The 56443-nt window shown below is 69.6% G+C and carries 57 protein-coding genes and 1 pseudogene (1 of these 58 cut by a window edge); 38 read left to right on the top strand and 20 right to left on the bottom strand.

Features of this window, described 5'->3' with window-relative positions; all coding sequences use genetic code 11:
- The 10 genes from QMK24_RS26385 to fxlM all read left to right on the top strand — a co-directional run.
- Positions 1 to 993 carry the 3' portion of an amino acid permease gene (locus tag QMK24_RS26385; RefSeq protein WP_502962644.1) on the top strand. 534 nt of this gene lie to the left of the window's left edge, so 993 of the gene's 1527 nt are visible here — the last part of the coding sequence; its start codon lies off the left edge, out of view; its stop codon occupies positions 991 to 993.
- Positions 993 to 2420 carry a glutamine synthetase family protein gene (locus QMK24_RS26380; protein ID WP_283469277.1) on the top strand — a complete coding sequence of 476 codons (1428 nt, stop codon included), beginning with the start codon at positions 993 to 995 and terminating at the stop codon, positions 2418 to 2420. Before QMK24_RS26385 ends, QMK24_RS26380 begins: the two co-directional genes overlap by 1 nt.
- 113 nt (positions 2421 to 2533) lie before the next feature.
- Positions 2534 to 2701: a hypothetical protein gene (locus tag QMK24_RS26375; protein ID WP_283469276.1), complete on the top strand. Its 168-nt coding sequence runs from the start codon at positions 2534 to 2536 to the stop codon at positions 2699 to 2701.
- 51 nt (positions 2702 to 2752) lie between these two features.
- Positions 2753 to 3655, top strand: coding sequence for a phosphotransferase (locus QMK24_RS26370; protein WP_283469288.1), 903 nt, complete (start codon positions 2753 to 2755; stop codon positions 3653 to 3655).
- Positions 3652 to 4440, top strand: a complete 789-nt coding sequence (locus QMK24_RS26365; protein WP_283469275.1) for a class I SAM-dependent methyltransferase — start codon at positions 3652 to 3654, stop codon at positions 4438 to 4440. The genes QMK24_RS26370 and QMK24_RS26365 overlap by 4 nt, the downstream gene beginning before the upstream one ends.
- Positions 4441 to 4489: 49 nt before the next feature.
- Complete coding sequence (locus tag QMK24_RS26360) at positions 4490 to 4651, top strand: hypothetical protein (protein ID WP_283469274.1); 162 nt, start codon at positions 4490 to 4492, stop codon at positions 4649 to 4651.
- Positions 4648 to 5697 carry a phosphotransferase enzyme family protein gene (locus QMK24_RS26355; RefSeq protein ID WP_283469273.1) on the top strand — a complete coding sequence of 350 codons (1050 nt, stop codon included), beginning with the start codon at positions 4648 to 4650 and terminating at the stop codon, positions 5695 to 5697. The genes QMK24_RS26360 and QMK24_RS26355 overlap by 4 nt, the downstream gene beginning before the upstream one ends.
- A 270-nt stretch (positions 5698 to 5967) precedes the next feature.
- Complete coding sequence (locus QMK24_RS26350) at positions 5968 to 6450, top strand: NUDIX hydrolase (protein WP_138357257.1); 483 nt, start codon at positions 5968 to 5970, stop codon at positions 6448 to 6450.
- Positions 6447 to 8426 carry an ABC transporter ATP-binding protein gene (locus QMK24_RS26345; RefSeq protein ID WP_283469272.1) on the top strand — a complete coding sequence of 660 codons (1980 nt, stop codon included), beginning with the start codon at positions 6447 to 6449 and terminating at the stop codon, positions 8424 to 8426. The genes QMK24_RS26350 and QMK24_RS26345 overlap by 4 nt, the downstream gene beginning before the upstream one ends.
- A gap of 160 nt (positions 8427 to 8586) precedes the next feature.
- Entirely contained in the window at positions 8587 to 10905 is a 2319-nt protein-coding gene (gene fxlM / locus QMK24_RS26340; RefSeq protein WP_283469271.1) for a methyltransferase, FxLD system, read from the top strand.
- A gap of 279 nt (positions 10906 to 11184) precedes the next feature.
- Here the strand turns inward: fxlM and QMK24_RS26335 are convergent, their stop codons facing one another.
- Positions 11185 to 12282 carry a DUF8611 domain-containing protein gene (locus tag QMK24_RS26335; protein WP_283469270.1) on the bottom strand — a complete coding sequence of 366 codons (1098 nt, stop codon included), beginning with the start codon at positions 12280 to 12282 and terminating at the stop codon, positions 11185 to 11187.
- A gap of 785 nt (positions 12283 to 13067) precedes the next feature.
- Here QMK24_RS26335 and QMK24_RS41555 point away from each other — a divergent pair.
- Positions 13068 to 13265: a hypothetical protein gene (locus QMK24_RS41555; protein ID WP_349362001.1), complete on the top strand. Its 198-nt coding sequence runs from the start codon at positions 13068 to 13070 to the stop codon at positions 13263 to 13265.
- Between the two features lie 280 nt (positions 13266 to 13545).
- Here the strand turns inward: QMK24_RS41555 and QMK24_RS26325 are convergent, their stop codons facing one another.
- On the bottom strand, positions 13546 to 14091 hold the full coding sequence (locus QMK24_RS26325) for a DinB family protein (RefSeq protein ID WP_283469269.1): 546 nt from the start codon (positions 14089 to 14091) through the stop codon (positions 13546 to 13548).
- Between the two features lie 727 nt (positions 14092 to 14818).
- Here QMK24_RS26325 and QMK24_RS26320 point away from each other — a divergent pair.
- The 5 genes from QMK24_RS26320 to QMK24_RS26300 all read left to right on the top strand — a co-directional run bounded on the left by QMK24_RS26320 (position 14819) and on the right by QMK24_RS26300 (position 21767).
- On the top strand, positions 14819 to 15574 hold the full coding sequence (locus tag QMK24_RS26320) for a TnsA-like heteromeric transposase endonuclease subunit (protein WP_283469268.1): 756 nt from the start codon (positions 14819 to 14821) through the stop codon (positions 15572 to 15574).
- On the top strand, positions 15571 to 17751 hold the full coding sequence (locus QMK24_RS26315; RefSeq protein WP_283469267.1) for an integrase: 2181 nt from the start codon (positions 15571 to 15573) through the stop codon (positions 17749 to 17751). Before QMK24_RS26320 ends, QMK24_RS26315 begins: the two co-directional genes overlap by 4 nt.
- A complete protein-coding gene (locus tag QMK24_RS26310; protein WP_283469266.1) occupies positions 17748 to 18893 on the top strand; it encodes an AAA family ATPase in 1146 nt (381 codons plus the stop codon). Before QMK24_RS26315 ends, QMK24_RS26310 begins: the two co-directional genes overlap by 4 nt.
- Positions 18890 to 21454: a TniQ family protein gene (locus QMK24_RS26305; RefSeq protein WP_283469265.1), complete on the top strand. Its 2565-nt coding sequence runs from the start codon at positions 18890 to 18892 to the stop codon at positions 21452 to 21454. Before QMK24_RS26310 ends, QMK24_RS26305 begins: the two co-directional genes overlap by 4 nt.
- 97 nt (positions 21455 to 21551) lie before the next feature.
- Positions 21552 to 21767, top strand: a complete 216-nt coding sequence (locus tag QMK24_RS26300; RefSeq protein WP_283469291.1) for a hypothetical protein — start codon at positions 21552 to 21554, stop codon at positions 21765 to 21767.
- A gap of 82 nt (positions 21768 to 21849) precedes the next feature.
- Here QMK24_RS26300 and QMK24_RS26295 read toward each other — a convergent pair whose 3' ends face one another.
- Positions 21850 to 22236 carry an ArsR/SmtB family transcription factor gene (locus QMK24_RS26295; RefSeq protein WP_283469264.1) on the bottom strand — a complete coding sequence of 129 codons (387 nt, stop codon included), beginning with the start codon at positions 22234 to 22236 and terminating at the stop codon, positions 21850 to 21852.
- Positions 22237 to 22331: 95 nt separating this feature from the next.
- On the opposite strand from QMK24_RS26295, the gene QMK24_RS26290 reads away from it, so the two are divergent.
- Complete coding sequence (locus QMK24_RS26290) at positions 22332 to 24323, top strand: heavy metal translocating P-type ATPase (RefSeq protein WP_283469263.1); 1992 nt, start codon at positions 22332 to 22334, stop codon at positions 24321 to 24323.
- The gene (locus tag QMK24_RS26285; protein ID WP_283469262.1) at positions 24320 to 24727 is read left to right on the top strand and encodes a (2Fe-2S) ferredoxin domain-containing protein; all 408 of its coding nucleotides are present in this window, start codon (positions 24320 to 24322) and stop codon (positions 24725 to 24727) included. Before QMK24_RS26290 ends, QMK24_RS26285 begins: the two co-directional genes overlap by 4 nt.
- A gap of 173 nt (positions 24728 to 24900) precedes the next feature.
- Here the strand turns inward: QMK24_RS26285 and QMK24_RS26280 are convergent, their stop codons facing one another.
- A complete protein-coding gene (locus QMK24_RS26280; protein ID WP_283469261.1) occupies positions 24901 to 25566 on the bottom strand; it encodes a class I SAM-dependent methyltransferase in 666 nt (221 codons plus the stop codon).
- A 247-nt stretch (positions 25567 to 25813) separates the two neighbouring features.
- Here QMK24_RS26280 and QMK24_RS26275 point away from each other — a divergent pair, with 247 nt between their 5' ends.
- The 3 genes from QMK24_RS26275 to QMK24_RS26265 all read left to right on the top strand — a co-directional run bounded on the left by QMK24_RS26275 (position 25814) and on the right by QMK24_RS26265 (position 28766).
- Positions 25814 to 26242 (top strand): hypothetical protein, encoded by a 429-nt coding sequence (locus QMK24_RS26275; RefSeq protein ID WP_283469260.1) that lies wholly within the window; start codon positions 25814 to 25816, stop codon positions 26240 to 26242.
- Positions 26243 to 26382: 140 nt separating this feature from the next.
- Positions 26383 to 27492 carry a PLP-dependent cysteine synthase family protein gene (locus QMK24_RS26270; protein ID WP_283469259.1) on the top strand — a complete coding sequence of 370 codons (1110 nt, stop codon included), beginning with the start codon at positions 26383 to 26385 and terminating at the stop codon, positions 27490 to 27492.
- Complete coding sequence (locus QMK24_RS26265) at positions 27489 to 28766, top strand: MFS transporter (protein WP_283469258.1); 1278 nt, start codon at positions 27489 to 27491, stop codon at positions 28764 to 28766. Before QMK24_RS26270 ends, QMK24_RS26265 begins: the two co-directional genes overlap by 4 nt.
- Positions 28767 to 28790: 24 nt before the next feature.
- Here QMK24_RS26265 and QMK24_RS26260 read toward each other — a convergent pair whose 3' ends face one another.
- The gene (locus QMK24_RS26260) at positions 28791 to 29150 is read right to left on the bottom strand and encodes an ArsR/SmtB family transcription factor (RefSeq protein ID WP_283469257.1); all 360 of its coding nucleotides are present in this window, start codon (positions 29148 to 29150) and stop codon (positions 28791 to 28793) included.
- Positions 29151 to 29216: 66 nt separating this feature from the next.
- Here QMK24_RS26260 and QMK24_RS26255 point away from each other — a divergent pair, with 66 nt between their 5' ends.
- The 5 genes from QMK24_RS26255 (at position 29217) to QMK24_RS26235 (ending at position 33966) form a co-directional block, all read left to right on the top strand.
- Positions 29217 to 30341 (top strand): cation diffusion facilitator family transporter, encoded by a 1125-nt coding sequence (locus QMK24_RS26255; RefSeq protein WP_283469256.1) that lies wholly within the window; start codon positions 29217 to 29219, stop codon positions 30339 to 30341.
- 209 nt (positions 30342 to 30550) lie between these two features.
- Positions 30551 to 30901 (top strand): hypothetical protein, encoded by a 351-nt coding sequence (locus QMK24_RS26250; RefSeq protein WP_283469255.1) that lies wholly within the window; start codon positions 30551 to 30553, stop codon positions 30899 to 30901.
- A 108-nt stretch (positions 30902 to 31009) separates the two neighbouring features.
- Positions 31010 to 31936 carry a DUF8832 domain-containing protein gene (locus QMK24_RS26245; protein WP_283469254.1) on the top strand — a complete coding sequence of 309 codons (927 nt, stop codon included), beginning with the start codon at positions 31010 to 31012 and terminating at the stop codon, positions 31934 to 31936.
- Positions 31937 to 32060: 124 nt separating this feature from the next.
- On the top strand, positions 32061 to 33236 hold the full coding sequence (locus QMK24_RS26240; RefSeq protein WP_283469287.1) for a permease: 1176 nt from the start codon (positions 32061 to 32063) through the stop codon (positions 33234 to 33236).
- A gap of 352 nt (positions 33237 to 33588) precedes the next feature.
- Complete coding sequence (locus tag QMK24_RS26235; RefSeq protein ID WP_283469253.1) at positions 33589 to 33966, top strand: class I SAM-dependent methyltransferase; 378 nt, start codon at positions 33589 to 33591, stop codon at positions 33964 to 33966.
- A gap of 349 nt (positions 33967 to 34315) precedes the next feature.
- On the opposite strand, the gene QMK24_RS26230 is transcribed toward QMK24_RS26235, so the two are convergent.
- Both QMK24_RS26230 and QMK24_RS26225 read right to left on the bottom strand, forming a co-directional pair.
- Positions 34316 to 34630, bottom strand: a complete 315-nt coding sequence (locus QMK24_RS26230) for a DsbA family protein (RefSeq protein WP_283469252.1) — start codon at positions 34628 to 34630, stop codon at positions 34316 to 34318.
- Between the two features lie 151 nt (positions 34631 to 34781).
- Positions 34782 to 35348 carry a rhodanese-like domain-containing protein gene (locus tag QMK24_RS26225; protein WP_283469251.1) on the bottom strand — a complete coding sequence of 189 codons (567 nt, stop codon included), beginning with the start codon at positions 35346 to 35348 and terminating at the stop codon, positions 34782 to 34784.
- Positions 35349 to 35432: 84 nt separating this feature from the next.
- On the opposite strand from QMK24_RS26225, the gene QMK24_RS26220 reads away from it, so the two are divergent.
- Positions 35433 to 35711, top strand: a complete 279-nt coding sequence (locus QMK24_RS26220; protein ID WP_283469250.1) for a metal-sensitive transcriptional regulator — start codon at positions 35433 to 35435, stop codon at positions 35709 to 35711.
- A 9-nt stretch (positions 35712 to 35720) separates the two neighbouring features.
- Here the strand turns inward: QMK24_RS26220 and QMK24_RS26215 are convergent, their stop codons facing one another.
- The 3 genes from QMK24_RS26215 to QMK24_RS26205 are packed head-to-tail and all read right to left on the bottom strand — an operon-like array spanning position 35721 to position 38217.
- Positions 35721 to 36470, bottom strand: coding sequence for a sulfite exporter TauE/SafE family protein (locus tag QMK24_RS26215; RefSeq protein ID WP_283469249.1), 750 nt, complete (start codon positions 36468 to 36470; stop codon positions 35721 to 35723).
- Positions 36467 to 36826, bottom strand: a complete 360-nt coding sequence (locus QMK24_RS26210) for a rhodanese-like domain-containing protein (protein WP_283469248.1) — start codon at positions 36824 to 36826, stop codon at positions 36467 to 36469. The genes QMK24_RS26215 and QMK24_RS26210 overlap by 4 nt, the downstream gene beginning before the upstream one ends.
- Before the next feature lie 29 nt (positions 36827 to 36855).
- The gene (locus QMK24_RS26205; RefSeq protein ID WP_283469247.1) at positions 36856 to 38217 is read right to left on the bottom strand and encodes an MBL fold metallo-hydrolase; all 1362 of its coding nucleotides are present in this window, start codon (positions 38215 to 38217) and stop codon (positions 36856 to 36858) included.
- A 184-nt stretch (positions 38218 to 38401) separates the two neighbouring features.
- Here QMK24_RS26205 and QMK24_RS26200 point away from each other — a divergent pair, with 184 nt between their 5' ends.
- Complete coding sequence (locus tag QMK24_RS26200; RefSeq protein ID WP_283469246.1) at positions 38402 to 38791, top strand: DUF302 domain-containing protein; 390 nt, start codon at positions 38402 to 38404, stop codon at positions 38789 to 38791.
- A gap of 64 nt (positions 38792 to 38855) precedes the next feature.
- Here QMK24_RS26200 and QMK24_RS26195 read toward each other — a convergent pair whose 3' ends face one another.
- From QMK24_RS26195 to QMK24_RS26185, 3 genes are all read right to left on the bottom strand, one after another.
- On the bottom strand, positions 38856 to 39680 hold the full coding sequence (locus tag QMK24_RS26195) for a cytochrome c oxidase assembly protein (RefSeq protein WP_502989164.1): 825 nt from the start codon (positions 39678 to 39680) through the stop codon (positions 38856 to 38858).
- A 20-nt stretch (positions 39681 to 39700) separates the two neighbouring features.
- Positions 39701 to 40264: a DUF2243 domain-containing protein gene (locus tag QMK24_RS26190; RefSeq protein ID WP_283469244.1), complete on the bottom strand. Its 564-nt coding sequence runs from the start codon at positions 40262 to 40264 to the stop codon at positions 39701 to 39703.
- A 483-nt stretch (positions 40265 to 40747) separates the two neighbouring features.
- The gene (locus QMK24_RS26185; RefSeq protein ID WP_283469243.1) at positions 40748 to 41098 is read right to left on the bottom strand and encodes a winged helix-turn-helix transcriptional regulator; all 351 of its coding nucleotides are present in this window, start codon (positions 41096 to 41098) and stop codon (positions 40748 to 40750) included.
- 120 nt (positions 41099 to 41218) lie between these two features.
- Between QMK24_RS26185 and QMK24_RS26180 the strand changes: the two genes are divergently transcribed.
- Together QMK24_RS26180 and QMK24_RS26175 are read left to right on the top strand one after the other, a co-directional pair.
- Positions 41219 to 41608, top strand: a complete 390-nt coding sequence (locus QMK24_RS26180) for a hypothetical protein (protein WP_283469242.1) — start codon at positions 41219 to 41221, stop codon at positions 41606 to 41608.
- 29 nt (positions 41609 to 41637) lie between these two features.
- Positions 41638 to 42228, top strand: coding sequence for a class I SAM-dependent methyltransferase (locus tag QMK24_RS26175; RefSeq protein ID WP_283469241.1), 591 nt, complete (start codon positions 41638 to 41640; stop codon positions 42226 to 42228).
- A gap of 397 nt (positions 42229 to 42625) precedes the next feature.
- On the opposite strand, the gene QMK24_RS26170 is transcribed toward QMK24_RS26175, so the two are convergent.
- Entirely contained in the window at positions 42626 to 42757 is a 132-nt protein-coding gene (locus QMK24_RS26170; RefSeq protein WP_283469240.1) for a transposase, read from the bottom strand.
- Positions 42758 to 42892: 135 nt separating this feature from the next.
- On the opposite strand from QMK24_RS26170, the gene QMK24_RS26165 reads away from it, so the two are divergent.
- From QMK24_RS26165 to QMK24_RS26155, 3 genes are read left to right on the top strand one after another with little or no spacing between them, the layout of a single operon-like run.
- A complete protein-coding gene (locus tag QMK24_RS26165) occupies positions 42893 to 43255 on the top strand; it encodes a MarR family winged helix-turn-helix transcriptional regulator (RefSeq protein ID WP_349307919.1) in 363 nt (120 codons plus the stop codon).
- Positions 43252 to 44685 (top strand): MFS transporter, encoded by a 1434-nt coding sequence (locus QMK24_RS26160; RefSeq protein ID WP_283469238.1) that lies wholly within the window; start codon positions 43252 to 43254, stop codon positions 44683 to 44685. Before QMK24_RS26165 ends, QMK24_RS26160 begins: the two co-directional genes overlap by 4 nt.
- A gap of 33 nt (positions 44686 to 44718) precedes the next feature.
- On the top strand, positions 44719 to 45012 hold the full coding sequence (locus QMK24_RS26155) for a DUF1330 domain-containing protein (protein ID WP_283469237.1): 294 nt from the start codon (positions 44719 to 44721) through the stop codon (positions 45010 to 45012).
- A 96-nt stretch (positions 45013 to 45108) separates the two neighbouring features.
- Here the strand turns inward: QMK24_RS26155 and QMK24_RS26150 are convergent, their stop codons facing one another.
- From QMK24_RS26150 to QMK24_RS26130, 5 genes are all read right to left on the bottom strand, one after another.
- On the bottom strand, positions 45109 to 45555 hold the full coding sequence (locus QMK24_RS26150; RefSeq protein ID WP_283469236.1) for a MerR family transcriptional regulator: 447 nt from the start codon (positions 45553 to 45555) through the stop codon (positions 45109 to 45111).
- Positions 45552 to 45881: a hypothetical protein gene (locus QMK24_RS26145; protein ID WP_283469235.1), complete on the bottom strand. Its 330-nt coding sequence runs from the start codon at positions 45879 to 45881 to the stop codon at positions 45552 to 45554. Before QMK24_RS26145 ends, QMK24_RS26150 begins: the two co-directional genes overlap by 4 nt.
- A 102-nt stretch (positions 45882 to 45983) precedes the next feature.
- Positions 45984 to 46568, bottom strand: a complete 585-nt coding sequence (locus QMK24_RS26140; protein WP_283469234.1) for a DUF6262 family protein — start codon at positions 46566 to 46568, stop codon at positions 45984 to 45986.
- Entirely contained in the window at positions 46565 to 49162 is a 2598-nt protein-coding gene (locus QMK24_RS26135; protein WP_283469233.1) for a tyrosine-type recombinase/integrase, read from the bottom strand. The genes QMK24_RS26140 and QMK24_RS26135 overlap by 4 nt, the downstream gene beginning before the upstream one ends.
- On the bottom strand, positions 49159 to 50295 hold the full coding sequence (locus QMK24_RS26130; RefSeq protein WP_283469232.1) for a tyrosine-type recombinase/integrase: 1137 nt from the start codon (positions 50293 to 50295) through the stop codon (positions 49159 to 49161). The genes QMK24_RS26135 and QMK24_RS26130 overlap by 4 nt, the downstream gene beginning before the upstream one ends.
- Before the next feature lie 171 nt (positions 50296 to 50466).
- Between QMK24_RS26130 and QMK24_RS26125 the strand changes: the two are divergent.
- The 5 genes and pseudogenes from QMK24_RS26125 to QMK24_RS26100 form a co-directional block, all read left to right on the top strand.
- A pseudogene (locus QMK24_RS26125) lies at positions 50467 to 50898 on the top strand (hypothetical protein); the annotation flags it as partial.
- Between the two features lie 17 nt (positions 50899 to 50915).
- A complete protein-coding gene (locus QMK24_RS26120) occupies positions 50916 to 52103 on the top strand; it encodes a hypothetical protein (RefSeq protein ID WP_283469231.1) in 1188 nt (395 codons plus the stop codon).
- Between the two features lie 473 nt (positions 52104 to 52576).
- Positions 52577 to 53770, top strand: a complete 1194-nt coding sequence (locus QMK24_RS26110) for a hypothetical protein (protein ID WP_283469230.1) — start codon at positions 52577 to 52579, stop codon at positions 53768 to 53770.
- 27 nt (positions 53771 to 53797) lie between these two features.
- Entirely contained in the window at positions 53798 to 55156 is a 1359-nt protein-coding gene (locus tag QMK24_RS26105; RefSeq protein ID WP_138356035.1) for an MFS transporter, read from the top strand.
- Positions 55086 to 55583 carry a hypothetical protein gene (locus QMK24_RS26100; RefSeq protein ID WP_187144801.1) on the top strand — a complete coding sequence of 166 codons (498 nt, stop codon included), beginning with the start codon at positions 55086 to 55088 and terminating at the stop codon, positions 55581 to 55583. Before QMK24_RS26105 ends, QMK24_RS26100 begins: the two co-directional genes overlap by 71 nt.
- Before the next feature lie 237 nt (positions 55584 to 55820).
- Here QMK24_RS26100 and QMK24_RS26095 read toward each other — a convergent pair.
- Positions 55821 to 56443, bottom strand: a 623-nt coding sequence (locus tag QMK24_RS26095) for a hypothetical protein (protein WP_349307920.1), incomplete at its 5' end; no start/stop codon positions are given.

The raw sequence follows: 56443 nt of genomic DNA, 5'->3' as shown, positions 1-56443 counted from the left end.
CTGAACTCCATCAGCGTGTGGTGGCACCTGGCCGGAGTCGGGGCGATCGTCACCGCATTGACGCTGGTGCCCGCCCATCACCAGTCGGCACACTTCGTGTTCACGACGTTCGTCAACGGCACCGGCTGGCACTCCAACCTGTATGTGGTGATGATCGGGCTGCTGCTGGCGCAGTACACGTTCTGCGGCTACGACGCGTCCGCGCACCTGTCGGAGGAGACGACCGATGCCCAGACCAGCGCCCCGCGTGGCATCGTCCGCTCGATCGCCTGGTCGTGGCTGGCGGGGTTCGTGCTGCTGGCCGGTCTGACGTTCGCCATCCAGGACTATGCGGGCACCCAGACATCCGCGACCGGGGTGCCGCCCGCGCAGATCTTCCTCGACGCCCTGGGCACCTCCGGCGCCAAGGGCCTGCTGCTGATCGTGATCGTGGCCCAGCTGTTCTGCGGTAACGCCGAGGTCGCCGCCTGCTCCCGGATGGTCTTTGCGTTCTCCCGCGACGGCGCCCTGCCCGGCTCCCGGCACTGGCGGCGGGTGAGCTCCCGTACCGGCACCCCGACCCGGGCGGTGCTGCTGTCGGTGACGGTCGCTGCGCTGCTCGCGCTGCCGGCCCTGTACAGCACGGTCGCGTACGGGGCCGTGACGGCGATCAATGTCATCGGGATCACCCCCGCCTATGCCATCCCCATCTACCTGCGGCTGCGCGCCGGTCGCCGCTTCGCGCCCGGCCCGTGGAACCTGGGCCGCTGGGGTGTGTTGGTCGGCTGGGTCGCCGTGGCCTGGGTGGTCTTCGTGACGGTGCTGTTCTGCCTGCCGCAGACCCGCCCGGAGCACGGCCTGGTCTCGGTGGTCTCCTTCAACTACGCGCCCATTGCGCTGGTGGTTGTGCTGGCGCTGGCCGCGATCTGGTGGCGCATTGCCGGGCGCGGCTACGAGGTTCCGACCGTGGCTGCGGACCGGGAGATGGCGAAGCTGGAAGCGGAGATCGTCTGATGGCCGGCACGACCGCGCGCAGCGGCCTCGCCTCCCGCCCGGACCTTCTGCCCCAGGTGGCGGGCGGGCGCCGCCCGACCGGCCAGCTCACCGTGCCCCAACTGCGCGACCACGTGGCTTCCGGCCGGATCGACACCGTACTGCTCGCCCTGCCCGATCTGCAGGGACGGCTGAAGGGCAAGCGATACCACGCTCGGCACTTCGTCGACCGCGTTGCCGAGGGCGGTGCGGAGGTCTGCGCCTACGTGCTGGCTACCGACATCAACATGACCCCGGTCGACGGGTTCGAGCTGGCTTCCTGGCAGACCGGCTACCAGGACCTGCGAGTCATCCCCGACCTGTCCACCGTGCGGGTCCTGCCCTGGATGCCGGGCACCGCGCTGGTCCTCGCCGACGCCGTCGACCCCGACGCGCATCTGGTCGAGGTGTCCCCGCGCCGGATGCTGCGCCGCCAGCTGGCTCGGCTCGCCGACCATGGCTTGCACGTCAAGACCGGCCTGGAGAGCGAGTTCGTCCTCTACCAGGGCAACTACGCCCAGGCAGCCGCGTCCGGGCACCACGGTCTCCAACCGATCACGCCGGAGAATCTGGACTACGCCCTGGACCATGACCCGGGCATCGACCGGTTCTTCCGACGACTCCAGGCGGCCCTGTCCGGTGCGGGTCTGCCGGTAGAGGCGATCAAGACTGAGGGCGCTCTGGGGCAGGTCGAGGTCACCTTCCCCTACGGCGACGCGCTGACGGCGTGCGACGGGCACCTGGTGTTCAAGCACGCCGTGCGTCTGATGAGCCAGCGCGCCGGCATGGCACCGACCTTCATGGCCGCCCCCGCCACCGGCACCGGCAGCGGCCTGCACCTGCACGTGTCCTTGTGGAGGGACGCTCATCCGATCCTGGTGGATCCCGATGGCACCCTGTCGCAGGTGGCGCAGCAGGCCATCGCGGGGCTACTCGACGCGCTGCCCGCGCTCGCGCCGCTGTACGCACCGAACGCCAACTCCTACAAGAGGTTCGCACCCAACTCCTTCGCCCCGACCCACTTCATCTGGGGCATCGACAACCGCACCTGCGCTGTGCGCGTCGTCGGCCACGGCGACGGCCTGCACCTGGAGATCCGCCTGCCCGGCGCGGACGCCAATCCCTACCTCGCCCTCGCCGCCGTCCTGGCCGGCATCACCCACGGGCTCGACAACGAGCTGAAGCCCCCGCCGCCATGCACTGGCAACGCCTACGACACCACCGATGCGCCACCAGTCCCCACCACCCTCGATCACGCGGTGACCGCTTTTCGCCACAGCCCGGTCGCCCAGCAGGCTTTCGGCCCCGAGGTGGTCGCGCACTATGCCCGCCTCGGGCAGATCGAAGTCGAAACCCACCGCTTCGCCGTCACCGACACCGACCAGCACCGCTGGTTCACCCGCGCCTGAGCGGGCGCACCGCAGTGACACCACCGGCCCACCGTCGTTGCCACGAGCAGCGTAGGAAGCCGATCCCCATGCCTAAATCTCCGAGCACCACATCGCACGAAGGGGGTTGATGAGTGAGCACTTCCGAGGTCACTGCGGTGGTTTCCAGCGCCGCCTTCGCCGCTCTCGCGCTGTTCGCCACCGTCAACTACTTCGCCCAGGACCCCGGCCCGCCCCCACCGCCCGCCGAGGACCCCGGTGGCGAGCCGGCACACCCGCCGGACGGCGGCCCACCCCGGTGAGCACCACCCGGGCCCTCCACCTCTCATCGACCAAGGACCCTTGTGACCGACATGCCAGATCCGGTGCGACGCTTCGTCGACTCCGCCATCGGACCGTTCACGATCACTGCCGTGCATTCCTGGGCCGGACCGGGTCGGCCAGCAGCGTGGGAAGTCGAAGCCATCGACGGCCGCCGCCTGTTCGTGAAACACCATGCCAGCCCGAAGGGCTACAGCCGGGAAACCTTCGCCTACCGGTACTGGACGGCAGCCCTTGGCAAGAGCCGGGCCCCGACCCAGTTGGCCGCAGACCCCGCTACCCGGGCCATCGTCCTCACCTCCGTCCCTGGTCGCAGCCTCCACGACCAGCCGCTGGGACTGGACAGTGAGTGGGTGGCCTACCGGCAAGCCGGAGAACTCCTCGCCCGGCTCCACAACATCGCCCTGCCCGCTCCGGGCGACCGCGCAACCGAGGCCGGTTGGGACGCGGAGACGGCCACGATGCTCCGCAACGCGGCGCAGATCCTGCCCCCGCACGACGTCGCCATGCTGCGCACCCTCACCCTGCAGCCACCGCCGGCGCTGTCCGAGGTCGTGGCACACGCGGACTATATGCCCCGCAACTGGCTCTGGGACCCGCACACCGAGCGCCTGCACATCATCGACTTCGAGCGGACCGGCATCGAGTGCGCCGCCCGCCGGGACCTGTCGCGGCTGGAGTACCGGCTCTTCGCCCAACGGCCGGACCTGCGTTTCGCGTTCTACCAGGGCTACGGGCGGGCACTGACCGACGCTGAGCGCCGGGCGTGCTCCGCGTACGCCGCCCTGGACGCCGTGAGCGCCCTGCGCTGGGGACAAGAACACCACGATGATGAAGCAGTCCAGCAGGCCCGAACCATGCTCGACGCCCTGCGCGCCGAACCCACCGTCGCAGGCAGCGGCAGCGCCGGCGAGGGGGAGGTGAGCGGCGCGTGAATGTCTTCGAGGGCACCGCTGGGTACTACGGCCGCTACCGGCCGGGCCTGCCACCAGAGGTCATCGCCCTGCTGGCGGACGCTGGCTCCGCCTCCCGCCCGCGACGGCTCCTGGACATCGGCACCGGCACAGGGCTGGTGGTGAAGGCACTGCTCGACCAGTTCGACGACATCATTGCCCTCGACACCGACGCTGACATGCTGGCGATCGCCGAGACGGACCTGCGGTGGCGCCTTCCGCACGGCGCCCGTCTGTCGCTGTGCCGCGGTGCGGCCGAGGAGTTCATGCCGCCGCCGGGCTGGCGGGCGGATCTGGTGACGCTCTGCCGGGTCTTCCACTGGCTCGACCGGCCTGCCGTCCTGGCCCGCCTCAACCAGCATGTGGCTCCGCACGGGGCGGTGGCCGTGCTGGCCGACCGCAGCCTGTGGACGGCCACCAATCCCTGGCAACAGGCAGTCCGCAGTGTGGTGCAGGACTTCCTGGGCACACAACGGCGCGCCGGCAGCGGCGCGTTCCCCGCTTCCCCGGAGCCGTTCGGGCAGACGCTGCGATCCTCGGCGTTCAGCAATGTCACCGAGACCTACGTGCCGGTGCGCCGCACCTGGTCCACCGACGGCGTCCTGGGCTATCTGTACTCCACCTCGTTTGCCGCGCCGCACTTGTTCGGTGACCGGCGCGACCGGTTCGAGGCCGCGGTGAAGCAGATCCTGGCCCCTTTCAGCGACAACGACACCTTCATCGAGGACAACACCTTCGTCATCCATCTCGGCCGCCGACCGGCCTGAGCGGCCCGCGCACGACAGCAACGACACACCATAGGGAGTCGGGGAAACGATGGTTCATCACACGAAGACCGGCGTCCACCCGGTGATGATCCAGGACGGCCGGGTGCGGTCCGGCGTCGAAGGAGAGGTGATCAATGCCGAGCAACATCAGTGCGCCACATTGACATTCTCGCCCCTGGACGCGATGCCCATGGTCGGGTGGCACGCATGACCTTCAACGTCGACGACCAGCAGCAGTTGATGGAAATGCTGGCCGCCCGATATGGGGTTCGCGCCGAGGCCGTGGAACCGGAGGCAGCGGGAACGGAAACCCGTAACGCCCGCGTGCGGCTGGCCGGCGGCGCCCGAGTCTTCGTCAAACGCTACTCCGCCGGCACCGATACCACCGCCGTACGGTCTGCTCTGGCCCTCGCCGCGTACTGCCAGGAAGCAGCGGTGCCGACGCCGGGCATCTGGCGCGATCGCGATGGCGAGCCGGTGACCTGGCACGCCGAGACAGCCTGGTGCGTCATGGACGAGGTTGCCGGGCACCCCGGCGCCACGCCCCTGACCGTGGCACGCGCGGAAAGCATCGGCGCAACCCTCGGACGACTGCACCGCGTCGCCGCCGACTACCACGGCCCCCTGCGGCGCCGCTCCACGCCGTGGCGCCACGACGCCCCGGAACCCGTAGCGAATAATTGCGAACGCCTCCTCGAATACCTGCGAGGACGACCGGGCCCGCAGGGCGACCTGCGACACGACCAGCTGGCTCAGCGGCGCCGGGACCTCATCACACACAGCCGCCTGCTGCAAAAGGGTCTGCCCAATGTTCTGGCCGATCAGGCGCTGCACGGTGACTTCACCCGCCCCAACGTCCTCATCTCGGGCGATCAGGTCACGGCCGTCATCGACTTCCAGGCACTGACCGGACCGGCCGCCTGGAAGTTGGGCCGGATCGCCTTCGACCCGCTGACTGTCGCCCACTCCGCGACCTGGCAAGACACCGCCCTGGTCGTGATCGGCGCCTACCGGGACGAGAACCCCCACATCCCGGGCGCCGACCTGATCGCCACGGCGCGGATCGCCCTGCTGTACTTCCTGTTCAGCACCTTCGGCGCCGTCACCGACGACCTCGACGTGCCGGCACACGTTCACGTCGGACTGCTGGAGTACTGGAACGACAAGAACGCCACCGTCAACCGGCTACTCGCAGGGCTCGACGCCATGGAATACGCGCTGGCCTTCCTCGTCGAGTCGAAAGCAGGCCCCCGGTAATGACGGAGTGCGGAGCTGCTACCTGTCGGGGCGTTCTCGGACACACCCCTGGCCGGGTGGCCGGTACCAATTTCGGGGCGGTGAAACCTCTCTCGGGAGTGGTTGGCGCCGCTGGGGTGAAATCGCACACCGCTCGCTCGGGTCTCGCCCGCCCTGTCTGGGATCCATGCCGTTGCCCGAACATCAGATCGGCAAATGACCCTTTGGGGGGCGTAACGGGCCGTCGAGAGGCTCGTTTTCCGAGCACCTGTCCGAACTTCAGGAGGCGTCGTGCATCCCCATCAGAACATCGTCGGTGTCCATTTGCTGTTCGAAAATGACGGCCAGGTGCTGCTCGGGAAGCGCCTGAATACCTCGTACGCGCAAGGCGTCTACCACGTTCCCGCAGGGCACCTGGAGCCTGGCGAACCGGTGACGGCCGGCGCGGCCCGCGAGGCATACGAGGAACTCGGGGTGGTCATTGACGACGAGTTCGACCTGGAGCTGGTGCACGTCGTCCATCAGCACGACGGGGACGACGGCCGCGATCGGCTCCAGTTGTTCTTCCGCGTGCTGGCCCACAGCGGGGTGATCACGACCCAGGAACCGGACCGGTGCGCGGGATGGGAGTGGCACTCGCTGCACGCACTGCCAGAGCCGCTGGTCGGCTACACCCGCACCGCGCTCGACGCCATCCGCGTCGGCCGGCCGTTCACCGCCATGGGCTGGGACACCACCCTGACGGCATCAAAACCAAGCGGCGGGCGCCCGTGAAGATCCGCAATCAGGATAGTGCCCCGGGCGATGTACCGCTGTCCGCGGCCGAGCAGCTGCTGTTCGGCGGCAGGCTCAAGGGCGACTGGGGCTGGACCACCCACGAGGGCGCTCGCCTGAACCTCACGTTCCTATCCGTCCTGCGGCAGCTTCCCCGCATGATCGGCCAGACCGCCGCCATGGGCTGGGCGGTGGACCGCGTCGCCCTGATCGCCGTTGTCGTCGCCCAGCTCGGCCAGGGAGCCGCCATGGCGTTCGGGCTGCTGGCCACCAACCGCGTCCTGCTGGGCCTGTTCGCCGGCGGACCGACCGGCGACAAGGTCAAAGCCGCAGTCCCGGCACTGGCTTTGATGGCGTCCGCCAGCGCGCTGGCCGCGGTGCTGCGCGCGGTCTCCCAGGCCGCGGGCGGGCGGCTGGGGCCTAAGGTCGAGCGGCTGGCGGCGGTGAGCATGCTCGCGCGGATCATCCGCGTGGAGATGGAGACCATCGAGGACCCCGAGTTCCATGCCCTCGTCGACTCCGGGCAGCACGGCACGATGGCTGCCCGCAACCTCATCCTCCACACCCTGGGGATCATCGAAGGCGTCATGGCGCTGGTAGCGACCGGGGGCGTCCTGCTGATCTTGCACCCGATCCTGCTGCCCTTGCTTCTGGCGGTCGTCGTCCCCAAAGGCTGGGGCACTATCCGCGCCGCCCGCCGCACCTACGCCTCGCTCCAGCTGTGGATCGAGCACATCCGCCAACAATCAACGCTGCGCCGTTTGTTGATCTCCCAGACCGCCTCGCCGGAACTGCGCGTGCACGCGGCCGGGCCGTTTCTACTCGACCAGTTCGAAACGATGACGAAGGAGGGCGAAGCCGAGCAGACCCGGCTCGCCCGCGCAGAGGCCGGCACCGAACTGGCCACTTCCGCGATCTCCGGTGTCACCTCCGCCACGACCTATGTGGTCCTGGCGTGGCTGCTGACCAGCGGGCACATGCCGCTCGCGGCGGCAGCCACCGCCGTCCTGGCCATCAGTACCGGCACCACTGGACTGCGCGGCCTGGTGGGCAACGTGCACCATCTCTACGAACAAGGTCTGTTCTTCAACGACCTCATCCGCGCCCGCGATGAGGCCGAGCAGCGCGCCATCCCCACCGGGGGCCTGCCCGTGCCCGCCAGCCCAGCCACCATCAAATTCGAGAAGGTCTCCTTCACCTACCCCGGCCGCGACACCCCCGCCCTGGACGACATTTCCCTGACCATCCGCCGGGGCCAGGTCATCGCACTCGTGGGAGAAAACGGCTCGGGCAAGACCACACTGGCCAAAGCTCTCGTCGGTCTCTACCAGCCAACCGCCGGCCGCATCCTGTGGGACGGCATCGACATCCGCGACCTCGACCGCGACCAACTCTTCGACCGATGCGCACTGGTCCTGCAGAACTTCATGCGCTGGCCGTTCACCCTGGCAGCCAATGTCATCATCGGCCGCCCCGCCGCCCGGGAGGACACCGCCCGGCGCGCAGCCGCCGCCGACTACGCCGACTTGGGCATCGTCGTCGATGACCTGCCGCGCGGCTGGGACACCCTGATCGAGCGCGGCTACCACGGCGGCGTGGAAGTCTCCGGTGGCCAGTGGCAGCGCATTGCCCTTGCACGCGCGTACTTCAGGGATGCACAACTGTTGGTCTGCGATGAGCCGACCAGCGCCCTGGATCCGGCGGCTGAAGTGGCCGCATTTGAGCAGATCCGCAACCTCGCTGCCGACGGCCAGACGATCATCCTCATCACCCACCGGCTCAGCTCCGTCACTACCGCCGACCGCATCTATGTCCTGCACCACGGACGACTCGCCGAGGCCGGAACCTTCGCGACGCTCATGGACGACAACGCGGACGGCCCGGGGATCTTCCGGCGCATGTTCCTTCTGCAATCGCGCCAATACCAAAGCGAAGCCAGCGACACCGAAGCCGTCATTCCCCGGCAGGCACCGTGACCCAGCCCCAGGCGCCGTTGAGCAGCAGCGTCGTGTTGATATCCGACCGGAGGGTGGCCGCGATCCCCTTCCAGGAATGCGAGCCGACCGCCCACTGCGGCCCCTCGAACTGCCGTAACGCCCCACCATCATTCCGCCTTTCACGAACGAGGAGCAATCTGTGGGATACACCCGGGCCGACTGGACCGAGCACTACAACGACGGGCGAGGCTTCTGGCAACTGGGAGACGAGGAGAAGGGCCTGCTCCTCGAACACGCACCGGCGCCCGAGAGCGGCAGCCGCGCACTCGATGCATGCTGCGGCACCGGCGAGATGGCCGCCTACCTCGCTTCGCTCGGGTACATGGTCGACGCTGCCGACTTCGCCGAAGGCGCCCTCGACCGTGCCCGCGCCGAGCATCCCGGAGTGGAGGGGCTGCGCTGGCTGTGCCTGGACATCGAGCACGACGACCTTGCTGATCTCCACGACGGCTACGCGCTGATCGTCATCCGACTGTCCATCGCCTTCCTCCGCTCTCGCGCCTATATCCTGCGCCGCCTGGCGGCGCGGCTGGGCAAGCACGGGAAACTCATCGTCATCACGCCGCTCGCGGAACACACTCCCGAGAAGAGGCGCCACATCGCGCTCGACGAGGATGAACTCGCCGCGCTTACCGACGGGTTCAACGAGACCGAGCGCTTTGACGCGGAGGGCCTGGCGGTCCTGGTTCTGCGCGGCCGCGGCGGGTCGTTCAGCGCGGAGGAGAAGTCACGGCTCGATCCGCAGGCCGTATTCGGCGCCGCAATGGTCGTCACCGATCCGTTCGGACGGGTCCTACTGGGCCGCTCGACTCGGGGAATGTGGGAGCTGCCGGGCGGCCGGATCGAGGCAGGCGAAGCCGCCGAAACCGCTGCCGTGCGGGAGCTGTCGGAAGAGAGCGGGCTGACGGCGCGCACGGAGGACGCGCATGTCGTCACAGTGCTCCACGACGACTGGCTGGATGTGCGCCGCATCACCGCGGTGGTCCGCATCACCGGTTGGGAGGGCGAACTTGGCCTGCCGGAACCGCACCGCTTCGTGCGCTGGGAGTGGCACGACCTGAACGCCCTGGACACCCTCGGGAAGATCTTCGCGCCCAGCGCCCAGGCGCTCACCGCGGTGTGGCCCGGGGTGCTGCCGGGGCTGCCATCTATCCACTCCTACCTGTGCGCCACCGTGGTCCCGCCGGTGCCCGGTGAGCCGGCCGAAGCCGGCCGGTATCGCCAGCAGATGACGGAGACGGTCGTCGCTGGCGGCTGGGCCCCATCCCAGCCGGTCCGGAATGCGCTGCAGACCGTGCCCCGCCACCGGTTCGTCCCGGAGGTTAACCTCGCGACCGCGTACGACGGCGGCGACCGGGCTGTCATCACCCGGCGCGACGAGGCCGGAACCGCGATCAGTTCGGTGTCCGCGGCCTGGCTGCAGGCCGACATGATCGAGCAACTCCGGCTGCAGCCGGGAATGAACGTCCTCGAAGTCGGGTCGGGCGGTTACAACGCCGAGCTCCTCGCCCACGTCCTCGGACCGCGCGGTCGCGTGGTGACCGTGGACGTCGATCCGTACGTCGTGCACCGAACCCAGCGACTGTGCGCAGAGGCAGGCAGCGGCCAGGTGACCGCTGTCCTGGGCGACGGCAGCCGCGGCGCGCCCGGCCACGTGCCGGCCGGGGGGTTCGACGGCGTGATGATCACGCACAACGCGTTCGACATTGCTCCAGCCTGGCGGGAGCAACTCGCCGAAGGGGCGCGGCTGGTCGTGCCGCTAGAGATGGGCGGTTACACCCGCTCCCTCACCCTCGTCCGGGACGGCGACGTACTGCGCACCGAACACTGGACGTACTGCGGGTTCGTACGGGACCGCGGCGCAGCAGCCCGCACCGCCCCCGCCGTCGCACTGGCCGACGGCGAAGTCACCGTGCGGTGGGAAGACGGTGTTCCCGGCGACACCACCGGTCTCGAGGAAGCATTGCGCGGGCCACAGCACGAGCTCACCGCCGGCCTCGTCGTCCGAGGCACCTTCAACTTCGAGACCTTGCAGGTCTACGCCGCGACCACCCTGCCCGGATTCTGCCGTCTGACCGCCCCGGAAGGATCTACCCTCGTAGCGCAGCAGGACGCGGCCGCGATGCTGGCGGACGGCTCCCTCGCCTACCTGGCTTATCGCATGATCAAGGACGCGCCGGATCCAGCCGACCGCCTCACCGAGTTTTTCATTCACGCCTACGGGCCGGCCGCCGGAGAGCTGGCGGAGCGGTTCGCCGACTGCGTGCGTACCTGGGACCGGAAGGTGCGTGAGAGCGGCTACCCGCCGATGACGGTCCACCCGGCTGGAACCCCTGACGAGCAGCTGCCGCCCGGTGACGTGCTCGATAAGCCCTTCGCGAGGCTCGTCTTCCAGTGGCCGGGCCGCGTTCCCGACGGCACGCAGGACCTGCTCGCGGCGGGCGGACGGCGTACCTGACTCCGACGAGTCGATCCCTGCGGAATCCGAGCCCCCAGAGGCCGCCGCGGGCCGGCGGGCCGCCGACCTCGTTCTCACTGCGCGCCCACCCTTCGTTCACCACCTGACCGGGGAGGCGGCGAGTCTCCGGGGCCCGGCCGTCGCCTCAGCTGGCGCCGGAGTTCTGGCCGGCCGTGCACGACAGCGGATCAGCAGTCCGGGGATCACGGACCCATGCCGTGGCGCCGCTCGGTCGGATCTCTCGGAGGGAATCAAAGGGATGGCTTCTGGCTCAGCCCATCACTCATGCGTGCGGCCCGACTGGCGGTAGTCGCGGAGGACCTGTGCCAGGTTGAATCCCGGGGATTCCAGGGCGTCCTTCATCTTCTGGTATGCCCGGTCGGAATACCCGTGGATGGTGGTCGATTGTTGCCGCCAAGCATGGTGATAGTCGTCGTCGACCTCATCATCAATGTCGCAGTGCCATCGAAGGGCCTTGAGCCTTTCCCACTGCTGGCGCAAGCCCAGTTTTTTAGCGAGGTCAGTTCGGCTCATGTGATATTTCGCCGAGAGATCGACCTTCTGGATTCCGAACGCACCCACCCCTTCCGTCACGTAGTGCACAGGGGCGCCCTTGCCGGTGCGCGAGAAGTGAAGTGTCAGAGAGAGTCCCTCACCATCGACGTTCGTATCCAGGGGAGCCAGAGCCGGGAAGACAGCGGACCGCGGGGAACCAGCCTTGATCTGACGCGCAGCCTGAGCGACGTCGCGTTCGCTGATCACGGTCTCCTCGGTCGTGTGGGCTTCGAGCGCTAGAAGTGTCCTGATCCGCGCCCCCGCTTCGGCCCGCCCCCGTCGGCGAGGCGCAAGGAGCCTCTGGACTTGTGTGAACTCTTCGTCGATCAGCAGTTGGATGTCGCGTGGCGGCTCAGTGGAGACCGGCAGGATCCGAGCAGGAAGACGATCAGCCAGCTGTTCCCCGAAGAAGCGTTGCAGGATGTCGTCGAAGATCGTGACGGCTGCCCGCATGTGGCTGTAGAGGATGGCCTCAGAAACGATCCCGTGCCAGTGCTGCTCGACGTCGCGCAGGGCGTCGATGGCTCGGAGCGTGCCAGCGTCTTCCTCGCTGAGAGGGACGTGCTCGCGGCCGAGCTTGACGCACTTCTCGTATCCGATGCTCGTCCGACTCTTCGGGTCGAAGACGTTGATTGATTTGACCCGGAGCGCCTTCTGCGTCAGCACGGCTTTGAGGAGCATCTCGAAGGCATGCTGGGTTGTGAGCAGGACCTCGGTGGCTCGCCCGTCGTCTTCCCTCAAGGTATTGAAGGCTGTGACTGCGCGCCGAAGTGAGCATTCTGCCTTGGCCTTGAGGATCTTCGTTTCAGCTCTCAGCCTCATGAGACCACCTCCTCCCATCGTGCGGAGTGGCGACGGCCGGAGCCCCTTGCGCCGCCTGTCGGCGGGGAAAAACCTCTGATTCCAAGGTAACCGTTCCCGCGCAGCCCTCTCGCGCCGTGCGCGGATGGGATCCGCGCGCGGCGCGAGAAGGCTGGCTGGTCAGAGGCGGCTGAGGCGCTCGATAGGCCCATCCGGTTTCGCGTCAGCGGGCAGCGCTGAGGGTGTGGTCGGTCTCGTCAGCCAGGCTGAGACGAAGCGAGGAGCGGCGGTGGGGCTGGTCCTGGAGCAACCGCGGGTCGGGCTCGCCCGGCGCACTGGCGCCTAGCCGGCCCCCGGATGCTGCTGCACGAGCACCCGTGCTGCCCCTTGCGTCCCTTCTGCCGGAGTGGGCGAGGCCCGGGACCGTGCGGCTTTCCGTGCCTGCGCGGTTGCCTCGCCGGCGTCTGGTTCAGGGGCGGCCGAGGTGTAGGTTCCGCGATTCCGTGAGCATTTCCGCGTGATCATGGGCACCGTTTGGACATTTCCGCGTGATCATGGACAGCGGTAACGTTCAGTAGTTGTCAGTTGTCGACTGTTAACGATCTTCCGGTTTGGGCGGTGCGTCCACTTCGCACCGTTCCAGTATGGCCGAACAGCGCCCGAGAAAGAGCCGGAGCAAGCACAACACCCCTACGGCGTCGATTCGTTACACCGACGGGTCGACTCGCGAAGTCCCCTTCAACCTGCTGCGCTTGAGGGACTTCGACGAGTCGGACCCGTGGCGCCGAGTCCGTTCGGTACACGGCATGGCGCACTACTCGGGCGACTACGCCTCGGCGACGACGGGCGGCCAGGTCGTCTACGAGAGCCGACTTGAGTTGGCCCGCCTGCTGCTCGCTGACTTCGACCCGCCGGTGTGCGGCATCTACGCCCAGCCCTTGCGCATGGTGGCGCGGATCGACGGCAAGGTCCGCAGCCACGTTCCGGACTTCCTCGCTCCCTGAAAGCGGCCACCCGGTACTCGGGGGTGGGGGCAAACCTGCTCTGTGGATCTCCCCACCATCGTGTGATCTTGCTCGGTGTGTCGGGATGACGTGATCTTGTCCGGGAGAGCCTGCGTGCACACTGTTCGGCCTGTTCGGGGGCCTGATTGCTCACGCGGCATGAGGCCACTGCGTGACCCAGACGCGGCCGATGAGTAGAGCGGGAGGAAGGAGATAGCTGCCGACCACGGCCGTTGTCTGGCGGCACACGGCCGCCGGACAAGGTCGCCCACCGCCGAAATCAGACGCCTTCGCGCAGGTACAGGTCGCGCAGCAGGCCGACCTCGCCGCCGTGATGCGCGACCTCGACCAGAGCGTGCAGCGCGAGCTTCAGATAGGTCTCATCGGCCCAACCGCCGGGGCCCATGCCTATCGGCGCCAACAGGCGCTTGTCGCCGAGGGCTGCGATACGGGAGATGAAGTGCTCCCAGTCCTCGGCGAGCGCCTGGACGCCCTCTTTCGCGGTGCCCGGCCACTCGTGGCGGTCGCCGAACTCGGGGACGTCCTCGAAGAAGTGGATCACATAGCCGCGCAGACAGAGGCTGCCGATGTGCCAGATGCGCCAGGCGATCGTCGTGAGGGGGTCCGGCGCCTCCGGACTCGATTCCGGAAATAGCGTGGCGACGCGGAAGACGCCATCGTCGCCGGGGCGGATGCTGATGCAGTCGCTGACCGGCTCCCAGTGGTACTCGGCGTCGGTCAGGTCCTCCAGGCGCTCGAACAGCCGGGATCGCGCGCGTTCGAAGATCGCGAGAATGTCGCGGGTCACGGGGTCGGGCACGATCATGTCAGCCATGTCAGCTCCAGGGCTCGCTGGTTTCGGGTCGTCGGGATGATCAGGATCGACGGGTCGGCCGGCTCGGTCACGTGCCGCCGCCTCGGCGTATGTCGCCGGGTGCGAGCAGGCTGGTGAGTTCGGCGATGGCTTGAAGTAGCGACGCAGGCAAAACTCATAACGCCCCACCCACCGAAGCCCGCCCCCGATCGCCAGCGATCCTAAGCGACACCACTAACAGCCTCTGGAGCACCTACCAGATCCCGCTCTTCGCTCCCCACCCTCCCCACACCCTTCAAGATCCAACAAAACGGAGGGAAGAGCACCCCTGGGGAAAATCACAGATCCTCATCAGTCCCAAACGGCACCAATGGAGAGCTCATCCACAACGCACCACCCATGCCGCTTCCGCGCCCCACCAGGCAGGGCGAAGACGGCAGGAGTCACGCAGGGCTACCACCGAAGGCAGCCCGCTGGGACGTTCTGCTCATGATCGGCCCCTACGAGCAGTGCTCACCCCGTGCGGAAAACGCCATCGCCGCAGGAGCCAGCGCTCACGAAGATGCGGTCCCTACAGCCGGTGTAGGTTCCGCAGTTTCGCGAGCACTTCCGCGTGATCATGAGCACCATTCGAGCATTTCCGCGTGATCATGGGCAGCGGTGACGTCCAGTAGTTGTCAATTGTCGGCTTTACCGATCTTTCGGTTTGGATGGTGCGCCTTCTTCGCACCCTTCCAGTATGGCCACGCAGGGCCCAAGAAGGGGCCGGAGTAAGCGCACCGCCCCGACGGCGTCGATTCGGTACGTCGACGGGTCGACTCGCGAAGTCCCCTTCAACCTGCTGCGGTTGAGGGACCTCGACGAGTCGGATCCGTGGCGCCGGGTTCGTTCGGTCCACGGGATGGCGCACTACTCGGGCGACTACGCCTCGGCGACGACGGGCGGCCAGGTCGTCTACGAGAGCCGACTGGAGTTGGCCCGCCTGCTGCTCGCCGACTTCGACCCGTCGGTGCGCGGCATCTACGCACAGCCCTTGCGCATGGTGGCGCGGATCGACGGCAAGGTCCGCAGCCACGTTCCGGACTTCCTTCTGCTGATGAGTTCGGGGACGGTGCGCGTCGTCAACGTCAAGCCAACCTCGCGCCTCAAGGACCCCAAGGTCGCGCAGGCGCTGGCCTGGCCGAGGCATCTCATCGAGCGCCATGGCTGGGAGTACGAGATCTGGTCGGGCGCCGAGCCCACCCTGCTGGAGAACGTCCGGTTCCTGGCCGCCTATCGCCACCCCGGTGTCGTGCCCGTCGACGAAGTCGAACGGGCCTGGCAGGAGGTCGTCGACGGTGAGGAGTTGGGGCTCGCCGAGCGACGGCTGGCCGGAGACCGCGAGCCCGAAGAGGCCCGCCCGGCGCTGATGGCGCTGTTGTGGGCGGGGAGGCTGGCCACGGATCTCGCGGCCCGACCGCTGTCAGGGGAATGCATTCTGCGGAGGCGTGGATGAGCCAGTGGACGACGATGCTGCGGACGGGGCTGCCGATCGCCTTCGACGGTGAGCAGTTCACCGTCGCGGAGATCGAAGGACGGCGCATTCTCCTGCGCCAGTCCGCGGTGGCCGGGCCGCCGAAGCTGCGGCAGGTCGACATCTCCGTCCTGCTCGCCCATCCCAGTACCGAGATCCTGGAGCCGATCCCGGAAGAGGCGACGGCATCGGCGGCCCTGCTGAGCGGCTTGGCCGACGAGGAAGACGCCGAGCTGACCCTGAAGGTCCAGCACCTCCAAGAGATCCTGACCGGATACCGGCTCGGCGACGCTTCGTTGGCCCTGGAAGGAGAGCCGCGCGGGGACTTCACGCCGGGCAAGCCGCTGCTGCACCGCTATGCCGTCAAGGCCGCCGAGCTCGGCGTTGGGGTCAGCACGATCCGCCGGTGGACCGCGGCGTTCAAGAAGGCCGGCCCGGCCGGGCTTGTGATCGACCGCCCCGTACGCAGCGTGGTGGAGCGGGCAGACCCCCGCTGGGTGGAGATGGCCGAGGAAGTCTTGAAGGCGCACGTCAAGGCGAGCCGTCCGGTGCGCGGGCTGGTCCTCACCGAGATCGAGGAGCGGCTGGTCAAGGAGCATGGGAAGGGCACGGTGCCGCTACCGGCGAGCACGATGGGCTACGAACTGCTGCGGCAACTGGCCAAAGGGACCAACGCGTTCGAGGGCAGCACCAAGGGCAAACGGTCGATCGCGGACGCCCCGCAGGGCACGTACGGCCGCCTGCGCGCCACCCGGCCCGGCGAGTATGTCGTCCTGGACACCAACAGTCTGGACGTCTTCGCGATGGAGCCGCTGACCTGCCGGTGGGTACGGTGCGAGCTCACGGTCGCCATGGACCTCTACAGCAGGTGCATCGTGGGCCTGCGGCTGACTCCGGTTTCGACGAAGTCCGTGGATGTCGCCGGGGTGCTGTACGAGACGGTCCGTCCGCGCGAAGCCCGCACCGGCAGCGGGGAGCCACTGCCGTATGCCGGGGTGCCGTCCACCGTGGTGGTCGACGCGGAGAAGCTCGTGGACCGGGATGGTCAGCCGCTGCTGCCGACGGTCGCCACCGAAACGATCATCTTCGACCACGGCAAGGTCTACCTGTCGAACCACATCAAGAGCGTCTGCGCGAAGCTGCGGATCTCCCTGCAGCCCGCCCGTCCCAAGACCCCGACCGACAAGCCAGTCGAGCGCTGGTTCCGGACCCTGAACCAGGGCCTGTTGGCCGCGCTGCCCGGCTACAAGGGCTCCGACGTGCACAGCCGCGGCGAGAAGGTCGAGGACGATGCATTCTTCTTCCTCGACGAGCTCGAAGCGGTCATCCGGGATTGGATCACCAACGTGTATCACCGGCGCCGCCACCGCGGGCTGTGCATCCCAGAGGTGCCGGGGCTGAAGCTCAGCCCGCTGGAGATGTTCGAGCACGGCGTCACACGCGCCGGCCCGCTGCGGATTCCTCTCCGGCCGCACCTCGCCCTCGAATTCCTCGAAGAGTTCCGCGTCCCGATCCACCACTACGGCGTGGACATCGACGGCCTGCGCTACAACGGGGACGGGCTCGACGGCCACCGCAACCAGCCCAGCCCCTACCGGGGCGTGGACGCGGGGAAGTGGCCGATCGCCATCGACTCCGGCGACATCACCAAGGCGTACTTCCAGGACCCGCAGACGCGGGACTGGCACGTCCTGAACTGGGAGCATGCCGCTGCTCTGGGTATGCCGGTGAGCCGTGAGGCGCTGGGGTATGCCCGTCGGCTCGCCAGGCAGAAGGACCGGTTCCCTGACACTAAGCGCACACTGGTCGAGCTGCTGGAGCGCTGGGGTGCTGGGCTGACGCGGGATCGCACTGAGCGCCGCATGGCGGTGCGGCTGTCCCAGGAGCGACTGCGCATGGTCGGCGACGACGAGGCGCCCACCGGCACCGACCTCGTCGCCTCCCTCCCGTCCCTGCGGAAGGTGGCAGCCGCCGGCGGGCCCGGGGCCGATCAGAATGATTCGGAGGGCCCGGACCTGCGGATCATCGATGGCGTGGACGAGGTGCCGGGCGGGGACGATGACGAGGACGATGAGCTGGAAGCCGTCTTCCCGGGCGAGGCGAACGGCGCCGCGATCGAAGGGGACGACTACTACGCCGACGTCTGGGAGAGCCGTTGAGCACGGCGGGCGGTGCCGCGGACGCCGAGCCGTTCGAAGGCGACGACCGCCAGTACAGTCCGACCCGGTTGCCTGGCTGGTTGCAGGAGGTCTACGGACCCGACCGGATCCGGCCCGAGCAACTGAGCCGGGCCCAGCTCGCCGACCTTTCGCCGCGGGCGCTCTTGGTGCACAACGACAACCGGGAGGTCTGGCACGCCAACATCGGTCCCATCGACACCCCGCAACTGCTCGCGCTCCACGCTGACTTGCGCGAGATCGTGGAGTCGAACCGGCAGGACGGCAACAAGACGAAGCCGGCCGCCTTGGTGGACGCCCACCCGGGGCTCGGCAAGAGCACGGCGGTGCGCGCGTACGGCTGCGACCTGTTCCAACGGCAGGTCAACCTCCGTGGGGACACGACCCCGGCCGGTGCCCGCCGGGTGCCGGTCATCTACATCGCGCTGAGCGGCAACACGCAGATCCGCGGCCTGAATGCGGCGATCTGTCGGTTCTACGGGCTGCCCGTTAAGGGGGACGCGGACACGCTGGCCGAGCGGGCCGTGGACGCGGTCTTGTCGATGAAGACCGTCGCCATGATCATCGACGACATCCACTTCCTGGCCGGCTCGAAGTCGAACTCGGTCCGCATGGCCAACCAGCTCAAGTACCTCTCCAACGTCTTCCCCGTCACCCTGATCTACGTGGGCGTCGGCGTCCAGGAGCGCGGGATCCTCCATGAGGGCTTCTCGCCGAGGGAGAGCCCGCTCGCCCAGTTCGGGCGCCGCACCACGGCGCTGACGCTGCCGCCTTTCCAGGTTGATGACGACCAGGGCCGCGTGCAGTGGCACCAGCTGCTCAAGACGATCGAGCAGAAACTCGTCCTGGCCGAGAAGTACCCCGGCATGCTCGCCGAGGACCTCTCGGATTACCTCTTCGCCCGCTCCACCGGGCACTTCGCGTCCCTGATGTCGCTCATCAACCGTGGCTGCCTGCGCGCGATCCGCGACGGCCACGAGCGTCTGGACGAGGAGCTGATGAACCAGGTGAAGAACGACGCCGCGGCCGAGGCGGCCCGCAAGGAACTGGAGGCCGGTATCAAGGCCGGCCTCATGACCACTCGGCCCGCGCTGGATCCACGGCGGCAGAGGAACTCGGCATGACGGGCTGGACCGATGAGCGCATCCCCATCGCGGTGGCGCCGGCCCCCGGGGAGGCTCTGGATAGCTGGCTGGAGCGGTACGCCTACCGGCTCAAGATCAACACCTTGGACTTCGTCGACTATCTCGGCCTGCCCCACTCGTCCGCGCGCACGATGGTCCGCCGCCTGACCGAGGAAGAACGCGAGGTGCTCCAGCGCCGCACCGGGATCGGGGCCGAGCAGCTGACCGCTATGACCCTGGAGCCGTACGACGGCTCCCTCGTGCGCATCGACCCGTCGCGGCGCCTGCGGTGTCCGCCCGCTTGGCGGCACTACGGCAACACGTCCCGGTACTGCCCGGCCTGCTTGGAGGAGGACCAGGCCCAGTGGCAGGTGCGGTGGCGCCTCGGCTGGGCTTTCGCCTGCACCCGGCACGAACTGCTGCTGCTCGACCACTGCCCCCAGTGCGGGAACACCCCGCCCGTGGCCAGCCTCGGGCGGCACCGCATCGTGCCCCGGCCAGAAACCTGCCGGTCCTGGATCATCCAACGGGGACCACACGTCCGCTGCGACTTTCCCCTCGCTCAGGCGCCGGCGGTCCGGCTGCCCAAAAACGGGCTGGTCCTCACGGCTCAGCACGCGGTCGACGCCTCCGTTCTCGCCGACCACCACGGCTCCTCGGCACGACAGCGCGGCGGCGAACTGTCGTTCCTCGGCCGCCGGGCCCTGCGCGGCATCCACACACGACTCGAGACAGCGCCGTCGGTCGTCCGCAAGGTTCTCGACGAATGCGGTGGTGCCGCGCCCCAGGTCGCTGCCAAGCAGGAAGTGCACGACGCGCACAACATTGCCGTCGGCACTGCTCTGGCCGTCATCGCCACGGACCTTCCACATCCCAGCAGCGACGAGCTGTTCACCTGGCTACAGCGCGGCTCAGGGCGGCCTATCAACGTTCCCCGGGACCACCCCACCTCGGAGCTGTGGAACTGGAAGCCGGCCGGAACACGGGTGATCTCGCGGATCCTCAAAGCCTCAGACGGACAGCTCACCCTCAAGGCCCGGCTGCGCTATGCAACGGCGACCTCCGATGCCGCGGCTCCCACGCTCAGCGAAGAAGAGATACGCCTGCGGGCAGCGAAACTTCCCGGGATGCTCTGGCCGTCGTGGACACTGCGGCTACTGCCGGCCAAGGCCCCCCACCAGCCGCGGATCGGCGGCATCCGTCGCGCGTGCGTGAACCTGATGCTGATCCCTGGAGGCCCGATCGGCCACCGGCAGGCCGCTCGCCTCATGGGCAACAACCACTTCCGCAGCCAACAAGAGGCGCTCCTCGCCTTCGTGGACGCCGACCACATCGCCGGCACCCTGGCGCACTTCGCACGCGTCGTCGACACGCATACCGTTCCGATCGACTACGCCCGCCGACGGACTCTGTTCGCCGACGAGACCGAGCTGGCCCTCGACGAGACCAGGCACCGCGAGATCTGCCGCAGCTTCGGCAGCCGCCAATTCACACCGGTGCATCAGGAGCGGGCCCGCTGGCAGCTGCGCCGCCTGCTTCTGGGGGCCGAGCCCTACCAAGGGAACCACGCGCCCGCGTGGGCTCACCGCTTCGCCTACCGGATGCATCCCGATCTCCGTGCTTTCCTCACCGATCAGGCCGGTGCCGTCCTCGCCGCACACGGCATCGCCGAACCGGTGTCCTGGGAGCCGCCCGACGACTGGCTCGACGGCAATGTGTTGCCCGTCGCCCCGCACGGCATCACCACGGACCGGCTGGCCGCGCTCCTGGCGCCGGGACCGGCCGCCAAGGACGTGGCCACAGAACTCGGCCTGACTGTGCACCAACTGCGTCTGCTACTGGAGAGTCGTGGGGTCGGCGCTCCCAAACCGCCCCGCCCGCGGGGGCCGGGGCACCCGGCCCCTCGGAAAGGTGACCTTGCACCCAGTCGTCTGCGCCACCTCTACGAAGACCAAGGTCTGCAACAGAAGGACATTGCTGAGCTCGCCGGATGCAGCCCCGGTACCGTCCGCTATTCCTTGAGAGAGGCCGGGGTCCCGCTGCGGCCGCGCCGCGCTGCCGGTGAGCTCGCACGATTCGTCTCCCGCACCTGGTTAAGGACCGAATATCACATCAAGGGACGCACGGCCGCGGAGATCGGACGGGAGCTCAACACCGGTGGCAAGAGCGTCGCCGACCTCCTCGACGCGTGGGGGATCCCTCGGCACCCTCCAGGGCACGTCGCCCTGCGCACCTACCCCAATCCTTTCTCTGGCCTGCCGGTGACGCTCTCAGCGGCCATGCACCGCATCAGCATCCGCCAGAACAGTCTGACCGCCCTGCGAAGCGCGGTGCTGGTGCCGGGATACCCAACGCGCCGCTCGGCAGCTCTCACCCTCAGCGTCCCCAGAACGACGTTCAACGCGCACCTTCGCCTGGTGGAGGACGCCGCAGGGTTCGCCGTGTTCAATCGCCGCAAGCGTCCCGTCAGGATGACGCCACGCGGCCAACCCCTCATCAGGGAGGCACAGCGCCTGATCGCCCTGCTGGACGAGGCACGCAAGCCATTCCAGGAGGGGTGACCCGGCTGGCCGGTCCGCAAGTCCTCGGTGACCGCGTCCGTCTCGGGCCTCACCGGCGTCTCGCGCACCGGCCGGGACCGCATCGTCGATGCCGACCGTGAGCAGCAGCCGGTCGTCGTGCACCTTGCCCATTCTTTCCGGAGTCCTCGCCGCACCGGCAACCGCCGCATCCGCGCTCGCCTCGTTCGCCGGCGATGTCCTCGCCGCGCCCCTCGGCGGCTACCCCCGTTTCGTCGGCCTGCTGGCACTCGCCTCCGGGCTCGCAACCCTGACCGCGCTCGGCACGGCACACCCCCACGTAAAGGACCGGTAGCCGCCGTCAACGAAGCACTCGCGCGGCCCGCTTCGGAAGCGACGCGTGCTGTGCCTGGAAAGTCCGACTTACGGGGCGGGCCCTACTCGGCGACGATGGCCTGGGGCAACTCGGCCAGACTGTCGCGGACTCCGAGCCGCAGGTGCTCCACGTGGTACAGCGCCTGGTCGAGGAGTTCGGCGACGTGGTTGTCGTAGAGGGCGTAGATGATCGAGCGGCCGTGGCGTTCGCCGGTGACCAGGCCGAGGTTGCGCAGCAGGCGCAACTGGTGGGAGCAGGCGGAGGCTTCCATGTCGACGGCTTCGGCGAGGTCACCGACCGCACAGGGGCCTTCTTGGAGGCGGGCGAGAATCCGCAGCCGGGACGGGGTGGCCAGGGCCTGGAGGGTCGCGGCGACGTCAGTAGTCCCCACAGCGTCGAGGCGCTCGCGGGTGGTGGCGGTGCCCTTGTCGTCCATTCCGTGACCCATAGCGCTCATCCTACCTGGCACACCTGAAGACCTGTTCATATATTCCTGTACGGTGGATGTGTTGCCGTCCTCTGACCGTGAAGGGTTGTTTTGTCATGCCTTCCGCTCTCCTCCAGCGTCCCGAACGGGCGATTTCCGCTGCTCCGGCGGCGGTGCCGCGCCGTCGTACGCGGGTGTTCGCTCTGGCCGAGGCCCGTTGGGCCGGGGCCGCGCTGGTGCTGTTCCTGGTCGCGCTGCCGCTGCAGCTGACGGGCGCCCCGGCCTGGGCGTGGGGCCCGCTGTACGCGCTCGCCTATGTCACCGGTGGCTGGGAGCCGGCCTGGGCAGGGCTCCAGGCCCTGCGCGAGGCGACGTTGGATGTGGACCTGCTGATGATCGTGGCAGCGATCGGTGCGGCGTCGATGGGGCAGGTGATGGACGGTGCGCTGCTGATCGTCATCTTCGCGACCTCCGGCGCCTTGGAGGCGCTGGCCACCGCCCGCACCCAGGACGCGGTCCGCGGTCTGCTCGACCTCGCCCCCAGCACGGCCACCCGGCTGGCTGACGACGGGAGCGAGGAGACGGTCGCCACCGCAGACCTCGCCGTCGGCGACACCGTTCTCATCCGCCCCGGCGAGCGGGTCGGAGCCGACGGCCGAGTGCTGGAGGGGGCCAGCGACGTCGACCAGGCCACCATCACCGGTGAGCCGCTGCCAGTGGCGAAGGGGACCGGGGATGAAGTCTTCGCCGGAACCCTGAACGGCACCGGCGCCCTGCGGGTGAAAGTCGAGCGGGACGCCTCCGACTCCGTGATCGCCCGCATCGTCGCCATGGTCGAGGAAGCCTCCGAGACCAAGGCGTCGACCCAGCTGTTCATCGAGAAGGTCGAGCAGCGCTACAGCCTCGGCATGGTCTTCGCGACGTTGGCGGTCTTCTTGGTGCCGATGGGCTTCGGCGCCGACCTCACCGCCTCGCTGCTGCGGGCGATGACCTTCATGATCGTCGCTTCGCCGTGCGCTGTGGTGCTGGCCACCATGCCGCCGCTGCTTTCCGCGATCGCTAACGCCGGACGCCACGGCGTCCTCGTCAAGTCCGCCGTCGTCATGGAGCGCCTCGGGCAGGTCGACGCGGTCGCCCTGGACAAGACCGGCACCCTGACCGAGGGCACCCCCCGAATTACCGACGTCCGTCCGCTGACCGGCTCCGGCCTGGATGAGGACACCCTCCTGGTGCTCGCGGCCGGCGCGGAGCATCCCAGCGAGCACCCGCTGGCCCGCGCCGTCGTCGACGCCGCCCGCACCCGCCACCTGGCCATCCCGGACGTGAAGGACTTCACCTCCGCCCCCGGCACTGGAGTCACCGCCACGATCGAGGGCCACACCATCGCGGTCGGCGCCCCCGCCCGACTCCTCAGCAGCACCGACGAGACTTTCACCGAGGCCGCGACGACCGCCGAGAGCCTGGAGGAAACGGGCCGCACGGCCGTCCTCGTCCAGCGTGACGGCGTACCTGTGGGGGTCCTGGGCATTGCCGACCGGCTGCGGCCCGACGCCGCCGCGACCGTCGCCGCCCTGGCCACGCTGACGGGCAGCGCGCCGATGCTGCTGACCGGCGACAACCCGCGCGCCGCCGCTCTGCTGGCCGAAGAGGTCGGCATCAGCGACGTCCGCGCCGGACTGCTGCCCCAGGACAAGGCCACCGCCGTCCAGGAGCAGGCGAAGGCCGGCGCCAAGGTGCTGGTCATCGGGGACGGCGTGAACGACGCGCCCGCGCTGGCCGCCGCCCATACCGGTATCGCCATGGGGCGGGCCGGGTCCGACCTCGCCCTGGAGACGGCCGATGCGGTCATCGTCCGCGACGAACTCGCCAGCGTTCCCACCGTTGTGGGCCTGTCCCGCGCCGCCCGGCGCCTGGTGGTGCAGAACCTGGTGATTGCCGCGATGTTCATCTCCGGCCTGGTCATCTGGGACCTCGCCGGGCACCTGCCGCTCCCGTTCGGTGTCCTGGGGCATGAGGGGTCGACCGTGATCGTCGGCCTCAACGGGCTGCGGCTGCTGCGGGACGCCGCCTGGAACCGGGCCGCCGCACCCACCCGGAGCCAGCAGTGAGCCGCCGCACCAAGAAAGCAGAGCCCGCTGCGGGGGCGGCCCGGCCCACGGTCACCGTCTGCCGTGGCTGCTGCTGCGGCACCGCAGTGAAGGTCCCGCGCTTGGACCACGAGGCGCAGTTGGCCGATCTGCGCACCATGCTGGCCGGGGTGGCGATGGTGCGCCGGACCGACTGCCTGGACGCGTGCGAGCGCGCCAACGTCATCGCCATCCAGCCCTCCACCGAAGGCCGAGCGGCCGGCGGACGGCCCGTCTGGCTCGGCCAGGTCAACGACCCCGGCGCCGCAGCCGACATCGCCGCCTGGGTCAAGAACGGCGGCCCCGGACTGGCGGAGGCGCCCGACATCCTCGACCTCTACACCTTCAACCCGTCGCGCCGCGTACGGCACGAACTCGAAGACTGATCAACCGACGCCCGGTCGTTTGCTGAACGCGAGTCACGACGGACGCGCAGAGTCGGTACGTGAACGGACATGGTCATCTTGGCCGTTGCGCCTCGCCGTGGCTGGCGGCGCAGCCCGCGCCTGACTCTTCACGCGCCGGCGGCGCGATTACGGCCGGAGCAGGGCGGTTGCGGTCATCGGGGCAGGCTCTGGGTGATCCGCCACAGGCGGCGCGGCAGGTCTCCCTCCTCGAAGGCGTGCACCTGCTCCAGTGTCCAGCCGACGGCGAGTGCGTCGACCAGGGCGCGATCGAAGAAGTGCACGGCGAAGCCGCCGTGCTCATAGATGTCGTCGCTGTGGGCGGTGCCGGCGCCGAAGTGGGCGTCGGCGGTGTGCCGGACGGTGTAGACGAAGGTGCCTCCTGGCCGCAGGACGCGGCGGACCTCGCCCACCAGGGCGTGGATCTCTTTGGTCGACAGGGCCATGCACAGCAGCATGTGCGCGAACACCGCGTCCACGGAGCCGTCTCGCAGCGGCAGCGGCTCGCGCACATCGTGCACGACGGTGGTCACCCGCTGGCCGACGCCCTGCACGCCGGCTGCCTCACGTAGCTGCTCCAGGCCGGTCGGGCTGAAGTCGGTCGCCTGCACGGTGAAACCTTCCCGGGCGAAGAACAGGGCATCACGGCCGTGCCCGGACCCGAGTTCCAGCACTTCCCTCGCCCCGGCCGCACGGAACACGGCGGCGGCATGGATCGCGGGGCTGGAAGGCTCCTCGCCATACATGCCGGGATGAGCGGCGTAGGTGTGCTGCCAGTGCCCCCGCTGCTCGTCCGCCAGCTCCTGGTCGCCGTCCGTCATCGCCCGCTCAGCTCCTCTTGCCCGCCCGGCTGTGCCGGGTACCGGCCCAGCCTAGACGCGGAAAACCAGCGATAAGACGGCCGGCTCACACCGGTCACCGGCGGCTGCCACTGAGGTGAACAGGCACGTGACCTCGGCGATGGCTCGGGACTCGGCTCGACGAAGGTGAATGTTCGCCGGCCAGCCCTTCGGCGGGTCGAACTCCACCAATTGTGACTTTGTGTGGTTAGCGAGATACGTTGGGTGCATGATCGGTGCGGCGTCGCTCTCCCCAGCGCATCGCCGCGCGCGGGACAGCGGCGTGCTCGTCGTCCTGATCTGGGTGGCATTCCACCTCCTTGGCTGCATGCACAGCCACGGCCCGGGATTCGAGGGCCAGCACTACCCGCTGAACGCGCCTCCCGCAGCTGCCGCTCCCGTCGCCGCATCCGGCGGCGAGGTCACGGTCTCCCTTCCGCAGCGGGCACCATGCTGCCCCGAGACGGGCGACCACGTGGTGGACCGGATCCGCAGCGACGCCCCGGCCCCGCCGGCACTCGGGGGCGCACGTCCGGCCGATACCCGGCCTGATGCGCCCGCCGCCGCACTGACTGGTGCCGGCACCGCGAGGGCTCCCGACCACAGCGCCGTCGGCGGACGCTGCACTCTCACGGCCCTGTGTGTGGCGCGGACCTGACCGGTCCCGCACAGCCGCCTTCCACCCCACCCTGTCCGGCACCGCCGGGCGGAGCCCGGGCGGCTGTGTGTCCGCGCCCTGATCCGCCGATGCCCCGAGCCTGCCGATGTCCGGCCGGGGCGAGGAGTCGTGACACCGTGATGGACACCCACGCATACGCCCCTGCCCCCGCCTGCGCCCGCCAGCCTTCCGATCTGGTCGGCCACACCCCCGTCCTGTGGATCGGCGAACCCCTCGCCAGTGCCGGCCGCGGATTCTGGGCGAAGCTCGAAGGCCACAACCCGGGCGGCATCAAGGACCGCCCCGGCCTGCACATGGTGGCCCGCGCCCGAACCCGCGGCGAACTGGCCGACGGCGCGCCAATCATCGAATCCTCCAGCGGCACCCTCGGGCTGGGCCTGGCCCTGGCCGGCATCACCTTCGGACACCCGGTGACCGTAGTCACCGACCCAGGTTTGGAGCCCGCGATCCGCCGGGCCCTGGCCGCCTATGGCGCCCGCATCGAAACCGTCACCGCCGCCCACCCGACCGGCGGCTGGCAGCAAGCACGGCGGGAGAAGGTGGCCGAGCTACTGGCCGCACAACCGGGCGCCTGGTGCCCCGACCAGTACAACAACCCCGACAACGCCGCCGCCTACGCACCGCTGGCCGCCGAGCTCATCGCCCAACTCGGCCGCATCAACGTCCTGGTCGCCTCCGTCGGCACCGGCGGCCACTCGGCGGGCATCTCCACCGCACTGCGCCGGACATTCCCCGACCTGACGCTGATCGGCGTGGACGCAACCGGATCGACGATCTTCGGGCAGCCCGCCGGACAGCGGCTGATGCGCGGCCTGGGCTCCAGCATCCACCCCGGCAACGTCGCCTACGAGGCGTTCACCGAGGTCCATTGGATCGCCCCCGCCGAAGCCGTGTCGGCCTGCCGCGCACTGGCGCGCCATCACTACGCCTCGGGCGGCTGGAGCGTGGGCGCGGTCGCGCGGGTCGCCGGGTGGGCCGCCCGCACCTACCCCGCCGGAACGAGGATCGCCGCGATCTTCCCCGACGGGCCCCACCGCTACCTCGACACGATCTACAACGACGCCTGGTGCCACCGTCACCACCTCCTCGACACCCCGGTACCGCTGCCCGAGGAGCCCGACGAGATCACCGACCCGTGCGAGCAGACAGTCACGTCCTGGACGCGCTGCACCTCGGTCACCGACCCGGCTCCCGCCGCGGTCCGTACCGTGCTGGCCGGTGCCCGGTGAGGCGCCTGCGCGCCCAAGTGCGCTCCTTCGACCCCAGCCTGCAACTGCTGATGGCCAACCAGTTCGGCATCAACCTCGGCTTCTACATGCTCATGCCCTACCTCGCCGACCACCTCGCCCACGGCCTCGGCCTCGCCGTCTGGGCGGTCGGCCTGGTACTGGGCGTACGCAACCTGTCCCAGCAGGGCATGTTCTGGCTCGGCGGGACCCTGGCCGACCGGATCGGCTACAAGCCGATGATCCTGGCCGGCTGCGGCCTGCGGACGGCCGCGTTCGTACTGCTGGCCGTCGCCGACACGCTGCCCGCCCTCATCATCGCCTCGGCTGCCACCGGGTTCGCCGGCGCACTGTTCAACCCGGCGGTCCGCGCCTACATCGCCGACGGCGCCGGCGAGCGCCGGGTCGAGGCATTCTCCTGCTTCAACGTCTTCTACCAGGCAGGCATCCTGCTCGGCCCCCTCGCCGGACTCGCCCTGCTCACCTTCGACTTCCGCCTCGTCTGCACGGTCTCGGCAGCCGTCTTCGGGGTGCTGGCCATCGTCCAGGCCCGCGCCCTGCCCGCCCGGCGCCCGGCACCGGACCCGCAGGCCGCGAACGGGTGGCGGGGAATCGCCGCGGACTGGCGGGCGATTGTCCGCAACCGGCCCTTCGTGCTGTTCTCCGCCGCGATGGCCGGCTCCTACCTGTTGGCCTTCCAGACCTACCTCGCCCTGCCCCTGCAAGCACGCGTCCTGGTGGGTGATTCCAGCGGCACCGCGATGGGCGTCGTCTTCTCCGTCTCCGCCCTGGTCGCCGTCGCCGGACAGCTCCGGCTCACCGACTGGGCCAGGAAACGCCTGGATGCGCCGAAGGCCATCGCGATCGGCCTGGCAGTGATGGGAGCGGCGTTCCTGCCCATGCTGCCCGGCCCCCACCACGCCGCCCACGGCCTGGGCGCGGTCCTTGGCCTCGCCGGCCTGGTGGCCTGCGCGGCACTGCTGGCCGCCGGCTCCGCGCTGCTGTACCCGTTCGAGATGGACACCCTGGTCCGCCTGTCGGGCGAGCGTCTGGTGGCCACCTACTACGGCGCCTACAGCACCGTGGCCGGTATCGCCGTCGCCGCAGGGAATCTCGCGGTGGGGGCTCTGTTCGACCTCGCCGCCCGCGCCCACGTTCCGTGGCTTCCGTGGGCGGCACTTACCGCACTCGGGCTCGGCTGCGCCACCGCCCTGACCGGCCTGCGCCGCGCCGGACACCTCCACCCCGCTCCGGCCGCAGCACCAGCCCCGGCCTGAGAAACACGTCGCCAGGCGCGCACGTCACGCATGGGGTGCGCGCCCGGTCAGCCGGTGGTCGGCCACATCGAGCACTTCCATGATGAGACGCCGCAGGTGTCCGTCGGCCAGCGCGTAGATCACCCGGCGGCCCTCTTTGCGGGTGGCCACCAGGCCCGACATCCTGAGCCGGGCCAGATGCTGGCTCACCGCCGGTCGTGCCGCGTCCACCGCCTCCGACAGCGATGTGACGTCCGCCTCCTCTGCCGCTAGGGCGTGCAGGAGCGCAAGCCGGGTGCGGTCGGCCAAAAGGCCCAGGATCTCGGCCGCAACCCGGAAGTGCTCACCGCCCGGCTCTTGCGGGTGCGAACCCTGCGCAGGTGATAGATGCATGCGTGCGTTCATACGCACATAATAGGCAGGTGGGACTCTCGTCCATTTTCTTGGCCTTCTGTTGAGAGCGAGCACCCGGTGAGCCAGCAGTACCACCACGGTCACGACAAGCCGGGAACCGGCCACGAGCACGGGTCGGGGCACGGCCACGGAGCGGATGCCGGACGCGGCCATGAGCAGGATCATGACCACGGTCACGACCACGGGGGCGGCGCTTCGCGGTGGTCGCGGATCCGGCACCAGATCTCGCACCTGCTCACCCCGCACAGCCATGAGGCGATGGACAAGGTCGACTCGGTGATGGAGACCTCGAAGGAGGGGATGCGCACGCTGTGGCTGTCGCTGGGCATCCTGGGGCTGACCACAATCATCCAGGCGGTCGTCGTCGCCATGTCGGGGTCGGTGGCGCTGCTGGGTGACACCATCCACAACGCTGCAGACGCCCTGACCGCCGTGCCGCTGGGCATCGCGTTCGTGCTGGGGCGGCGGGCGGCGAACCGCCGTTACACCTACGGCTACGGCCGCGCCGAGGACCTGGCGGGCATCGCCATCGTGCTCACCATCGCCGCCTCTTCCGCCCTGGCCGCGTACGAGGCCCTCGACCGGCTGCTCAACCCTCGCGACGTCACGCACCTGTGGGCCGTCGCTGCGGCTGCGGTGGCCGGGTTCATCGGCAACGAGTGGGTGGCCCGCTACCGCATCCGCACAGGCCGCAAGATCGGCTCCGCAGCCCTGGTCGCCGACGGCCTGCACGCCCGCACCGACGGCTTCACCTCTCTGGCCGTCCTGCTCGGCGCGGGCGGCGCCGCACTGGGCTGGCGGGCCGCAGACCCGATCGTCGGCCTGTTCATCACCGCGGCGATCCTCATGGTGCTGCGCGATGCCGCCCGCGAGGTCTACCGCCGGCTGATGGACTCCGTGGATCCCGCCCTGGTCGACACCGCCGAGACCGCGCTGCGCGCGGTGGAGGGCGTCCGCGACGTCGGGCAGGTCCGCATGCGGTGGATCGGCCACGCCCTGCGCGCCGAAGCTGACATCGTCGTCGACCCCGACCTCACCGTGGTCCAGGCCCACGCCCTGGCCGTCGCAGCCGAGCACACCTTGATCCACGCCGTCCCGCGGCTGACCGCAGCCACTGTGCATACCGACCACACCACCGGCGGCGGCGATCCGCATGCCGCCCTCGCCCACCACGCCGGATGATGCCTGCAAGGAATACGGCAGTGGCCCCAGCGGCTTGATGCACCGGCACCCGGTACCGGGCCGGGGTATGGTCGAGGCGACAGAACGACGCATCGGCCGCGTCCGGTGGCGTGTGGAGGGAAGCAGTGGTGGCAGGCAGCGGACCGGCACGCAGGCGGGGTATCGCCCGGTTACTGGCGTTGTGTGCGGTCCTGTTCGGCCTGTTTCTCATGCACGGCGCACCAGCCAGCGCCGCCGAGGGCTGCCACGGCGCGATGCCCGCGCACGCCGGGATCCACGAAAACCCCCACGCGATGCAGTCCGCGACGGTGCCCGTGATGACGCATCCCGGCCTCCAGCAGGCGTCAGTCTCGGCAGCGATGGACGGGACGACGTGTGTCTCGACGCCCGCACGCGACACAACCCCGCTGACGACACCCGGCCTGCTGGCCGTTGTCGCGGTCCTTGCGTCCTTGTTCCTGGTCGGCAGCCACCTGGCCCCGAACCGGACGGAGCGGCGCGGCCCAGCGCCCCCAGGCGGGCGAAGTCTGCTGCTCCAGGTGTGCATCGCGCGGACCTGACAGGGCAGCCCCGCCGGAACCCGGATGTTCTCCCGGAACCGGCGACGTGTCCTGCTCATCTCCGCGCGCCCGCCCGGCGTGGTGCGCCCACCCGGAAAGACCACTCACATGTTCGCTTCTTCCCGTCCCACCGTGCGCCGTCGTGCCCTCGCGGCGGCCGGCACCGCTGCTGTCCTGGCGGTGACCCTGGCGGCCTGCGGCTCCTCCAGCGATTCCTCGTCGACGCCGGGCATGGACCACGGCGCCAAGCCGACGGCGTCCTCCTCAGCGAGCACCTCGCCCTCGATGGGCGACATGCCCGGCATGGATCACATGGCCGCCGGAAACGGCCTCGCGGACAACAAGGACGGCTACCGCCTCACCAGCAAGGACACGACCCTCCCGGCCGGCAAGCAGGCCGCCTACCGGTTCGCGGTCGCCGGCCCGGACGGCAAGCCCGTCACCGCCTTCGCGCTCGACCAGACCAAGCGGATGCACTTCTACGCCATCCGCTCCGACCTGACCGGCTTCCAGCACATCCACCCGACCATGGCCGCCAACGGCACCTGGACCGCCGACCTGGACACGCTCGCACCCGGCTCCTGGCGGATGTTCACCTCCTTCACGCCCGACAGCGGAGCCGGGAAGGGCACCGCCCTCGTCCTGTCCCGCACCACCACCGTCCCGGGCACCGCGACGAAGACGCCGCTGCCGGCCGCAGCCAAGACCGCGGACGTCGACGGGTACACCGTCACCGTCAAGGGCGATCCGATGGCCGGGATGGAGCACCCGCTGGCGGTGACCGTCACCCAGGACGGCAAGCCCGTCACCGACCTCCAGCCCTACCTCGACACCTACGCCCACCTGACCGCCTTCCACGAGGGCGACTCCGCGTTCGCTCACCTCCACCCGACCACCAAGGTCAACGGCGACCACGGCGGGCCGGAACTGTCCTTCAACGCGGAACTGCCCACCTCCGGGAACTGGCGGCTGTTCCTGCAGTTCCAGGCCGGCGGCAAGCTCCACACCGGGGCTCTGACTTTGAACGTCGGCTGACCCCGCGTGGGGCGCCCCTCCACGCGGGTGGCGCCCCATGCACAGCCCCCGCCTCGCAGCACGCGCCGGGTGTGACGTGTCGGTGGACCCCATGTCGTGCTCGCCTCGGAAGGCTTCAGGGATGATCCACGCCGTACTGCACGCACTGTCGATCGCTGGTTCCATGGCCTGGGAGATCACCTGGGCCCTGATCCTGGGCTTCGCCCTGTCCGCCGTCGTCCAGGCCGTCGTCCGCAAGTCCACCGTCGTCTCCCTCCTCGGCGACCACCGCCCTCGCACGCTCGCCATCGCCGCCGGCCTCGGCGCCGCCTCGTCCTCGTGCTCGTATGCCGCGGTGGCGCTGGCCCGCTCGCTGTTCCGCAAGGGCGCCAACTTCACCGCCGCGATGGCCTTCGAGATCGCCTCCACCAACCTCGTCGTCGAGCTCGGTGTCATCCTCGCTCTGCTGATGGGCTGGCAGTTCACCGCGGCGGAGTTCGTCGGCGGCCCCATCATGATCGTCGTCCTGGCGGTGCTGTTCCGCCTGTTCCTGCGAGACAAGCTCCTGCACCAGGCCCGCGAGCAGGCCGACCGCGGACTGGCCGGCTCCATGGAGGGCCACGCCGCGATGGACATGTCCGTACAGCGCGAAGGTTCCTTCGCCCGCCGGCTGCTGTCCCGTGAGGGCTTCACCTCCACGAGCCACGTGTTCGTCATGGAATGGGCTGCGATCCTGCGCGACCTGGTCATCGGCCTGCTCATCGCCGGCGCCATCGCCGCCTGGGTACCGGACTCCTTCTGGCGCACCTTCTTCTTCGACGGCCACCCGCTGGCATCCAAGCTCTGGGGGCCGATCATCGGCCCGCTCGTCGCGATCGCCTCGTTCGTCTGTTCCATCGGCAACGTGCCCCTGGCCGTGGTGCTGTGGAAGGGCGGCATCAGCTTCGGCGGCGTCGTCGCGTTCATCTTCGCCGACCTGCTGATCCTGCCGATCCTCAACATCTACCGGAAGTACTACGGCGCGAAGATGGCCCTCTTCCTCCTCGGCACCTTCTACCTCGCCACCGTCATCGCCGGGTACATCGTGGAGTTCACCTTCGGCGGCCTCGGCCTCATCCCCGACCAGGCCGACGCGAAGCTCCCCATGGAGGGCGTCACCTGGAACTACACGACCTTCCTCAACATCGCCTTCCTCATCCTGGCCGCCGCCCTCCTCATCCGATTCCTGCGCACCGGCGGAAGGGACATGCTCCGCATGATGGGCGGCGCCCCCGACACCAACCAGAACCACACCCACGGCGAGCACCACAGCCACAACTGACCACCGCCGACGCGTCCGCCCGGGGGTAGGGCATCCTCTCCACCCGCAAGCCGATTCCAACGCTGCCCGGCAGATGCTCAACTGGACCCATGAGTCCTCTGCTGCCGCGCGTCTTGTCCAGCCCGGAAGGCAAACCGCTGCCGCCGAAATACACCGCAGATGCCTTCCGGGCCTTCGCCCGCGACCTGGCCGCCGGCCGCCGGACCTGGGGCGCCGCAGAAGCCGACTTCCTCGCCGGGCTGTTCGACCGGCTCGCCCCGAATGGGACACCACCCAGGCCACCGGCCGCGCCGACCCGCTGCGCGACGCCCTCACCCGCGCACGACCCCTCACCTACGGCCCCTGTCTGGAGGTGGGCTCCGGCACGGGCCAGTTCACCCGCCGCCTCACATCCGCATTCCCGACTGTCATCAGCCTCGACCTCTCCGAACAAATGCTCCGCCAGGCCGCCGGCCGCTCCCCGTCCCGCGTACGCGCCGACGCCAGCGCCCTGCCCGTCGCCGACGCCTCCATCGCTGCCGTCGCCGCCATCGACATGCTGCTCTTCCCTACCGAGACTGCCCGCGTACTGGCCGCGGACGGCGTCCTGCTGTGGATCAACCAGCTCGGACAGGACGGGCCGCTGTACTTGCCACCCGAAGACGTCGCCGCAGCCCTGCCCGGACGATGGCCGGCAACAGAAGCAGAAGCCGGCTGGGGAATCTGGGCCTGCATGCGAGGGGCCCACTGATCACGTTCAACCCACAGCCCAGCGCTGCTGGGGAACCGCTCAGCGCGCCGTCGCCAGGCTGCTGCCCTCTCTTGGGACGCGGATTCTGGTGATTCCGCAGGAATCAGTGCTCGTGCAGCCGCACTCCCCACAATTCCAGGATCCGCGAGCCGACGCGCAATGTCGGTGATGGGTGCGGCAGAATCCGGTCTGACTGCGCAAGCGACTTCGGATTTCACCTGGCGACACCGACCTCTTCTCGCCTTCAGGAGCACGGTGGGCCGGGGCTGGGCAGGGCCCATGGCGGTGCCAGCTCGCGAAGGCTGCCTGCCGCATTACTGGCCCCTCGCACTGTTCTGAGTTTCCTGGTTCAGGTGGATCGGGTGGCGATCAGGGCCTGCTGCAATTGGTCCATGTCGGGCAGACCGGCGACGCCCCTGGGGGTGGTGTAGAGGCGGCACGACAGGCCCGGAGGTCGGCCCGGATCGGCGAACGGGTCCCGTCCCTGGATGAGGAAGGTCGGCGATCCGGTGAAGCCGCTCTGCTCCGCCTCGGCCTGTGTAGTGATCACCCGTGTTGAGAAGCTGGCCTTGTCCTCTCCGACGGCCTTCAGTGCTTGGCGCATGAGGTCGGCAGCGGGCCGTTCGTTCGGGCAGTCCGCGACGACGACGAGTTCGATGTCCATGTTTCCAGAATCCCTCCTGGCGGGGGCGGAAGGTTGCGCGGCGCGTGACGACCGACCCCCAGGCCGGCACGCGGGCCGCCTGGTCTTGCGACGGACGAAGGGGCGTGTGCGCATACACACCTGCGGGGTCGACGGTTCCTCTTGGCGGACGCTACTGCTGCAGCGCGTCGAGGGTGTCGGTGAGGTCGGTGGTGCGGGGCTGGTTGTGGGGAAGCTTGGCGAGGACGGCGGCCACGCCGCAGGTGTTGGTCGCGGCAGAGAAGACGAGGCCGGTGCCGATGGCGGCGGAGAGCCAGCGGGCGGGCCGGTAGCGGGCTCCTGCGGCGAGACCCAGGACGACGAGGGCGCCGGCGGCGAGGCGGACCTGGCGCTCCATCGCCCAGGTGGTGGCCGCGCCTTCGAGGCGGTGGAGGGTGTGGCCCTGCTCCGACCAGCTGGTGGTGCCGCCGGTGAGGGTGGCGGCGTGGATGTCGGCGGCGGCGAGTTGCTCGCAGGCGGTGGTGGAGCGGTTTCCGGTGGCGCAGACCATGAGCAGGTCACCGCGTGCGGCGGCGGACTTGAGGGCGGGCAGCGCGGTGTGGAGGTGGTCGAGGGGGATGTTGTGGGCGCCGGGGACGTGGCCTGCGGCGTATTCGCCGGGGGTGCGGACGTCGATGACGGTGTACTGCTCCAGGCGGGGTGCCGCCTGGGCGGGCACGACGGCGGTGGGGGTGTTCATGGTGGTGCTGTCCTTTCGCGGGGCCGGGGTGAGTCGTCCCCGACACGGTACAATACCCCTAGGGGTATTAATGGAGGAGGAAGCGTGGAGCTGGACATGGCGGCCGATGAGCTGAAGTCGGTGCTCAACCGGCTGCGCCGGGCCCAGGGGCAGATCGCCGGGATCGTCAAGATGATCGAGGAGGGCCGGGACTGCGAGGACGTCATCACGCAGCTGGCCGCGGTGTCGCGGGCTTTGGACCGGGCCGGTTTCGCGATCATCGCGACCGGGCTCCAGCACTGCATGGCCGAGGGCGGCCGGACGGCCGGTGACCGGGACCAGATGCGGGCCCGGCTGGAGAAGCTGTTCCTCTCCCTGGCCTGACGGGGTCGTTCATACGAAGACGTCAATGAGCATGAGCGCGGCCACGGCCAGCAGCACTCCGGCGAACAGCCGCTGCAGTAGAGGCCCGGAGACCTTCATGGCCAGGCGTTTGCCGTCCCAGGCGCCGAGGATCGCCGCCCCGGCGAAGGGAGCGATCACGGCCCAGTCCAGGGCGTTCGCACCACCGACGCGCGTCATCAGCGACGCCAGCGAGTTGGTGGTGATGACCAGCAGACTGGTCCCGACGGCTGCCTGCATCTCGAAGGCCAGGACTGTGACCAGGGCGGGAACGGCGAGGAATCCCCCACCGACGCCCAGCAGCCCGGTCAGGGCCCCCAGTCCCGCGCCGGTAGCGGCGGCCTTGGCCGGCCGCACGCGTTGTCCGGCGGGATGTGACGGTGGGGCGGGACGGAGCATTTTCAGTGCGGCCAGGGCGGCTATTGCGGCGAACGCGGCGGTCAGGACCGGCTGCGGCAGCCGGGTGGCGGCGGCTCCGGCCAGGGCTGCGGGGATGATTCCGGCGGCGGCGAACGCGGCACCAATCTTCCAGCGGACGTGGCCGGCGCGGGCGTGGGCGTACAGGGCGGTGGCGGAGGTGGCGGTGACGATGATCAGGGACGCGGTGGTGGCCGCTGCCGGGGTGAAGCCGAGCAGGTAGATCAGGGCGGGGACGGCCAGGACGCTGCCGCCTCCGCCGAGGGCGCCGAGGGCGAGACCGACCACGGCCCCGGCTATCAGGGCCAGGATCAGGGCACTCACGCTATCGAGCCGCCCTTGCCGCGCTCGTCGATGACGGGCAGGCCCTCGTGCGCCCAGGCGGTCATGCCTCCCTTGACGTCTTGCGCGTCGATGCCGCGTTCGGCGAGGAGTTTGGCGGCCTGCTGGGAGCGGTGCCCGGAGCGGCAGATCGCGACCACCGGTTTCCCGGCCGCTTCGGGCGGCAGGGCGGCGCCCGCAAGCATGCGCGACAGGGGCAAGTGGTGTGCGGTGGGTGCGTGCCCGGCCCTCCACTCGGGGCCTTCGCGTACATCCAGCAGCACAGCCTGCCCGCCGCTGGTGCGCTCATGGGCCTGGCCTGGGCTCAGGCGGGCCTGGCTGCGTCGGAAGAGGAACATCGCCGTCTCCTTGTGTGCTCGGTGCGAAGTCAGCGGGTGAGGGTGAGTCCGGCGCTCTTTGCGGCGTCGAAGCCGTCGTCGACGGCGACCACGTCCCGGCCGGCCGCGTCCAGCAGCGAGGCGGCGATCGCCGCGCGCATTCCGCCGGCGCAGTGCACCCACACCGTCCCCGCCGGAATCTCACCGGCCCGGTCGTGCACCTCGTGCACGGGGATGTGCACCGAGCCCTGCACGTAACCCTTCATGCGCTCGGAGTCGCGGCGTACGTCCAGTACCACCACCGTCTCGCCGGCTTCCTGGGCCTTCTTCAGGGCGGCGAAGTCCGCGCGGGGGAAGGAGCGCAATCTCTCGCCCTTGCGCAGCCAGTCGGTGGGGTCGCCGGTGGCTGCGGCCGTGGGCCGGTCGATACCGACCCGCACCAGCTCCCGCTGCGCGTGTGCGAGCTGGGCCGGGCTGTCGGCGAGCAGGGTGACGGGCTTGCCCCAGGGGATCAGCCAGGCCAGGTAGGTGGCGAGCTGGCCCTCGGCCTCGAAGTTGAAGGTGCCCGCCACATGCCCGGTCGAGAACGCGGTGCGGCTGCGCAGGTCGACCACCCACTCCCCCGCGGCCAGACGCTCGGCGATCTCGGCGGCGTCAGCCGTCCTGGGCGCGGTGAGGTCCACAGGCGCGGGGCCGCCGGCGTTCAAGGGGCCCATATGGGCGTAGTAGGCGGGCACGTCTTCCAGCCCGGCGAGCATGTCGGCGATGAACGTGTCCACGTGCTTCGTCAACGCGTCGTTGGTGGTGCGTTCCTGGCCGATGGTGCTGGCATCGCCCTGGGCCTGCGAGGAGGAGCAGAAGCTCCCGAAGCCGTGGGTGGGCAGCACCTGCACCGCGTCGTCCAGCTCGCAGGCCAGGCGGTGGGCGGAGGCGTACTGGGCACGGGCCAGTTCCTCGGTCAGCCGGGGCTCGACCAGGTCCGGGCGGCCCACGCTGCCGATCAGCAGCGACCCGCCGGTGAAGGCGGCGACCTCCGCCCCGTCCTCGGCCAGGACGTAGGAGGTGTGGTGTGGGGTGTGGCCGGGGGTGGCCAGCGCCCGCACCGTCAGGCCCGCCTCCACGGTGACGCTGTCACCGTCGGCGACCGGGGCGCGGTCGAAGGAGACCCGGGCCGCGGCCGGCACCAGGTACTGCGCGCCGGTCAGCCGGGCCAGCTCCAGGCCGCCGCTGACGTAGTCGTTGTGCACATGCGTCTCGGCCACGTACACGATCCGCACACCGCGCCCGGCGGCTGCCGCCAGCACGCGCTCCACATCTCGCGGCGGATCGATCACCACCGCCGCCTCCCGGCCGCCGGCCAGGTAGCTGCGGTTGCCCAAACCCTCGGTCTCCAGGATGTCCACGAAGAACACGGACGGCTCCTTCCCCAAACGCTTTACCCCGGGGGGTATCTTGATTCCACTGTAACAGTCATACCCCCCGGGGTATTTTTCCGGGTGCAGGGACGCCTGGGGATCCACACAGCGGCAACGCCTGCGCCCCGCCGGGGTATCAAGGAACCGTCCCCGTCCACATTGGGAAGAAGGAACTCACGCCGTGTCTTACGACCGCACCGTCCGCCTGACCACCGGCTTCGACGACACCGTCACCGCCGTACGCGCCGCTCTCGCCGAGCAGGGCTTCGGGATCCTCACCGAGATCGACGTCACCGCCACTCTCAAGGCCAAGCTGGGCCACGAGATGGAGGACTACCTGATCCTGGGCGCATGCAACCCGCCCCTGGCCCACCAGGCACTGGAGGCGGACCGCAGTATCGGACTGCTCCTGCCGTGCAACGTCGTCGTGCGCCGCGACGGCGACAGCACGCTCGTCCAGGCTCTCGACCCCGCCACCATGGTCACCCTCACCGGCCTGCCCGCCCTGGAGCCCATCGCAACCGAAGCCGCCCAGCGCCTGGACGCCGCCCTCCACGCCCTCACCCACTGAAAGACGACCCGCGAAGCGTCCGGCGCAGAGTGAGCCGGGGCCGGACGCTTCGCGAGCGGTGGGATCAACCAGTGACCGGATTCGCCACGGATGCCGCAGCGGGGCGCACGGCGGGACGCTGCCGGTGGCGGGCCGGCCGCCAGGTCGCCACGAGGGCCGCGGCCAGCAGGAGCTCGGCGATGTCCCCGCCGTAGTACATGATCTCCGCCCCGCCCCGCAGCTGGGGAATCGGAGCGTGCACGTCGATGAGGAATCCGCCGTACATCAACTGGGAGATCGTGGCGTGCGCGGCCACCGCCACACCCAGGACCACCAGGCGAGCCGGCACCCCGGGCCGGGCAGGCGCGGGGTCGGGACCGGCGATCACCCAGACGAACAAGCACCCCGACAGCAGGAAATGAGCGTGCATGAGCCAATGCAGGACCGGTCGGTCCATGGTCGCGTTGAACAGCGGCGTGTAGTATAGCACCGCCAGCGTGCCGGTGCTCAGCATCAGGGCCATGACCGGATGGGCGACGACGCGCAATGGCCGGCTGTGCAGCAGGCCGGCCAGACGGCGGGCTCGTGCGGCGGGCAGTGTCCGCAGCAGCAGCGTGATCGGGGCGCCCAGCACCAGGGCAAGGGGGGCGTACATGCCGATGAGCATGTGCTGGAGCATGTGACCGCGGAAGTCCGCGTGTGCGAACGGAGCCACGGGCGGCAGCAGCGCCCCCGCCAGGACCGCGGATCCGCTCAGGAAACTCACCGTCCGCCAGCGCCCCCACCCCAGCGCGGGATTACGCGCACCGGCCCTGCGGGCGAGCAGAAGGTAGATGCCCGCGAGCAGCGCGACCGCCACAGCGGGCAGCAGCACCTCCCACACGCCGCCCCCCGCACCTTCGCCGTGCATGTGGTGCGTGTCGCCGCCCATCAGACCTGCCGCCCGCCCCGCTCGGCGACGTCAGGGGCCTCAGGGTCGAAGGGCCGCCCGCTGCGCTGCAGCAGGTAGCCGCCGATCAGGAGGATGAGGCCCAGGAGCAGGAAGCCCATGTCCCACCAGATCTGGTACGGGCCGCCGTGAACGTGGTGGATGCCGAGGACCTGATGGTCCAAAAGGCCCTCGACGATATTGAACAGACCCCAGCCCGCCAGGATCCAGCCCCACAGCACGCGGGAGGTCCACACACGCCGCCGGTTGTGCGTCACGCGCGAATACAGGATGCCCAGCCCCAGCAGCACCGCCACCCAGCAGATCGCGTGGAAGATGCCGTCCCACACAGTGTTCATCTCCAGGCCGGAGACCGTGTTCGGCGAGTAGTACTTCACCCCGATCCGGTCATCGTTCGTGCTCGTCAACATGTGATGCCACTGAAGAAGCTGGTGCAGCAGGATCCCGTCGACGAACCCGCCCAGCCCCACCCCCAGCACGATCCCCGGCAGCTGAATACTCCTGGGCCCGACCCCCGTGCGGGTCTCACCTGCGCTGATGGCCACCGTCCGTCCTCTCCGCCGACTCACAAGACATGAGCCCTACACAGCACGCGTTCCCCACTTCACCCCGCCCATCACGGCATCGCGAATTCATCCAGCCCTGCTGCCCCCAGAAGCACGTCAACTGGCTCATCATGAGACAACCAGGGCCAAGGGCCCGCTACCCGCGGTGACCACCGCTCAGAGCCTGATGAGCGATTCTGCTCATGATCACCGGCTACGCGCACTGCTCATCAGGCGCGGAATCTGGTGTTTCCGCAGGAGCCAGTGCTCATGAAATCGCGCTTCCTACAGCCGGTATAGGATCCGCCATTTCGTGAGCAGCGCTGGCCGATCATGAGCACTGCCCGGGCAAATCCGGGGGATCATGAGCACTGGACACGCTGAGTAGCGGGCAGCTGACGGCCTCGTGTGAACCTTCCAGGCGATTCAATCCCCAGTGGTCCATACGGCTGATGTCCGGTGGCAACGGTCCGAGCCGAGCCGCTAGCTGGCGCCCCCGGCCGAGGTACCTGCCGGTGTCGTGGCCATCGTGGTACCCCAGGCGCCCAGCGCGCGAATAGCGGGCTCAAGGCCGAGGCCCGTGTCGGTCAGCGTGTACTCCACTCGCGGGGGGATCTCAGCGTGGACGACACGCTGCACGAGCCCGTGCTCCTCCAGGGAGCGCAGCCGGTCGGTGAGGGTCTTCGGGCTGATGCCGGCGAGCGAGGTACGCAGCTCGGAGAAGCGCTTCGTGCCGCCGAGCAGGTCACGGATCACGAGCATCGTCCACTTGCCGTCGAGGATCTTCACTGCCAGGGCCACCGGGCAGGTCTCGTCGGCACATTCCCTGTTCATGACGTCTCCGCTGGTCAGAGCCAATGGTTCAAGAAGGGATACTAGTTCACTCTTTGACAACCAGCCTCGGCGCTCACCTACTGTCACGGCATCGTCGACCGGCTGAACGGAGCACCACCCGTGCGAGCACTACGCGTCACCCTTGTCACCGTCGGAGTCTTCCAACTGGCCCTCGGGGCGCTGTTCCTGGTGGCGCCAGGCGCGAGCGCCGAGGTGCTGGGTCTGCGCCCGGCGGCGCCGGCGTGGGCGAACTGGTTGTTCGCGATGATGGCCGCCCGATTCCTCGGCTACGCCTACGGCATGTTCGCGGCAGCGCGGGCACCACGCGAACGGGTGGGATGGATCGACACGATGATCGTGGTCCAAGCCATCGACTGGACGGCCACCCTTGCCTACCTGGCCGCCAGTGAGCTGACTCTACGCCAGGTGAGTACTGCCGCATTCGCTCCGGTGCTCTTCATCGGCGCGCTCCTGTGGTTCCATCCGCGCCGGCTGCCGGTCCAGCCCTGAACAGCCGACCGCCCACAGATGGAGTCCACATGCGCCGCACCTACCGCGCGCTCTACCGTCTCGGCATCGTTCCCTGGGACGGGACCGGGATACCGGCCCCGCTGGTCGACATCGTCGAGGGCTCTCCGCCGCTGGCGCCCGCGCAGGCCGTCGACCTCGGGTGCGGCACGGGCTGTCAGGCACGCTACCTCGCCGGGCAGGGCTGGTCGGTCACGGCCGTCGACTACACACCCGAAGCCATCGCCGCCGCCCGGCACGGGGATCCGCGGGGTCGAGTCGTCTGGCGTGTCGCCGACGTGACCGAACCGCACGCGGTCGACCCCGACGGCCGGCTTGCCGGCGCCACCTCGCTCCTGCTCGACAACGGCTGCCTGCACGGGATCCCGGCGCGGCGCCGGCCGGGCTGGGCCGCCACCGTCAACACCCTTGCCGCGCCAGGAGCCATCCTCCTTGTACGCGCCGCGCCGCGCCAACGCCGCAGCATCGGGCCCCGCGGTATCAACGCGGGCGAGGTCACCGCGCTCCTTGCTGACCGCTGGCAGCCTGTCGCAGCGCCCGGGGCGACCTGGTACCGCTACGTCATGACGCCTTCCGAGGTCGCGCCATCGGTGCCCAGCTAACGGGGCGTTGATCCGGGCAAAGCCACTAACACAGCCGCAGACAGGTCTGACGCGCCGTTGCTGTCCGTGAGGGTGGCCAACGACTGAGTGGCCCCGATTGCTCATGATCGACCGAAACCGCCTGTGCTTATCGAGTCCGGATTCGGGCGTTCCTGCAGGAGGCAGTGCTCGCTCAATCGCGGACCCTACAGTGCACATGCGCGTCAGCCTCGTGAGCGAAGAAGCGACTCTGTCGGGAATCTTGAGGTTCGGGGTCATTTACCCTGCCTCCACCACAGGGGCCGGGGCAGTCCTCGTTTGTAGAGGTACTGCTGGAACGCCGTGGGCGGGCGCGGCCGGTAGGGGCCGTCGGCGGGTTCTTGAAGGCTCAGCCGCTCGACGTTGATCGCGAGTGCGGTCAGGACGTGCTGACGTGCGTCTTCGCGAGGCCGCGGTAGCGGCACCGGCGTCCGCGGTGGCCGTCCACGAACTCCTCGATGCTGCCCTCGGCCCCCGAGCGCAGCCCGTAGAGCCGGCGCCAGTCGACCATTTCCATAAACTATGAATATAAAAATGCTATGCTTCGAGCATGAGTCGTCAAAACACCGCTCCTGGCGCGTCCGCCGCCATCGGGGCAGCCCTCTACGGCCTGGCCACCAGGGCCGCGAGACGCCTGCCCCGGGACATGAGCCTGACGTCCGCCGCCACCCTGGCCACCCTGGACCGGACCGGCCCGCGGCGCATCACCGATCTGGCCGCGGTCGAGGGCGTCACCCAGCCCGCGATTACCGCCCTGGTCCGGGTGATGGAGGAGTCCGGCCTGGTCGAGCGGCGGGGCGACGCGTCCGACAAGCGGGTCACGCTGGTGTGCCTGACCGAGGCCGGCGCCTCCCATGTCCGGACGCGGCGCCAGGCGGGCGTCCACGCGTTCGAGCGGTTGATCGGCGAGCTCACCGGCGACGAGGTCGAGGCGCTGGTGGCGGCCCTTCCGGCGCTGAAGCATCTGGCAGAGCTCGAAAGCCAGGACCGCGAAGGGCCGAAGCAGTGACCGGGCAGCCGGTCGGCGGGGTCGCGGTGAAGGCGTTCCCGGTGGCGCGTTCCGAGGCGCGGCTGCTGGTCCCCGCCCTGATGTTCATCGCTCTGGTCGTGGCGGCGGTCGCCAGCCTCGGGACGCCGCTCATCACCAGCGTGGCGACCTCGTTCCACGTCTCGCTCGGCAGCGCGCAGTGGACGCTGACCGTCGCGCTGCTCAGCGGCGCCGTCGCCACGCCGGTCCTGGGCCGGCTCGGAGCCGGCCCGCACCGGCGGGCCACGATCCTCGCCACGCTGGCGGTCGTCGTCGCCGGCAGCGCGCTCACCGTGCTGCCGCTGCCGTTCGCGTGGCTGCTGGCCGGCAGGGCGGCCCAGGGCGTCGGGCTCGGGCTGACGGCGCTGATGATGGGCGTGGCCCGGGACCACCTCCCCGAGGAGCGCAGCGCGGCCGTGATCGCCCTGATCTCGGTGGTCTCGATCATCGGGGCCGGCGTCGGCTACCCGCTGGCCGCACTGCTCGCCGAGCTCGGCGGGGTACGGGCCGCCTACGGCCTCGGCCTGGTCGTCACCGCCGCCGCCCTCCTGACCGCGTGGCGCTCCATGCCCGAAGCCCCCGAAGGCCGCTCCGCCCACGTGGACGTGGCAGGCGCGGTCGTCCTGGCCGCTGCGCTGCTCCTGGTGCTGTTCCTCGCCGGCGAACGGAATCTGTGGAGCCGGCACCTCGCCGTGGCGGCGGGCCTCGCCGTCGTCGCGGTGGTGCTGCTCTGCGTCTGGGCCGTCATCGAGCTGCGCAGCACGACGCCCCTGGTCGATGTGCGGGCGGTGCGGCACCCGGCGGTCGCCGGGGCGAACCTCGCCATGTTCGTCGGCGGGATCGGCATGTACCTCCTGCTCACGCTCATCACCCGGTACGCGCAGACGCCGCACGGCGCCGGCTACGGCTTCGGGCTGACGACCTTCGTCGCCGGGCTGGTCCTCATCCCGTTCTCGGTGCTGGGGTTCGTCGCCGGCAAGCTCACGCCGCGGGTCCGGACGCGGATCGCCGACCCCCTGCTCCTGGCCGGCAGCGCCGTCGTGGTCGGCGGCGGGTTCGCCCTGTTCGCGGCGGCCCGGTCGGACCTGGCCGAACTGTTCGCGGCGATGGGCGTGCTCGGCTTCGGCGTCGGCGGCTTCTCGGCCGCGATGCCCGGCGTCATCCTGGCCGTCACCCCCAAGAGCGAGACGTCGAGCGCCATGAGCTTCAACTACGTTGTCCGCAGCGTCGGGTACTCCCTGGGCAGCGCCATCGGCGGCCTGATCCTCGCCGCGGGCACCGGCCCCGGCCACCTCTTCCCCGACGACAGCGCCTACACCACCGCGGCGCTGGTCGGCATCGGCGCGATGGCGATCACGACGCTGACAAGCCTCGCTCTCGCCCGCCGACGCTCGTCCGAGACCAACCCGTAAGTCAGATGCACTCATCCCAACACTGGAGGTTCCATGCCCAAGGGCTACTGGGTCAGCGCCTACCGCACCATTTCGGACCCTGAGAAGCTGGCTGCTTACAACAAGCTGGCCGGTCCGGCCGTCCAGGCCGGGGGCGGGCGGAGGCTCGCCATCGGCGGTCGGGTCGTCGCCCACGACGCCGGAATCGCCGAGCGCACCGTCCTGATCGAGTTCGACACCTTCGAGCAGGCGGTCGCGGCACGCGAGAGCGCGGCATACCAGGAGGCGCTGGTCGCCCTCTCCGACGGCGTCGAGCGCGACTTCCGCATCATCGAAGGCATCGACTGACCGAGGTCCAGTCGGATCTTCGCTGAAGCGCAGCACGCGACGCAGGCGAGCGCGGCCAGAGCTCCCAAGGCCGTCGGAGCGCGCCCGGGTCGGTGGTCAGCAGCAGGGCCCGGCATGACGGTTCTCCTCGGCGAGGTCGGTGAAGGGAATGGGGCAGCAGGCCATCGATGCACACGCGGTCAGGTCGTCGCAGCCCGCATCGACGGCGGCGACCAGGGCGGTGCGGATCGTGGTGAGGTCGGCGATCTTCGCATCGACCTCGGCGAGCTTGGCCGCGGCGCGGTCCTGCAGCCCGGCCACGGGGCGGCCGTGCCGGTGGCGGCCTGCCTCGAGGAGCTCGGCGACCTCGTCCAGCGTGAATCCGAGCCGCTGGGCGGCCTTGATCACCCGCAGCGCGGTTACCGCGTCCTCGCCGTACAGGCGGTGGCCGCCGCTGCTGCGGTCCGGCTCAGCCAGCAGGCCGCGCCGCTCGTAGTAGCGCAGCGTCTGGACGTTCACCCCGGCCGCCTCGGCGACCTGGCCGCTGCGCAGGCCCTCGCTCACCGCTGCTGCCCGCCGGCGGTGCGCGCGGCCAGAGCGTCCAGGACTGCCTCGTGCGCCTGACCCACCGAGATGTCCAGATGGATCAGGTCCTTGCGGGAGGTGATGGTGAAGGTGAAAAACGAGCAGCCGCTTTCACGCTCCGCCAGGTCCTGGATCTGGGCCTCGACGCCGTCCCCGTCCGCCAGGTCAAGGCGCAGGTGGAGCGGCTGCGGCCGGGACAGCGCCTGCAGGCGCTCGGCGAACAGCGCATCCCACTCGGCGACCCGCAGTGGCTGCTCCTCAGTGGGCAGCGTGCAGGACTGCGGCACCCACGAAAGATCACTCATCGCACTCGCTCCCGTCGTCACGTCCCCGGTGGTGGAGACACCTCGACGGTAAACCTGTACCTGGGTACCGGTTGCAAGTCCGGCGACGAAGGCGAAGCGTCGCTAGGTGGGTGGGACGGTGAGTTGCTCGGCAATCTGGGCTTCGAGTGCGGCGATGCGTTTGTCCGCGAACCGCGCGTTGTCCCGGGCCGCGGCGAGACGCTTGGTGAGGCGCTCCCGCTCGGCCGTCAGCGATCTGACCTCCCGTTGCAGGGCGACGTTCGCGGTGGTGATGCGCACGACGTCCGCGTCGGTCCACTCGCCCTGCAGTGCGGCGATCTGGCCGAGGAGTTCAGCGATGCGCTCTCGCTGGTTGACGACCTCCGCGTTGGTGTTCTTGAGGGCTTCCTCGGTGTTGAGTGCGCGTTCCCGCCAGGACGCCTCCACCGCGTCACGCTGGGCTTGGTCGGTCTGCGTTCGCAGTCCGCGAGCCCGGGCGGCGGCCTGGGTGACGAGGGTTCGTGCCTCGGTGTGCTCGTAGAGGAAGGTGCGCGAGACGTCCGCTTGCCGGGCGACCGCTGCCACGGTGATCGGACTGCCGCTCTTGGCGAGTTGGTCGACGACGCTCTTGATGCGGACGAGGCTGGCTTCGGTCTTCTGGCTGCGCGCCCTCAGAGCCTGGGCGGTGCGGTGCGATGAGGCGGTCATGCGGGTTCCTCGTACGAGTCGGCGTCGTCGGGGTCAATTGCGGCGAGGTCGCTTGCCTTGAAGGCGAGCGTCCACATGCGGTCGAAGTAGTCCTGGGGCCGGCGCAAGTCCAAGGCGAGGGCGTCCTCCAGCATGCCGAGGCCGGCCAGCGCCTTCTCCAGTCCGCCAATGGCGCGGGCGGTAGGCTCGAAGACGGTGTGGAGGTAGTCGGCGGTGCGGTCGTCCGGGGCGCGTTCGGCCAGCGAGGCCCACTGCTCGGCCTTGCGGCGCCAGTACAAGAGGTCGGCGCCGGACATCACGAACTTGTCGCAGTTGTGGCAGTCCAGGTCCCACGGGCACGCGTCCCCTCGCACCACGGGCTGGTAGGTGCAGAAGCCGCCCTCGGCCGGGGTGCTGCGGCGCGCGAGGTCGATCGCCATGGCCTGGGCTTCGGCCCGCGTCATGTGCTCGGACGGCGAGGCGAGCAGCAGGCCCGGCTCGGCCGATCCCGGGCCGCTGACCCAGACTCGCTCGAGGGCGTCGTCGACCTCCGAGGAGGCGACCTTCGCGTAGTGCTCGGCCATCCGTACGGAGATCTGGCCGAGGTACTGCTTGATGTGGTGCAGGCCGGCGCCGTTCTTCAGCAGGTTCGTGGCCAGCGTGTGGCGGGCCTGATGCGGCACCCAGGCGCCGATGTCCAGCGCCTCCAGCCAGTCGCGGAAGGCGTCACCGAAGATGCTGTACGTGATCGCGACCGTGCCGTCCGGGTTCTTGTGCGGCGAGGGGAACAGGGCGAGCGTCCTGCGCTCCTTCGCACTGGGGCTGCGGCCGTAGAGGTCCTCGAAGCGTTCGACCGTGCGCTGTTTGCGCAGCTGAAGCCGCTCGTAGAGGCGATGCGGGATGCGGATCGCCTCGTCAAGGTTGCCCACCTTCGTCTGGTCGTGCCAGAGGAAGGGAACCTTGCGGTGGATCGACGTGCATTCCAGCCGCAGTTCGGTGATCTCCGAGGCCCGGCGGCCGGTGAACACCAGGGCCTCCCAGATGTCGCGATAGCCCATGTCGTTCGGGTCGAAGCGGTCATCGAGCAGTTGCAGGTTCGCCTCGTCGGCCAGGGCCCGGGCCACCGGGTCGGGGAACGGGTTGCGGGTACGGTCGGCCCGTTGAGCCTTCGGCAGGGCGATGATGAACTCCCGCGGCAAGCCGATGCGTTCAGCCTCCTCGGTCTCCATCGCGTCGCGCAGAATCGACCGAGCCTCGTTGAAGGTCTGGCGGCGGGTGTAGCCGGTGACCTTCATCGGCCGTCCGTCACGGCTGATCGCCAACGACGGCAGGCCCTCACGCGCCCGCTTGTTGTGATCGGCGACGAAGCGTTGCATGTGATCCGCAGTGAGCACCGCCGGATCGTGGCCGCCCTCGGGCGCGACAGCAGTCAGGAACACTCCGAGCTCGACGCACGCCTTGCGTCCGCCTTCGATGTGCTGCGGACTGCGCGGTGCCTGCGGGGAACGCAGGCGCCGGTCCACTCGGTCCCAGAGCAGATCACGCAGCCACCGCTGCGGTACGTCGGTGAAGTCGAAGTGGCTGGAGCGGCGTTTGTAGCGGATGCCGTAGTGCTCGGTCTCCACGAAGCCGGCCTCCTTGGCCTCCTGCTTCGTGACGTAGACGATCCGCAGCTCGTCCGCGGTCTCGCGCAGGATCCGCCGCTCGTGCTCGGCGAGCGCTGCCGGGTCGGACAGCAGGTCGAGCACGGAGTTGACGCCGCGCAGGCGGGCCAGGTTCGCCACGGCCTGGATGTGCCACAGCGGCCAGGCCGTGCGCTGGGCCTTTTGGGCGTGGGCCAGCAGTCCGAAGCGGATCTCGGCCTGGACCAGCGGCGCAAGGCCGAGGAGATCGACGGTGCCGGCGCGCGAGGCGGGGCGGGCGGTGCGGCACCAGTGCTGGAAGGCATCGGGATCGGTGAAGTTGATCTCGACGGGATCGCGTCCGACGACCCGGTCGCCGCCCCACCCTGCCGCTCGCTGGGCTCCACCGGGCCGTCCGTCACTGCGGTAGCGCTCGTCGTGGACGTAGCACAGCCGCAGCGGGCTATCGGCTCTGCCGACGCACGCGGCAACCAGGCAGTCGCCGTAGCCAGGCAGGGCCTCGGACTGCAGCGCCACGAACTCGTCGTAGGTGAGGTTCCGCTTCCTGAACAGGACCTTGTTCCACCGGCTGAAGTGGGTCAAGCAGAGTCGCAAGCCGAGATGGCGGGACGGGCGCTCAGGGCAGAACCGACAGTCCGGTGGCTCCGTGAGTCGCAGGTCGGGGACCTTGGGCCGGGCTGTACGCAGGAACTCCCGCCGCGTGGCGCCCGGTTCCTGCTTCGCACTGCGCCACTCCGCCCGGTGCGGATGGCACAGGTCAACGGTGTTGGTGCGGGGACTGCGGCAGCCGTTGACCCGACAGAACCAGCCGTAGACCGGGTGGTCACCGGGCCAGCGCAATACGGCCTCGCGATAGACCAGCTCGACGCCCGGCGCCGCCAGAAGGGCGGTGAGGATCTCCAGCCGATCACGTCGCGCACGAGCCGACGTACTGACCAGCAACTGCAAAGGGACACGCCGCGCTTCGCTCACCGCAGCTCACCCCACGTCGTCAGGAGGGCGTCGTGAAACACCGGGTCATTCACGTCGACGTGCGCGTAGATCTCATCGACGACCTCGGTCGAGGCCCATCCGCCCGCATCACGCACGATGGCCAGATTCCCGTCGGCGGCCTCCAGGACCGCGCTGGCCCAGGTGTGCCGGAACATGTGCGGCTTGATGAGCCCCAGGCCCGCCCGTCGGCCGGCCCTCTTGAGCATCTTGCGCGCCCCCTCGGGTGCCCATGGCAGACCTCGCCCGGGGCCGTGCTGCTGAACGAGCAGCATGCCGTGGGCAGCACCGCGCGGGTACTCCAAGGTCAGGTAGTCGAAGTACGCATGGACCATGGCCGGACTGACCCGCTTGATCAGCCCGCCGTGGATCACCCCGTCACGCAGCTCCCACTCCCACTTCGTCTTCGCCCGGGCCCCGTTGACCAATCCGTCCCGATGGCAGACGTGAGCGTGCGGACCACGGCACTCCCCGCACGCGGCCTCCTCCCGCAGGTGCAGGTCACACAGATGCAGGCCGCACATCTCCCCCGCACGGAACCCGCCATCGCTCAGCCACTCCACCACCAGCCGATCCCGCAAGGAGTTGACCTCATCCAGCAACACCGCCCGCGCGCCGTCCGGCAGCATCTTCTTGTGCCGACGCCGCACCGACTGCGGCGCCAGCGGATTCACCTGCATGCTCCGCTGCAGATGACCGAGCAGCGACCGGTCCCGATCCCGTTGGGTCGGCATCCGGTGCAGCTTCAGCGCCCCCACCAGCTCGGTGTTGATGCCCACCTCGGCCTGCTTCAGATAGAAGCCCTTCAGGCACGCCGCGGCGCCGCGCAGCGCGTCATTGCCGTAGGGCCGCTTCCCCACCCGCCACGGGCGACCGTACGGCCCGGCGATCTTCGCTCCGATCGCGCCCATGTACCGCTCAAGGTCACCGAACCCGACGTCCTCCGACGTCAGTCCTTCGTGCTCCAGCCACCGAAGGTGATCGACGAGAAGGTAGGCGTACGTCCGATCCGACCCCGTGCAGGCATAGTCGGCCAGATACCGGGCCGCCCCGCCGTGCACTCCTCGCACCGAGTCGAAGATGGTGTACGCCTCACGGCCATCGCCGTACCGCACCGACTGAACCCTGAGCTGTCCAACCGACAGCGTCCGCACCACAGTTCCTCCGAGCCGACCCGTCCACCGACATGGCGAACATCACGGCACCGGTCGGCAAACGAGCACGTGACGTACGCGGTCACTGGCTCGGCGAACATCCCGAACAACCCTCACCCCAGCCGGAAAACGGACGGTTCGACCAGCCTGTGGCGCTGCCCCACCCCACCGGGTCGGCACGAGGCCGGCGACGTGTGGACGTACTGGAAGTCCCCGGCGGACACCATCCCGATCGGGCCGACCACGATCCTGGCCCGTACCGACCTCGTACGCGCCGCACCGATGGGCGGCCTCGTCCAGGGGGAGGATTACTGCACGGCCGTCGGCATATCAAATCTTGCCCCCGGAATCCTGCTGCCCGTCCCGGTCTACAGGTACCGCAAGCACGCCGGCCAGCTCACAGCCCAGCCCGGATATGACGAGTTGGAGGCGGCAGCTCGCGAGCATGCCTGGCAGTACGGCCGCAGCCTGCGCTCCGCCCTCCGCAACCAGCAGCCCAAGCCCGCTGCCCGCACCCGCCCGCCGGCGCTTGCTGCAGGGCTGCCGGCTCGCGCGCACCGCTGACACTCAGGATCACCGACATGAGCACCCCGCCCGACGCGGAAATCATTCTCTCGACCAGCCACACCCACGGCCTCGTCGCCATCACCTCCGGCGAGAGGTTCCTCGACGCCCGCGCCGCCTTGCACGAAGCCGGGTTCAGCGACCTACCCGGTGGAGCCTTCGCCGCCCCACTGCGTGGGGCGCAGGCAGCCCGCGACACAGCCAGCGCCTTGGTGCACCGGGCCCACGACCACGGCGTGAGCATCACCACCAGCAGCCGCCCCTACCTCGGCGACACCGGCCAGGACATCGCCGCACGGCTGCCCGGCGCCTGGACCGCTACGGTGGAGACCTACCCCCGCCGACACTGGCAGGAGGACATCGTCGGCTCGCTGTGGGACAGCGGCGACCTCTTCCAGGCCATGGTCCACGACCACGTTCGGTGCGCAATCGTGCTGGAGAACCCAGCCGGCACCGCGTTGCTCCTGATCGAGCGTCCCGGGCACGCCAGCGGCTATCTCCTGGGCGCCTTCGCCGCCGAGGAGTACGACGACAACTTGGATGACCCGCACGCGCCCCGCAGCATCGTGCTGCCCGCCGAGGCGGAGCTCGCCGCGCAGGCCGTCGCCCACACCTTCCTGCCCGATTACCGCAGCGCCCTGCACCACCGGCGGCTCGACACCGTCATGGCCGCGCTGAACCGGATCCGCCCGGACCACGAGACCCTGCAGGCGATTGCAGAGTCCGGCCGGTACAGCGACGGCATGCCGTTCGACAACCCGCGGTTGCTGAAAGAGATGGAGCGATCGTACGCCGACCGCGGCTGGCGCTCTTTCCAAGATGTCCTGCAGCACGCGCCTCTCCTGCTCAGCCGCTGCCGGCCCTCCGCGAGTGCCTGGCCGCAGGACGCTGCCGCGCTGGCCCGGCTGCGCGACGCGCTCGCCAGCAGCCAGGATGCCTGGGCCGAATTCCAGGACCTGCGCGCGGAGTTGTACTCCATTCCCGCGACGTTGTCGGCCCCGGAGTGGAGCCAGGTACGCAGCCAGCTCGGGGCCACCGTCCTGCCGCAGATCGCGACCTGGCTCGCCGACGGCGAAGCGTTCGAGCGCCAGGCCCGCGCCGCTGTCCCCGGTGGACAGGTGGCGCTGTCCGCGCCCACCCCGCGTCTGCTCACCACCCGCCCGCCCCAGCCCGCCACTCCCCGGCCGGCGAACGCGCACCGCTGACACCCCCAAAGAAGAGGTTTCCCCCTGCCTGACCATTTCCGTTTCGGCACACACCCCGACCTGGGCTTCGTCGCCGCCGCGACGCCGCAGATATCCCCGCATCTGGCCGAGTGGTTTCTGACCCGCGAGCAGTTCGAACCCGTACCCGCCCGTCCCGGGCTGTATCGACTCAGCGAACCCGAGCGTGACGGCCACCGCCGTACACGCCAGGCGGTAACCGACCTGCGCCGTCACGGATATGCCGTGCACGCCGACATCGTCCTCGACCCCGCGCTCTCCCCTGGCCTAGCTGATCCGGTGCTGCCGCACGGGCTACTGGAGCGCCGCAGCCGCCTCGCCCAAGCTGCTGCCGGCCGAACGACACAACGCGCAAAGCCGCCGACCGCATCGTCGCCTTCGACCCGGCCTATCCCACCCAAGCCCTCCTACGCGCCGACCGTCCACCTGACGTCTTCGGGCGGTGCGCGATCCCGATGACGAGTCCCAGCAACCCGACCCCCGAAAGCCCCCGGCCGCTGGTGCCCGAACTGGCGCACCAGGCACGTGACTTCCGGCTACGGATGTCGGTCATCAACGCCGAGGCCGATACCGCGCTCGACCTGACACGCGACCGCTACGGGCACACCGTTCACCCCGAAGCCGCGGCGGCTGCCTGGACCCGTCGCGACCGGGCAGCCGTCGAGGCGTACGTCACGCACCTCGCCCCGCACACGGATCCCTTGCTCGACGCCGCCCGCCTGTCGCTCGACGCGCTGCCGCCCGCCCGGCACCTCAGTGGGTGGCGGACCGTGCTGGATGACCTCGCCGCCTCCGCCCGTGAGGTCCGTCGGGCGCTCGACCGGCCCGCTGTTGCCGGCTCGGCAGCCGAACGCGCGCAGCATGCGGCCCTGTGGCCTCACCTCGCCGCCTGGGCGGAATACGGCTTCATCGCCAGCGACCTCGCCGACCAGGAACACCGCCAGCACCACCAGGCGCCGCTGACCGACGAAGAGCAGCAGGTGTGGACCGAGCGGGCCCAGGCCGCACAAAGGCGAGGTGAGCTGGAGCTCACCGAGTCGTGGTACGCCGCTGACGGCCAGCCGATCACCCTCGCCCATCTGATCGAGGGCGACGACTCGACCGTGATCGCGCTGCGAGGAGACCCGGACGCACCGGGCTGGCAGGTGATCGGGCACTACGCCCACGAATACGAGGCCGGGCAGGCACTGCCCGCCGCGGTCCCGCCCGGCGTGCTGCGGGCGGACGCCTCCCGGTTCAACCGACCCGCACCTGACCCCGAGGTGCCGCTGCATGAACTCATCCGGGATGTCGTCGAAGCCCAGCACGCCGGTGACGCATCCAACGCCCTGCTCACCGCGACCCAGCGCGGGCACGGCGCGGGCCCGATGGTCCAGCTCCAGGAGCTCGTGGAGACCGCCGGCCAGTTCGCCAGCGCGCTGGAGACCGCGCAGGGCCGACAGATCGCTGCCCGCCTGTCAGCACTGGGCCGGCAGATCAACTTCCTCACCCGCGAAGTACACGAGGCGGCCGAGGACCTCGGCGCGACCGTCTCCGTCCTGCCGCCGCACCGCACCCCCGTGCTGCGAGCCCGTCCGCGCCCCGCCGTGGACACCACACCACCGGCGGCGGCGCCTCGCACCACCACCACCACCACCCGCCACCGGTAGGCGCCGCTCCCGACGAGAAAGCACCCGTTGTCCCTGACCGCTCCCCCGGCCCCGGCACCGCGCATCAGCTACGGCGCGGTGCTGGGCACCCCGTACGTCGCCCGACTGCTCGGCGGCACGCTCGCCGGCCGCCTGCCCAACGCTATGGCGCCCGTCGCCATCGTGCTGTGGGCCACCGCTACCGGCGGCAGTATCGCTTTCGGCGGGCTGCTCAGCGCCCTGTACGGCTTGGCGTCGTCGCTGGCCCAGCCGGTCATGGGGCGTCTGATGGACCGCTACGGGCAGACCAGCGTGCACCTGCCGGCCGCTGTGCTGAACTCCGTACTGGTGGCCGTCCTGCCAGTGGCCGGACCCTACGGTGGGCCGACCACGGCCACGGTGATCGTGCTCGCCGCGGGCCTGACGACGCCGGCCCTGGAGGTCGGGCTGCGGGCTCTGTGGCCCACCGTGCTGCCCAGCCCCCGGCTGCGGCACGCCGCGCTCGCCCTCGACACCGGCATGCAGGGCCTGCTGTACGTCCTCGGCCCGCTGCTCGTCGCCGCGCTCGCCTTCTCATGCAACCCGTCCCTGGCGCTCGCCGTCACCGCCGCTCTCGGTCTCGCGGGCACCGTCACCGTCGCCTGCGCACCGCCCTCTCGGAGCTGGCGTCCTCCACAGTCTGCGGACTCGGACACCAAGCGAGGGCGCCGCTTGCTCTGTCAGGGCCTGGTGCTGCTGTTCGTCTCCCTCACCGGGGTGGGGTTCGCGATCGGGGCCATGAACGTGTGGTCGATCGCCATGGCTGAGCAGCACGGCCAGGACCTGCTCTCCGGGGTCATCCCCGCCGCGTTCTCGATGGGCAGTTTCGTCGGCGGCCTCCTTTACGGACGCCGCACCTGGTCGGGCACCACCACCGGGCGACTGATCGCTGCCACAGCCGGGTTCCTGGTCGGGTGGTTGCCGCTCCTTGCCCTCCTGGGTCCGTACGCGGCCACCGCCGCGGTCGTCGTGCCCGGCGCGTTCCTCACCGTCGTGGTCGCCTGCGCCTTCGTGACCGCGGACGTCCTCGCTCCGGCAGGCCGTACCAGTGAGGCGTACGCGTGGCTGATCCTGTCGATCGGCGTCGGACAGTCCGCCGGCACCGCACTCGCCGGGTACCTCGCCGAGCACCCCCTCGCCAGCGCTGCCCTCCCCGCCGCCGGCGCCGCTGCTGCCCTCACCGCTCTCCTTTCTCGCCCGCCCTGGCCAGCACCTGCCCTCTCTCGACGGCACCGTCGCGCACCCGCCTGGAATCGTGCCTCAACCCCCGTCCGTCATTCCTTTAGGAGATCCACATATGGCTGTCCGCACGCAGTTCATCATCGAGCATCCCTGTGGCCACTCGATCACCCACGACCTGTCCGGTAGGGCCGCAGACAAAAGATCCGGATTCGCTCGCTGGCTCGCGGGTCGGGACTGCACCAACTGCTGGAAGGCAGCCCGCGACTCCAACACGGAATCCAGAGAAGAGTGGCTGGCTGGCAAGCGCGCTGAGGAACAGCAGGCCGCTGTCGAGTGGGCGAAGCGATTCGATATGCCGCCGCTGGAGGGCCCGGAGCGGGCCCTCGACTGGGGCGAACGATCCCGTCATCAATTGATGACAGCCGCGCACACCGCCCTGGTCGTCGAGGGCACCTGGGACGAGGCGGACTGGGCGGAACTAGAGGAGAAGGCTCGCGCGATCACCCGGGCCGGATGGTGGCTCGACCAACGGGACACGGAGGGCTCCGACCTGCTCGAACTCCTCGACGCCGCAACCGAACACGATGTGGGCAACGAAAACCCCTTCCGCTAGGACCCTCCCGGCGGACCCATCGTCTCCTCGACGGTAGCCTCCTACAGCCTTCGCTTCCGCCGCTCCACCGGAATCGCTTCCAGAAGTTTATCGACCCTGCGATCCGCACGATTGCTCCACCATCCGGATTCTTCGATGGTGTCGCGGTATCTCGAGAAGTCCACGTCAGGGTGCTTGGCCACCAGCCCGGCGAGGCGATCCAGCGTGTAGTTGACCTCTTGTGCCTGCCTCAGTGCCTCATGCAGCTTCTCTCGAAGGTGATCGTCCGGGCTTGAGTAGGTTGGCGGGATCACCAATTTTGAAGCTGGCGCTCCCCTCAGCGTCCAGGAACGCGCCGTCAATCACCAGTGGGATGAACGAGCAGTCCCTGTGGTTGCGCTGGAGGGCTTCCATCACCTTCAGATGGTCATCCCTGAACTCCGTGGTGATCCATACAGCGTGACTTGCTTCCACCGTGGCAGCGCAGGTGATGAGTCGACCGAGATGATCCGCGTCGGTCCGTTCCATTTGATTCTCAATCACGACGAATCGCTCACGGTCGCCCACCAAAGTCTTGGCGAGAATATCGATTCGGTACCCAGCGATCTTCTGCTCAGTGCCGACAAGGGTAAGCGGATTTTCAAACCATGCCGCACGCCTGATGATTTGGAGCCGCTTGGCGATCCATGGAGTGAGGTTGGATGCCTCATGCGGGAAGAACGAACGCAGGTCTTCGACCGGCCGAAGCCATACCGGGTCTTCGAATTTATCCGGGCAACGCCTGTCGTCGGCTGCGTCGAGTGGTTGCGCAGCGTGAGCGGAGGCGTTGGTTCTCTCGGTTGCGGAAGCCGAAGGCGTTGCGGGCTTCGAGCTTGATGAGG

It is taken from the genome of Streptomyces sp. PH10-H1 (genome assembly GCF_030063355.1).
In the GTDB taxonomy this organism is placed as follows: Bacteria; Actinomycetota; Actinomycetes; order Streptomycetales; family Streptomycetaceae; genus Actinacidiphila.
The sequence above is the reverse complement of the archived record's forward strand: the minus strand, read 5'-3'. Positions and strand labels throughout refer to the sequence as shown.

Coding starts and splice junctions, on each gene's coding strand:
- QMK24_RS26175 (WP_283469241.1), top strand. CDS start 41,638: ATGCGCCGCACCTACCGCGCGCTCTACCGTCTCGGCATCGTTCCCTGG.
- QMK24_RS26305 (WP_283469265.1), top strand. CDS start 18,890: ATGACGGGCTGGACCGATGAGCGCATCCCCATCGCGGTGGCGCCGGCC.
- QMK24_RS26165 (WP_349307919.1), top strand. CDS start 42,893: ATGAGCCTGACGTCCGCCGCCACCCTGGCCACCCTGGACCGGACCGGC.
- QMK24_RS26295 (WP_283469264.1), bottom strand. CDS start 22,236: ATGGGTCACGGAATGGACGACAAGGGCACCGCCACCACCCGCGAGCGC.
- QMK24_RS26380 (WP_283469277.1), top strand. CDS start 993: ATGGCCGGCACGACCGCGCGCAGCGGCCTCGCCTCCCGCCCGGACCTT.
- QMK24_RS26230 (WP_283469252.1), bottom strand. CDS start 34,630: ATGGACATCGAACTCGTCGTCGTCGCGGACTGCCCGAACGAACGGCCC.
- QMK24_RS26270 (WP_283469259.1), top strand. CDS start 26,383: ATGGACACCCACGCATACGCCCCTGCCCCCGCCTGCGCCCGCCAGCCT.
- QMK24_RS26210 (WP_283469248.1), bottom strand. CDS start 36,826: ATGTTCCTCTTCCGACGCAGCCAGGCCCGCCTGAGCCCAGGCCAGGCC.
- QMK24_RS26185 (WP_283469243.1), bottom strand. CDS start 41,098: ATGAACAGGGAATGTGCCGACGAGACCTGCCCGGTGGCCCTGGCAGTG.
- QMK24_RS26250 (WP_283469255.1), top strand. CDS start 30,551: ATGCACGGCGCACCAGCCAGCGCCGCCGAGGGCTGCCACGGCGCGATG.
- QMK24_RS26315 (WP_283469267.1), top strand. CDS start 15,571: ATGAGCCAGTGGACGACGATGCTGCGGACGGGGCTGCCGATCGCCTTC.
- QMK24_RS26245 (WP_283469254.1), top strand. CDS start 31,010: ATGTTCGCTTCTTCCCGTCCCACCGTGCGCCGTCGTGCCCTCGCGGCG.
- QMK24_RS26155 (WP_283469237.1), top strand. CDS start 44,719: ATGCCCAAGGGCTACTGGGTCAGCGCCTACCGCACCATTTCGGACCCT.
- QMK24_RS26280 (WP_283469261.1), bottom strand. CDS start 25,566: ATGACGGACGGCGACCAGGAGCTGGCGGACGAGCAGCGGGGGCACTGG.
- QMK24_RS26120 (WP_283469231.1), top strand. CDS start 50,916: ATGAGCACCCCGCCCGACGCGGAAATCATTCTCTCGACCAGCCACACC.
- QMK24_RS26100 (WP_187144801.1), top strand. CDS start 55,086: ATGGCTGTCCGCACGCAGTTCATCATCGAGCATCCCTGTGGCCACTCG.
- QMK24_RS26195 (WP_502989164.1), bottom strand. CDS start 39,680: ATGCACGGCGAAGGTGCGGGGGGCGGCGTGTGGGAGGTGCTGCTGCCC.
- QMK24_RS26325 (WP_283469269.1), bottom strand. CDS start 14,091: ATGATCGTGCCCGACCCCGTGACCCGCGACATTCTCGCGATCTTCGAA.
- QMK24_RS26260 (WP_283469257.1), bottom strand. CDS start 29,150: ATGAACGCACGCATGCATCTATCACCTGCGCAGGGTTCGCACCCGCAA.
- QMK24_RS26320 (WP_283469268.1), top strand. CDS start 14,819: ATGGCCACGCAGGGCCCAAGAAGGGGCCGGAGTAAGCGCACCGCCCCG.
- QMK24_RS41555 (WP_349362001.1), top strand. CDS start 13,068: ATGGCGCACTACTCGGGCGACTACGCCTCGGCGACGACGGGCGGCCAG.
- QMK24_RS26140 (WP_283469234.1), bottom strand. CDS start 46,568: ATGACCGCCTCATCGCACCGCACCGCCCAGGCTCTGAGGGCGCGCAGC.
- QMK24_RS26355 (WP_283469273.1), top strand. CDS start 4,648: ATGACCTTCAACGTCGACGACCAGCAGCAGTTGATGGAAATGCTGGCC.
- QMK24_RS26225 (WP_283469251.1), bottom strand. CDS start 35,348: ATGAACACCCCCACCGCCGTCGTGCCCGCCCAGGCGGCACCCCGCCTG.
- QMK24_RS26275 (WP_283469260.1), top strand. CDS start 25,814: ATGATCGGTGCGGCGTCGCTCTCCCCAGCGCATCGCCGCGCGCGGGAC.
- QMK24_RS26335 (WP_283469270.1), bottom strand. CDS start 12,282: ATGAGGCTGAGAGCTGAAACGAAGATCCTCAAGGCCAAGGCAGAATGC.
- QMK24_RS26110 (WP_283469230.1), top strand. CDS start 52,577: ATGACGAGTCCCAGCAACCCGACCCCCGAAAGCCCCCGGCCGCTGGTG.
- QMK24_RS26290 (WP_283469263.1), top strand. CDS start 22,332: ATGCCTTCCGCTCTCCTCCAGCGTCCCGAACGGGCGATTTCCGCTGCT.
- QMK24_RS26170 (WP_283469240.1), bottom strand. CDS start 42,757: ATGGTCGACTGGCGCCGGCTCTACGGGCTGCGCTCGGGGGCCGAGGGC.
- QMK24_RS26370 (WP_283469288.1), top strand. CDS start 2,753: ATGCCAGATCCGGTGCGACGCTTCGTCGACTCCGCCATCGGACCGTTC.
- QMK24_RS26360 (WP_283469274.1), top strand. CDS start 4,490: ATGGTTCATCACACGAAGACCGGCGTCCACCCGGTGATGATCCAGGAC.
- QMK24_RS26145 (WP_283469235.1), bottom strand. CDS start 45,881: ATGAGTGATCTTTCGTGGGTGCCGCAGTCCTGCACGCTGCCCACTGAG.